The organism is Acidimicrobiales bacterium, from assembly GCA_016794585.1.
Taxonomy (GTDB): Bacteria; Actinomycetota; Acidimicrobiia; order Acidimicrobiales; family DATDAH01; genus JAEUJM01.
In genome coordinates, this window is the sequence record JAEUJM010000003.1 from 1 (window position 1) to 57671 (window position 57671).

At 73.3% G+C, this 57671-nt stretch carries 41 protein-coding genes (1 of these 41 running past the window's edge); 19 read left to right on the forward strand and 22 right to left on the reverse strand.

Features of this window, described 5'->3' with window-relative positions; genetic code table 11:
* Window positions 1-452, reverse strand: a 452-nt coding sequence (locus JNK12_01520) for an SPASM domain-containing protein (GenBank protein ID MBL8774572.1), incomplete at its 3' end; no start/stop codon positions are given.
* A gap of 86 nt (window positions 453-538) precedes the next feature.
* Here JNK12_01520 and JNK12_01525 point away from each other — a divergent pair.
* Window positions 539-2152 carry a radical SAM protein gene (locus JNK12_01525; GenBank protein ID MBL8774573.1) on the forward strand — a complete coding sequence of 538 codons (1614 nt, stop codon included), beginning with the start codon at window positions 539-541 and terminating at the stop codon, window positions 2150-2152.
* A 13-nt stretch (window positions 2153-2165) separates the two neighbouring features.
* A complete protein-coding gene (locus tag JNK12_01530) occupies window positions 2166-4379 on the forward strand; it encodes a hypothetical protein (protein ID MBL8774574.1) in 2214 nt (737 codons plus the stop codon).
* Between the two features lie 39 nt (window positions 4380-4418).
* Here JNK12_01530 and JNK12_01535 read toward each other — a convergent pair whose 3' ends face one another.
* The 5 genes from JNK12_01535 to JNK12_01555 are packed head-to-tail and all read right to left on the reverse strand — an operon-like array spanning window position 4419 to window position 11712.
* The gene (locus tag JNK12_01535) at window positions 4419-5873 is read right to left on the reverse strand and encodes an SPASM domain-containing protein (GenBank protein ID MBL8774575.1); all 1455 of its coding nucleotides are present in this window, start codon (window positions 5871-5873) and stop codon (window positions 4419-4421) included.
* Window positions 5874-5903: 30 nt separating this feature from the next.
* Entirely contained in the window at window positions 5904-7421 is a 1518-nt protein-coding gene (locus JNK12_01540) for a hypothetical protein (GenBank protein MBL8774576.1), read from the reverse strand.
* A complete protein-coding gene (locus tag JNK12_01545; GenBank protein ID MBL8774577.1) occupies window positions 7418-8710 on the reverse strand; it encodes an SGNH/GDSL hydrolase family protein in 1293 nt (430 codons plus the stop codon). Before JNK12_01545 ends, JNK12_01540 begins: the two co-directional genes overlap by 4 nt.
* Complete coding sequence (locus tag JNK12_01550; protein ID MBL8774578.1) at window positions 8707-10089, reverse strand: SGNH/GDSL hydrolase family protein; 1383 nt, start codon at window positions 10087-10089, stop codon at window positions 8707-8709. The genes JNK12_01545 and JNK12_01550 overlap by 4 nt, the downstream gene beginning before the upstream one ends.
* 54 nt (window positions 10090-10143) lie before the next feature.
* Complete coding sequence (locus JNK12_01555; GenBank protein ID MBL8774579.1) at window positions 10144-11712, reverse strand: SPASM domain-containing protein; 1569 nt, start codon at window positions 11710-11712, stop codon at window positions 10144-10146.
* 297 nt (window positions 11713-12009) lie between these two features.
* Between JNK12_01555 and JNK12_01560 the strand changes: the two genes are divergently transcribed.
* A complete protein-coding gene (locus tag JNK12_01560; GenBank protein MBL8774580.1) occupies window positions 12010-12771 on the forward strand; it encodes a 2OG-Fe(II) oxygenase in 762 nt (253 codons plus the stop codon).
* Window positions 12772-12816: 45 nt separating this feature from the next.
* Here JNK12_01560 and JNK12_01565 read toward each other — a convergent pair whose 3' ends face one another.
* Entirely contained in the window at window positions 12817-13803 is a 987-nt protein-coding gene (locus JNK12_01565) for a hypothetical protein (GenBank protein ID MBL8774581.1), read from the reverse strand.
* The gene (locus JNK12_01570; GenBank protein MBL8774582.1) at window positions 13796-14629 is read right to left on the reverse strand and encodes an aspartyl/asparaginyl beta-hydroxylase domain-containing protein; all 834 of its coding nucleotides are present in this window, start codon (window positions 14627-14629) and stop codon (window positions 13796-13798) included. The genes JNK12_01565 and JNK12_01570 overlap by 8 nt, the downstream gene beginning before the upstream one ends.
* Window positions 14630-14695: 66 nt before the next feature.
* On the opposite strand from JNK12_01570, the gene JNK12_01575 reads away from it, so the two are divergent.
* The 6 genes from JNK12_01575 (at window position 14696) to JNK12_01600 (ending at window position 23997) form a co-directional block, all read left to right on the forward strand.
* Window positions 14696-15040 (forward strand): hypothetical protein, encoded by a 345-nt coding sequence (locus JNK12_01575; protein MBL8774583.1) that lies wholly within the window; start codon window positions 14696-14698, stop codon window positions 15038-15040.
* Window positions 15037-16611, forward strand: coding sequence for an SGNH/GDSL hydrolase family protein (locus JNK12_01580; protein ID MBL8774584.1), 1575 nt, complete (start codon window positions 15037-15039; stop codon window positions 16609-16611). Before JNK12_01575 ends, JNK12_01580 begins: the two co-directional genes overlap by 4 nt.
* Before the next feature lie 43 nt (window positions 16612-16654).
* The gene (locus tag JNK12_01585) at window positions 16655-18214 is read left to right on the forward strand and encodes a radical SAM protein (protein ID MBL8774585.1); all 1560 of its coding nucleotides are present in this window, start codon (window positions 16655-16657) and stop codon (window positions 18212-18214) included.
* Between the two features lie 29 nt (window positions 18215-18243).
* Window positions 18244-20286: a DUF2231 domain-containing protein gene (locus JNK12_01590; GenBank protein MBL8774586.1), complete on the forward strand. Its 2043-nt coding sequence runs from the start codon at window positions 18244-18246 to the stop codon at window positions 20284-20286.
* A 4-nt stretch (window positions 20287-20290) separates the two neighbouring features.
* On the forward strand, window positions 20291-21001 hold the full coding sequence (locus JNK12_01595) for an aspartyl/asparaginyl beta-hydroxylase domain-containing protein (GenBank protein MBL8774587.1): 711 nt from the start codon (window positions 20291-20293) through the stop codon (window positions 20999-21001).
* A 62-nt stretch (window positions 21002-21063) separates the two neighbouring features.
* Window positions 21064-23997: a radical SAM protein gene (locus JNK12_01600; protein MBL8774588.1), complete on the forward strand. Its 2934-nt coding sequence runs from the start codon at window positions 21064-21066 to the stop codon at window positions 23995-23997.
* 37 nt (window positions 23998-24034) lie between these two features.
* Here JNK12_01600 and JNK12_01605 read toward each other — a convergent pair whose 3' ends face one another.
* The 5 genes from JNK12_01605 to JNK12_01625 all read right to left on the reverse strand — a co-directional run bounded on the left by JNK12_01605 (window position 24035) and on the right by JNK12_01625 (window position 34041).
* Window positions 24035-25402, reverse strand: a complete 1368-nt coding sequence (locus JNK12_01605) for a phytanoyl-CoA dioxygenase family protein (GenBank protein MBL8774589.1) — start codon at window positions 25400-25402, stop codon at window positions 24035-24037.
* Between the two features lie 40 nt (window positions 25403-25442).
* Window positions 25443-27842: an ATP-binding cassette domain-containing protein gene (locus tag JNK12_01610; GenBank protein ID MBL8774590.1), complete on the reverse strand. Its 2400-nt coding sequence runs from the start codon at window positions 27840-27842 to the stop codon at window positions 25443-25445.
* Window positions 27839-30301: a B12-binding domain-containing radical SAM protein gene (locus JNK12_01615; protein ID MBL8774591.1), complete on the reverse strand. Its 2463-nt coding sequence runs from the start codon at window positions 30299-30301 to the stop codon at window positions 27839-27841. Before JNK12_01615 ends, JNK12_01610 begins: the two co-directional genes overlap by 4 nt.
* Complete coding sequence (locus tag JNK12_01620) at window positions 30298-32808, reverse strand: B12-binding domain-containing radical SAM protein (GenBank protein MBL8774592.1); 2511 nt, start codon at window positions 32806-32808, stop codon at window positions 30298-30300. Before JNK12_01620 ends, JNK12_01615 begins: the two co-directional genes overlap by 4 nt.
* Before the next feature lie 69 nt (window positions 32809-32877).
* Window positions 32878-34041 carry a cytochrome P450 gene (locus tag JNK12_01625; GenBank protein MBL8774593.1) on the reverse strand — a complete coding sequence of 388 codons (1164 nt, stop codon included), beginning with the start codon at window positions 34039-34041 and terminating at the stop codon, window positions 32878-32880.
* A gap of 19 nt (window positions 34042-34060) precedes the next feature.
* Here JNK12_01625 and JNK12_01630 point away from each other — a divergent pair, with 19 nt between their 5' ends.
* Both JNK12_01630 and JNK12_01635 read left to right on the forward strand, forming a co-directional pair.
* Window positions 34061-34921 (forward strand): ABC transporter permease, encoded by an 861-nt coding sequence (locus JNK12_01630; protein MBL8774594.1) that lies wholly within the window; start codon window positions 34061-34063, stop codon window positions 34919-34921.
* A gap of 51 nt (window positions 34922-34972) precedes the next feature.
* The gene (locus JNK12_01635; GenBank protein ID MBL8774595.1) at window positions 34973-36217 is read left to right on the forward strand and encodes a right-handed parallel beta-helix repeat-containing protein; all 1245 of its coding nucleotides are present in this window, start codon (window positions 34973-34975) and stop codon (window positions 36215-36217) included.
* Window positions 36218-36259: 42 nt separating this feature from the next.
* Here the strand turns inward: JNK12_01635 and JNK12_01640 are convergent, their stop codons facing one another.
* Window positions 36260-37219, reverse strand: coding sequence for a glycosyltransferase family 2 protein (locus JNK12_01640; GenBank protein MBL8774596.1), 960 nt, complete (start codon window positions 37217-37219; stop codon window positions 36260-36262).
* A 102-nt stretch (window positions 37220-37321) separates the two neighbouring features.
* Between JNK12_01640 and JNK12_01645 the strand changes: the two genes are divergently transcribed.
* The 5 genes from JNK12_01645 to JNK12_01665 all read left to right on the forward strand — a co-directional run bounded on the left by JNK12_01645 (window position 37322) and on the right by JNK12_01665 (window position 44511).
* Complete coding sequence (locus JNK12_01645) at window positions 37322-39691, forward strand: DUF4012 domain-containing protein (protein MBL8774597.1); 2370 nt, start codon at window positions 37322-37324, stop codon at window positions 39689-39691.
* Between the two features lie 74 nt (window positions 39692-39765).
* Complete coding sequence (locus JNK12_01650; GenBank protein ID MBL8774598.1) at window positions 39766-40677, forward strand: TIGR01777 family oxidoreductase; 912 nt, start codon at window positions 39766-39768, stop codon at window positions 40675-40677.
* A 14-nt stretch (window positions 40678-40691) separates the two neighbouring features.
* Window positions 40692-41312 (forward strand): HAD-IB family hydrolase, encoded by a 621-nt coding sequence (locus tag JNK12_01655; protein ID MBL8774599.1) that lies wholly within the window; start codon window positions 40692-40694, stop codon window positions 41310-41312.
* Window positions 41313-41356: 44 nt separating this feature from the next.
* The gene (locus JNK12_01660) at window positions 41357-42457 is read left to right on the forward strand and encodes a hypothetical protein (GenBank protein MBL8774600.1); all 1101 of its coding nucleotides are present in this window, start codon (window positions 41357-41359) and stop codon (window positions 42455-42457) included.
* Window positions 42454-44511, forward strand: a complete 2058-nt coding sequence (locus tag JNK12_01665; protein ID MBL8774601.1) for a hypothetical protein — start codon at window positions 42454-42456, stop codon at window positions 44509-44511. The genes JNK12_01660 and JNK12_01665 overlap by 4 nt, the downstream gene beginning before the upstream one ends.
* A gap of 69 nt (window positions 44512-44580) precedes the next feature.
* Here the strand turns inward: JNK12_01665 and JNK12_01670 are convergent, their stop codons facing one another.
* Window positions 44581-45342 carry an SDR family NAD(P)-dependent oxidoreductase gene (locus JNK12_01670; protein ID MBL8774602.1) on the reverse strand — a complete coding sequence of 254 codons (762 nt, stop codon included), beginning with the start codon at window positions 45340-45342 and terminating at the stop codon, window positions 44581-44583.
* Window positions 45343-45351: 9 nt separating this feature from the next.
* Window positions 45352-46092 (reverse strand): hypothetical protein, encoded by a 741-nt coding sequence (locus tag JNK12_01675; protein MBL8774603.1) that lies wholly within the window; start codon window positions 46090-46092, stop codon window positions 45352-45354.
* Window positions 46093-46136: 44 nt separating this feature from the next.
* Here JNK12_01675 and JNK12_01680 point away from each other — a divergent pair, with 44 nt between their 5' ends.
* Entirely contained in the window at window positions 46137-46865 is a 729-nt protein-coding gene (locus tag JNK12_01680; protein ID MBL8774604.1) for an aspartyl/asparaginyl beta-hydroxylase domain-containing protein, read from the forward strand.
* A gap of 27 nt (window positions 46866-46892) precedes the next feature.
* Here the strand turns inward: JNK12_01680 and JNK12_01685 are convergent, their stop codons facing one another.
* The 5 genes from JNK12_01685 to JNK12_01705 all read right to left on the reverse strand — a co-directional run bounded on the left by JNK12_01685 (window position 46893) and on the right by JNK12_01705 (window position 53968).
* The gene (locus tag JNK12_01685) at window positions 46893-48470 is read right to left on the reverse strand and encodes an SGNH/GDSL hydrolase family protein (protein MBL8774605.1); all 1578 of its coding nucleotides are present in this window, start codon (window positions 48468-48470) and stop codon (window positions 46893-46895) included.
* Window positions 48471-48502: 32 nt separating this feature from the next.
* On the reverse strand, window positions 48503-48820 hold the full coding sequence (locus JNK12_01690; GenBank protein ID MBL8774606.1) for a hypothetical protein: 318 nt from the start codon (window positions 48818-48820) through the stop codon (window positions 48503-48505).
* A gap of 199 nt (window positions 48821-49019) precedes the next feature.
* Window positions 49020-50513, reverse strand: a complete 1494-nt coding sequence (locus JNK12_01695) for a cryptochrome/photolyase family protein (protein MBL8774607.1) — start codon at window positions 50511-50513, stop codon at window positions 49020-49022.
* Between the two features lie 57 nt (window positions 50514-50570).
* Window positions 50571-52145, reverse strand: coding sequence for a hydantoinase B/oxoprolinase family protein (locus tag JNK12_01700; GenBank protein ID MBL8774608.1), 1575 nt, complete (start codon window positions 52143-52145; stop codon window positions 50571-50573).
* Complete coding sequence (locus JNK12_01705) at window positions 52142-53968, reverse strand: hydantoinase/oxoprolinase family protein (protein MBL8774609.1); 1827 nt, start codon at window positions 53966-53968, stop codon at window positions 52142-52144. Before JNK12_01705 ends, JNK12_01700 begins: the two co-directional genes overlap by 4 nt.
* A 206-nt stretch (window positions 53969-54174) precedes the next feature.
* On the opposite strand from JNK12_01705, the gene JNK12_01710 reads away from it, so the two are divergent.
* Entirely contained in the window at window positions 54175-54711 is a 537-nt protein-coding gene (locus JNK12_01710; protein ID MBL8774610.1) for a J domain-containing protein, read from the forward strand.
* 6 nt (window positions 54712-54717) lie between these two features.
* Here JNK12_01710 and JNK12_01715 read toward each other — a convergent pair whose 3' ends face one another.
* A complete protein-coding gene (locus JNK12_01715; GenBank protein MBL8774611.1) occupies window positions 54718-55176 on the reverse strand; it encodes a ribonuclease HI in 459 nt (152 codons plus the stop codon).
* Window positions 55177-55236: 60 nt separating this feature from the next.
* On the opposite strand from JNK12_01715, the gene aceE reads away from it, so the two are divergent.
* Window positions 55237-57671, forward strand: the 5' portion of a protein-coding gene (aceE, locus tag JNK12_01720; protein ID MBL8774612.1) for a pyruvate dehydrogenase (acetyl-transferring), homodimeric type. Its footprint extends 268 nt past the window's final position; the window shows 2435 of its 2703 coding nt (coding positions 1-2435); its start codon is at window positions 55237-55239; the stop codon falls past the right edge of the window.

Genomic DNA, 57671 nt, shown 5'->3' on the forward strand with positions numbered 1-57671 from the left:
AAGAACCCATCCCCATACGGCATCGGCATCGGCGGACGACCCTCCCGCTGCGCCCGGATCGTCGACGAGTTGTCCCCGTTGCACTGGATGCACGCCAAGTTGCACCGGTTCGACAACGTGAACTCCAACTGCCGCGGCCACGCTGGAGATCCCTCGAGGTAGTCGTCGTAGGCCGAGGCCGGGGTGGACCGTCGGTTGCCCAAGCCGTGCTCGATGGCGCACCCCTCGCACCCGACGGGGTAGTGCCCGTTCGAGAGGTCGTCGGCCATGGCCCGCCGGCGAGCGCCCTCCCAGATGTCGACCAACGGCTTCATCGTGGCGTCGCCGTAGGAGTAGGTGCCGTTCGCGCAACAGGCGTGCACGTTGCCGGCCACGGAGAAGTGCATCGTGACCTGGGGCGCCCGACACGCGGGACCCGATCGCTGCTCGCTCTCCCCGACGATCCGGCCCACGGCGGCCAGCGTAGGACCTGTGAGGTCGGTGGCGACGGGCCAACTCCTACACTCGACCCGGCGCCGACGGACAGGAGGAGGTCGAGATGGAGCCCGAGCAGCGAGCCGCGCTCGACGACCACCGTGACCTGTCGGACAAGGCGGTGCGAGCGGCCTGTTACGCGCCCTTCACCTCGATGTACCTCGACCCGCACGGCGACGTCCTCGCCTGCTGCCAGAACACCGAGCACCCCTTGGGGAACGTCGCCGATCGGTCGCTCGCCGACATCTGGCACGGGGCCCGGGCCGAGGAGCTGCGCACCGCCCTCGAGGCTTACGACCTCGGCCGGGGCTGTCGCTTCTGCGCCTGGCAGGTGGACGACGGCAACTACGCCGCCACCTACAGCCACAGCTTCGAAGGCATCGAGGTGCGCAGCGCCCGGCCCGAGTGGCCGCGCCGGCTCGAGTTCGCGGTCAGCAACACCTGCAACCTCGAGTGCGTCATGTGCAACGGCGAGTGGTCGTCGAAGATCCGCAGCCGACGCGAGGGCCGGGCTCCGCTGCGGTCGGTGTACGGCGACCGCTTCTTCGAGGAGCTGCGGCCGTTTCTCCACCACCTCACCGAGGCCCGCTTCCTCGGCGGTGAGCCCCTCCTCGCCGCCGAGACCCTCCGGATCATGGACCTCATGGTCGAGGAGGGCGTCGAGGTCCCGTGCCACCTGACGACGAACGGAACGCAGTGGAACGACCGGGTCGAGCGCCTGCTCGATCGCCTTCCCGTGTCCCTCGCGGTGTCGCTCGACGGCGTGACCCCCGAGACGGTCGAGTCCATCCGCGTCGGCGCCTCCCACGCGGCGCTGATGGAGAACCTCGCCCGCTACCGCGCCTACACGACGTCCCGGGGCACCACCCTCGATCTGACCTTCTGCTTCATGCGCCAGAACTGGCACGAGTTCGGCGCCTACCTCGCCTTCGCGGACGAGTGGGGCTGCCGGGTCTACGTGAACACCGTCATCCATCCCCGCTTCAGCGTGTACCACCTGCCGTTGGCCGAGTTCGACGCCATGCTGCACGCACTCGAGGCCGAGGATGCCACCCGTCGCGACCAGCTCACCGTGAACCAGCCGCTGTGGATCAGCGAGCTCGAACGACTGCGGACGTGGAGCGCCCAGGCCGCGGCCGAGGCGCAGGAGACGGCCGTCGGCCGGCCCTACCGGGCCATCACCCCACGGGCCGTGTACTTCCAGGAGCAGGAGCCCACGCCGCTGCCTCTCACCCTGCGGGAGGCGCGCACGGGCGACGACGCCCCCACCGAGGCGCAAGCCCTCGAACGAGCCGCGAAGGGGATGCCCCCGTGCGAGCTCTCGCTGGTCCGCTGCGACGCCGAGGATCTGGTCCTCTCCGTGCGCACCGGGCCGGAGGAGCGGGGCGACGCAAGCTTCGTCGGCGTGCCGTCCACCGAGTGCGTCGGACGGCCGTTCCCGGAGCTGGCCGCCGGCCTGTCCCGACGGCTCGGGGACCACGTCCGGGCGGTGCGCGACGACGTCGTCGACGGGGTGGCCATCCGCCACGTCGTCTACCGGGACCTCGACGGTCGCCGCACCTACCTGCGGGTCTGCTCGTACCCGCTCGTCGAAGGCGACGAGGTCCACGGCTCGGTGGCCGCAGTGGCCTGGACGCAGGAGGCGCCGTGGTGGGCGGCCCTCGACGAGGTGCTGTGACCCACTGCGTAAGGTGACCGCGAACCCGACGACGGGCGCGAACGGCGAGGGCGCTGGGCCGCGCCGGCGGCCACCCTCGTCCCCGCCGCTCGCGTCGAGCCAGCTCGTCTTCGTCGCCGCGCTCGTCGTCGTTGGCCTCGGTGCCGCGGCCGGCGTCGTGGGGGTGGGCATGGCCATCACCGCGCTGGCGGGGTGCCTCGTCTTCGTCGTGGTGGTCATCGGTGTCCCGGTGCTCGGGACGCGCGACCTCGTCCTGACCGAGGCGTCACGTCGAGCGCTCCGACGGGCGCGGCCGCCGCGCCCGACGACCTGGCCCACCCCGAATCAGCCCCCTCGGCGGTTGACCCGCCGCGGCGCGGCGTCCGCCGCAGCCGCCGCCGCACTCCTCGCAGTCGTGCTCGTGCTCGCGCTGGTGGCCCGCGACCAGCGGGGCGACGTCGTCGTGGGCGACGAGGCGCTCATCGCCATGGAGGCACGGTCGGCACCGCAGGACCGCCCATTGATCGGGAAGGTCACGAGTGCGGTGCTCTACGGCAACCTCGAGCTCCCCCACAACCCGGGGCCGATGGAGGTCTGGACCCTCTGGCCGTTCGTCGCCCTGCTCGGCAGCTCGCGCGGCGCCTGGGCCTTTGCCGGCGCCGTCAACCTCGGCGCCGCGGGGATCGCCACCTGGGCCGCCTACCGGCGGGGCGGCGGGCGGTGGGCGGTGCTCACGATCGTCACCTGCCTCGTGATGTTCGAGCGCACGGCGCCGGGTGGGCTGACGTCGGTCCTGAACACCCGCATCGTCGCGCTCCCGCTGTTCGCCACGCTGGTCGTGGCGGCGATGGTGCTGCTCGGTGACACCGCCATGGCGGTACCGCTCGTCGTCCTGGCGTCGTTCGTCGTGCAGACCCACATCGGCTACGCCCCGGTCGCGATGGCGGCGACCGTGGTCGCCCTCGCCGTCGCCACCTATCGCGTCGTCTCTGCAAGGCGCTGGGACCGGCCCGCCGCGCTCCTCGCGGTCGCCGCAGGCACCGGGGCGCTGCTCTGGCTCCCGCCCGTGATCGACCAGGTGACCGGAAGCGGGAACCTCGGTGTCTTGGCCCGGGCCGAGGTGCCAAGGGCCGGTGCGGAACGGGCATCGAGGGTGCTGGGTGGTCTCCTCGACCCATCGACGGCGTTCGCCGGTGCGGGAGAGATCCGGCCGGAGCATCTCGGTTGGCCCAGCGCGCTGGTCGTGGCGCTCACGCTGCTCGGAATTGGGGCGTTCCTCTGGTGGTCCTGGCCGCGCGCTCGCGCTGCCGCACCGCTGTTCGGCGTCGCTGCGGGGTGCATCGCAGCCGCGGCACTCACGGGGTGGGCCACCCCGCCGAACGACACCGCAGGTGAGCACTACTACTGGTTCCGGGCCGTCGCCTTCTTCACGCTGTACGTGCTGCTACTGGTCGCGGTGCGCCCGTCGGCGCCAGACGTGCCCCCGCCGCCCGGCGGGTCACCTCGTGCGGGAGGCAACCGTCGGCGCGCCCTGACCGTTCTCGCTGCGCTGTTGGTCATCGCGGCGGCCGCACCGCTCGCTCGTGCGCCGGAACGTACGGCGGACGACCGCCTCGCCATGGGAGCGGTGCACGAGTTGCTGCCCGCCGCAAGGCCGATCGCGGAGGGAGCGGCGCCGACGGCCCTCGCCCATCGCGGCTACTGGCCCGCCATCAGCACGGCGGACGGGCTGCTCGCCGAGCTCCGCGACCGCGGTCTGGCGGTGGTGCAGGTCGACGGACCCTCCCAGCTCGCCGACCACCGCGTCCTCGTGGTCACCCAGGGCCCCACGCGGTCAGGGGCGCCGATCGCCCGATGGGCGGACGAAGGGGGCCAGCCCAACCGGCAGCAGACACCGGTGCAGGACACCACGCTGCCGGAGGACCTGGTGGCGTGGGTGCGCGCCCACGGGCCGCTCCGCCTGGCCGGGCCGGGGCTGCGCAACCTGGCCCCGGTGCTCGACGGCACCCAGGACGCCCTCTGCATCGCCCGGTTCGAGGAGGACCCCTCCACGCTCCTCGACCTCGACCCCGCCGTGGTGGCCGACCTGTACGTCCAGCGGCAGGTGGACGCTCCGGAGCTGCCCGTGGAGCTCGCGACGAGGCTCTTCGACTGGTCGCAGGATCGATCCATCGAGCTCCGGGAAGCACCGGTTCGCTACGCGACGGACGACGATCCCGCACTGCTGCTGTCGCGCACCGCCTGTTAGTCGTGGCGCGGTCGTCGCGGACGGCCACCCTGCCGGGCCTCAGCGAGGCCGTGCGCCCACGAGAACGTTGGTCCGGCCGCCGTCCGCGTGGACCGTCACCGAGTGGAGCAGCATCGTGGCGCCGTTGCACGGCACCGAGAACGTCGAGCCGAACAGCACCTCCTCGCCCGGGACGGCGGACGGCTCCACCACCGTCCCGAGGTGGTCCCCCAGCGCGTTCAGGAGATCGCTCTCCCGGACCCCGACCAGGTCGGGCAGGCCGAGGAACGCCGCCCAGGGAGGGGCGTCGACGGCGGTGACGCAGCGGTCGACGATCGTGAGCCGCGCCGGTGGGACCCCACCGGTCTCCACCATCTCCGCGTACAGGGTGGCGATCCGGTCGTCGGCGGATGCCCCACGCCGCACCGGGTCCGCCAACTGCACCGAGCGGTCGAACGCGTGCGCTGGCGCGCTCTCCAGCTCGTGAAGGTGGGCGGTGAGCTCCGCCAGCGTGCCGTCCCACACCGAGCGGTTCCGCCCGAGCCGGTTCGCCGTGGTGCGGTCCTCGGCACGGAGCCCGTCGACCACGTCACGCAACTCGGCCGCGGGCAGGTGATAGAGGCTGTGCTCCGGCGGCCGCTGGACCCGTGCCGCGAAGACGGGCACGTCGAGGCGGTCGGCTTCCAGCAGGAAGGGAAGATACTCCTGCCAGTTCAGCGGCATGACGCAGAAGTTGAGCTTGAAGCCGCTGCCGTAGCTGCGGGTGGCGGCGAGGAACCGGTCCCGGTTGGCCAGGAGCTCGTCGGGGTCCGCCCCCACCCGGATCGCGGCGATGGTCTCGGGGCGCACGCCGTCGATGGAGAGCGACACCCCCATGCGCAAGCCGTGGAGGTAGTGCTCGACCCGCTCGTCCCACACGGTGCCGTTGGTGGTGACCCAGACCGCGGGCGGGTGGTCCAGCGCGAGCAGCAGGTCCCAGACCCGCCGTGCCTCCCGGGCGAGGAAGGGCTCGCCGCCGATGAACGTCGCGGCCTCGAGGTGCGGTGCGATTTCGGCGATCTCGGCGAAGAACTCGTCGCCGTAGGGCGAGCGCAGCGGCGGCCGGCGCTCCCGCTGCGCGCGGATGGCCGACGACAGCTCACCGTCGCACTGCACGCACTGGAGGTTGCAGGTGTTCGAGAGCGCGAACTCGATGTGGCGGGGCCAGCCCGTCGTCGGCTCGAGGGCGAAGTGGTCGTAGTCCGTGGCGAGGGTCTGGGAGCGCAGGCCGGCAGCCCGAGGGTCACCGCACCCCTGGCAACCGAGCGAGAAATCGGCCGCCGCCATGGCGGCCCGGAGCGCCTCGGCCCGCTCACCCCGCCAGATCGAGGTGAGTGACGACTCCGCGATCGAACCCAGCGGGTAGGCGTCGTTGACGCAGCACGCCTGCACGTCGCCGTTGGGCGACAACCGCACGGACACCCACGGGGCCCGGCAGGTGTCCGCCACGACCGCGACCGGAGGGGGCCCCGCCATGGCGCGATCGTATCTCTCATCGGTCGGCGCTCACCCGAGCGCCGGCTGCACGACGCCCCACAGCTCCTCGGCGACGAGGGCCGCGCCCGCTTCGTTGGTGAGCACGCCGTCCAGGTAGACCGGCGCGGCAGCGTCGTCGAGCACGCGACTGAGATCGTGGACGACGGGCCCCGTCGTGTCGTCCCGTTGGGTCACCCGGCGGTAGGCGCCGCCATCGCCCGCCACGCCGGACGCGGCCTGCCAGGTGAACAGAATGGGCACATCGTGCTCCCCGGCCACGAACGCGGCCAGATCGGTGCTGCGGGCGTGCAGGTCGGCGACCCGGTCGGCGGTGCTCGGTCCGGCGGCCCCCGCCGGTTGCACGCCGAGGATCCCCTCCGCCTGTTCGAGCAGGCGGTTGACCACGCTCGTCTCGCGGTAGTCGTCCCACCAGTCCTGGGCCTGGTCGCGGGCGCTGTCCCTCCCCACGAGGGCGGCGGTCACGCCGTCGACGTTGTAGTGCACCGGGTCCGCGCTGGGGGTCTCCATCTGCGCGGCCACGTCGTCGGCGCCGTCGTAGAACACGACGAGGTCCGGTGGCGGCCGCACCGCCAGCTCCTGCTCGAGCAGCAGCGCCGACTGCCAGCTCGTGTACCCGGGCTGGCCCAGGTTCACCGCCCGGATCGAGCGACCCTCGGCTTCGGCGAGGCGGGCCACCTCGGACGGGATGGTGTGCTCGTCCCTCTGCCCTTGCCCCCAGAGGGCGGCACCGCCGAGGAACCAGACCTCCGGGGTCCCGGGACCGAGGGCGGCGGGCTCGTAGGACCGCCGAACCGCCCCGTCCACCTGGATGGCCGTGCCGTCGACGTCAGCCACCCGGCTGAGGATGAACGGGTGGAACTCGTAGTCGAGCGCCCGGAACTCCTCCCAGTAGTCCTCGGCCCAGGGTTGGCCGACCATGGCCGGGGCGTCGGCCAGCTCGGCCGCCGTCTGCGCGGACACCGGGGCGGCGACGGGCTGGTCGTGGGTGCCGAACCACTCGTCCCAGAGCCAGCCCGCGGCGTAGTTGAGGGCGAGGGCGATGACGACCCATCCGATGACGCGCACGGTGGCGTACGCGACCCGGAACACCCGGCCGGCGGGACGGGCCTCGGGGGCGAAGGGGCGGTCCGGGGTGGGTGGCCGGGCCTGGTCGCGCACGGACCATCGCCCCGGCGCCCCCATGCCGCCGCGCTCGGCGAGGGGATCCCGTCGGAACACCTTCGCGAGGCAGTACAGCGGCACGAACACCACGACCTCGACCAATCCGAGCAGGACCAGCGTCAGCGCGTGGCCCACGAAGGTCCCGAAGGCGGCCAGGGCCTGCTCCACCCGAGCGGCCACCGAAGGTCGGAGGGCCCCGGCGATGACCAACACCGCGCCCACCACCGCCACGGCCAGCGCGGCGACGGAGAGCCCCAGCGCCCAAAGCAGCCCTGCGGCGAGGAAGGGCGCCGCTCGACGAGCGACGGCGCCCCACCGCGGACGAGGCCGTTGCGGCGGCGTGCCCAACTCGTGCCAGCCCGTCATGACTCGCTCCCGTCCGTGAGCCGGTCGGCCAGCGTCGGCCACATCGCCTCGGCCACGACGCGGGCGCCGAGCTCGTTGGTGTGGACACCGTCGAGGTACACCGGCGCCGGCAGGTCGGCCAGGGCCTGCGAGAGGTCGATGGCCCCGCCGACGCCGGCAACCCGGTCGGTCAGCTCGTCGTACTCGAACCACTGGTCCGCAGGCTGCCAGTACACCGCGAGGGGTACGTCGTGCTCGGACGCCACGTGCTCGAGCATCCTCATCGTCCGCCGGTAGATCACCTCGGCGTGATCGATCGCCTCCGCCATCTCGGCCGGCGGCGGGACGTAGAAAGGCTCCTCGGCGCCCGCCGCGGGCACGCGGGCCACCTGCCCGAGGTTGCGGAGCAGCTTGTGCAAGGCGCTGGTCTGCACGTACTCCTGCCCCACCGTCGGCTCCCCAGGGGCCACCTCACCGGGCAGCGCCGGCGCCCGGTCGAAGGCGTCGGTGGTGGTCGTGAGCTGGAAGATGGTGGGCTGCTCGGAGAGGTTCTCCGGGGCCTCGACCTGGGTCGAGAGCTCGTTGAAGCCGTGGTAGAAGACGGCGAGGTCCGGCTGACCACGACGCGCCAGCTCCTGTTCGAACACCAGGAGCTCCTGGAGTGCGGAGTAGCCGCGTATCCCGAAGTTGAGGACCCGCACCGGCGTGCCGGCCGCCTCCGCGAGACGGGCCACCTCGGACGGGATGGTGTGGTCGTCCCGCTGGCCCTCGCCCCACAGCGCCGAACCGCCGAAGAACCAGACCTCGGGCAGCTCGTCGTCCCCGTCTGCGGGCTCGTAGGACCGGCGCACACCGTCCGCCGAGGCGACGTAGCGCCCCGCCACCGGCGCCTCCCGGGGCCCGACGAAGGGGACGTAGGTGAACTCGAGCGCCTCCATCTCGGCGAAGTAGCGGTCTGCCCAGGGTGCGTCGGCCATCGCAGGGTGGTCGACCCGGGGATCCTCGGCCGGAGGAAGGTCGGAGGTGGCGAGGGCCGCACGGGGCTCGTCCGACGTCGAGCCCACGAGGCGGTCCCACGCGGCGCCGACGCCCCAGTCGAGCAGCACGAGCAGGACCAGTCCTCCCACCACGGCGGGCACCGCCCGGTACAGGAATCGACCGCTGCGCAGCAGCGACCTGCCCGCGCGGCGCCACCCCTGGCGGGGCACTCGAGGACGCGACGAGGTCGACCGCGGGCGGCGCAGGGCGTTGAACTGCGCCGCAAAGGCGACGGCCAGGACGACGAGTCCGAGGACCAGGACGACGCTCACGTGTCGTCGCCCGTCAGCTCGGGGCCGAGGTGGGTCCAGATTGCTTCGGCGGACAGACGGGCACCCAGCTCGTTGGTGTGCAACCCGTCGATGTAGACCGGCCCGGGTGCGTTGAGGAGCGCGTCGGAGATGTCGATGCTGCCCGTCGCCTCCACGACCCGGTCGCCCAGCTCCGCATACGCCGCGGGAGGGCCGGTCGTCGACGGCTCCCCGCCGGGCTGCCAGAACACGAGCGACGGCACCCCGTACCGGTCGGCCTCGTTCCGAATGAGACGGACGCTCCGACGGTAGATCTGCTCGGCCTCGTCGATGGCTCGCGCCTGGTCCGCCGGCGAGGGCGTATAGGGAGCGGGCTGCGCCTGGGCGGCCGGGACCGCTTGGTCGCCCAGCCAGCCGACGACTCGGTCGACGACGCCGACGTCTCGGTAGCGATCGACGATCGACGGTTCGCTCACGGGTTGCTCGCCGGGCAACGGCGGGGACCGGTCGAACGCCTCCCGGTAGTGCTCGATCTGGTAGATCGACGGTTGGGCACCGAGGTTCTCGGGAGACTCGAGCAGGCTGTAGATCTCGTTGGCCCCGTGATAGAAGACGGCGAGGTCGGGGGCCGGCTGGCGGGCCAGCTCCTGTTCGAGCACCAGCCACTCCTGGAACGCCGTGTAGCCACGCTCGCCGAAGTTGCGCACCCGCAAGGTCACCCCCTCGGACTCCGCGAGGCGCGCCACCTCGGAGGGGATGGTGTGCCCGTCGCGCTGGCCCTCCCCCCACAGGGTGGAACCACCGAAGAACCAGACATCGAACGCCTCCTCGCGAGTGGCGTCGGCCGGCTCGTACGACGCCCGCTCGCCCGCGGCCGAGGTGATGTGGCGGCCGCGCACCGGCTGCTCCCGCGGACCGAGGAACGGGACGTACGTGTAGCGGACCGCCTCGAGCTCGGCGAAGTAGCGGTCGGCCCAGGGGGAGCCGGCGTAGGCCTCCGACTCGGCCCGCTCATCCTCGGCCGGCGGCAGGTCTGCCGTCGCGAGGTCCAGGACATCCACCGAGCCCTCCGGTGGCCCCAGGAACCGATCCCACAATGCACCCACGCCCCAATCGAACGCGACGAGCACGACCGAGATGCCCACGACCGCAGGCAGGACCCGGAACGCGAGCAAGGACGCGGTCCGACCACCCCAGCGACTGCCTCCAGCGAGCGCCGCTCGGGTCGCCGACGCCACCGCCGGAGCCCGCTCCCAGAGGAGACCGACCTGGACCACCACAGCGAGCGCAACGGCGACCGCGACGAGACCACCGACCAGGAGAGCGAGCACGACCACTGGTGCCGCCGGCACCGCCAGCCAGGCCCGGGAGCGCGTCACTGCTCGCTCCGGCGCCGACATCGGGCGAAACCCTAGCCAGCGCCCCTTCCCCTCCGGCCGCGGGCAGCGACGCCGTCAGGGGGCGGGCGGCCCGGCCCAGTAGTACGTGTCGGCGGCCGCCAGGGTGTGCACGCCACCGCCGGGCCGGGGCGTGGAGCAGAGACGGACCAGGAGGCCGGCCTTGTCCCGCAACGGGCTCGGTGCCAGCAGCAGGGTCTGGTCGACCGCGTCGGGACCCGCCCACTCGTCCACCACCCACACGTGGGGTCCGACGGCGGCGGCGAGCGCCTCGAGCGCCTCACCGAACGATGTGCCCGCGAGATCCCGCAGCGGGGCCACGCCCGGGGGCAGCACCGGATCGAGGTCGACCTCGACGACGCGGTCCTCGGCGTCGGTCACGATCTCCCCCACCTGCCCGTCCGTGGCCCAGGCCGCAAGCGCCGACCGACGCTCGGCGACGGTCGCCGCCCCGGGGTTCACCACCGCGGCGAGGGCATGGGTGGAGGCGCTGTGCGCCAGCGTGTCGGGTCCCGGCGGCTCCCACAGGCGCAAGGGATGTCCCTGTTCTCGCTGGCGCAGCTCGGCGGACAACCAGGCGAGCACCTTGGCGCCGGCAGCGCGGTTCACGGGGAGGTCGACGGCGGTGCCCGCCAGGTCGTCACCGAGCCGGTCGAGCACCTCGGACAGCTCAGGGGTGGGCAGACGCTGCAGCCCGTGGGCGGGGTCGAGCACGAGCTGCGGGTGCGCCTCGACGCCCAGGCGGTCCGCCAGGGCCAGGAGCCCGGTCAGCTCCGTCCAATTCTGGCGCAGGACGCAGAAGCTCAGGTCCAGGCGGGTCCCGCGGTCGCGGGCGTGGGCGGCGAAGCGCCCGAGGTTGGCCAGGACCTCCGCCTGGTCGGTACCGACGCGGATCGCCTCGTTGGTCGCCGCACTCACCCCGTCCATGGAGAACGTGATCTGCATCGGGATCGCGTCGAGCACGCGCTCCACCCGCTCGTTCCAGACGGTGCCGTTGGTCGTGACCTGCACCTCGAGGTCCAGGTCGAGCGCCACGATGAGCTCCCAGATGCGGAAGTGCTCGCGCACCAGGAAGGGCTCGCCCCCACGGAACTCGGCCCGTCGCAGGTGCGGCAGGAACTCGGCCAACTCGGTGAAGAACCGCTCGCCGTACGCGGGCTCGAGCCGGGGCCGACCCTCGAGCACCCGCAGGCGCGACGACAGGTTCCCGCCGCACATCACGCAGGCGAGGTTGCAGGTGTTGTGCAGGCCGAAGGCCATGAGCTCGGGCCAACGGGTGTCCCTGGGCTCGGGGTTGCGCCGGTAGTACTCGAGGTCGGCCTCACCGGTGCCCCGCTCGAGACGGTGGCGACAGGAGCCGCAGCCGTACCCGAAGTCGTCACGCTCCATGGCCCGGCGGAGAGCCTGCGCCCGCGGCCCGTCCCAGATCTCGCGCAAGGTCTGGAAGCGGACGTTGCCGAGGGGATGGGCGGCGTTCACGCAGCAGGCGTGGACGTTGCCCTCGGGGGCGAAGTCCATGACCATGAACGGCGCCGGGCACAGCACGTGGCCGGGCGGGGGCACCGATGCCCCCTCGACCCCGCCGACGACCGGCGCGGGCGTCACGTGCAGCGGTCCGGGGGCCATCGCCGGCAGGCTACCGAGACGGGCTCGACACCCCGTCCGGCCTCGCACCCGGACGCCGAGGCGGGACAGGGGCCACTGGTATGCTCTGCTCGCTGATCCCTGGCGAGCCTCAGCCCGAACGCTGGCTCCACGGCTCCGGCCGAGAGCCGGGACGACGGGCTCGAGCCGTCGTTACGAAACCGGAGGACTCCCGTGTTCGACCGCTGGCGACGTCGCCGAAAGAACGACCTAGTCCCCACCGATCTCCCGATCGCTTGGTACGACTTCCAGTCCACGGATGCGGCGGCGCACCCGACCATGGTCGTCGACATCATGGGTCAGCGCATCGACGGCATGACGGTGCGCGGCGTCTTCCGCCCCGAGGAGGTCGAGCGGGCGGTGGCCTCGCTCCCCCAGCACCGCGCCCACGAGACCCCGGTCGTCTTCGGCACGGTGTTGGCCCGCCCCCTGATGCAGAGCGGCATGTCACGCGATCGGACCCAGCACCTCGATGACGCCGACCGCTTCCGGGAGGAGTTCCGGGAGATGTTCGGGTTCGATCCCCACGAGCGCCTCGCCGAGCTCTTCGCGACGATGTCCGGAGGGCTCCCGCTCACCGCGCCCCGCGAGGACGGTCGGTCCTACAACCCGGGCCAGATCCGCATCATGGAGCCCGACGGCGGCGGCCTCGCCGCGCACGCCGGCAACGAGTTCCTCATCTCGAACAAGGAGGGCTCGGCGGACCACCTGTGGGAGACCACCGACGCGCTGGACCACATGAGCTACTTCGTCGTGCTCCAGCGGCCCGATCGGGGAGGTGAGCTCTCGGTCTACGACAAGCTCTGGGAGGACCCCCGCGACCAGGGCGACGGACCGTCGATCCCGCTGACGCACGAGGCGGCCTATTTCGACGATCTCGCCCACCTCACCATCGACCCGGACCCCGGAGACCTCGTCGTGTTCCGTGGTGGGCGCCGGTGGCATCGGGTGGAGGAGGTCTTCGGGAGTCGTCCCCGCCTCACCTACGGCGGGTTCGCCGCCCCCAGCCACGATCGCACCGAGATCCACTGCTGGGCCTGAGCACAGAGACGCCCCGGGTCGGGGTGGACCCTGCCCGGCATGAGCTCAGCGCTCCAGCGCGGCGACGCGGGCGGCCAGGAGGTCGAGCGCCTCGGCGACGTCGGTCGGAGCCTCGGGCCAGTCCGCCGGGTTGGCCGGCCGATACCCCACGTTCTCCGCGACGCTGAAGACCACGGCGCTCGCCGAGTCGGCCCCACGGTGACGAAAGCCCGTGCGGGGCAACTCGGGCTGGCGGATCCCTGCCGCGGAGGAGATCCCGGCGATGACCACCGACGTCCCCCGCACAGTGTCGTCGTCGAAGATGTTGTTGCCCGACGCCATGGCCACGATCAGCGCCGCCTCGCCCTGGTGGTCGATCGACTCGACGCGCGTGGATCCGATCCCTGCCGTCGCGGCGTGCACCAGCCCACTCCCGGTGCGGAACGAGAAGAGCACGAGGGTGCCCGCCGGGGCCGTCACCTCGAAGAACGGGTGGTCGGTCGAGGTGACCCACGCGTCGTCGGCAAAGTAGTGCGACTGCTCCTGGTCGATCACCACGACCGGCTCGGACGACTCAGAGCACAGGACGACGTCGTTGATGGCCAACAGCCGGCCGGGGTGCTCCAATCGAGCGCCATCCGCGAATCGCACGATCACTGGGTTGCCGTGCGGGGCGAGGCCCACGCCGTTGGCGCGATCGCCGCGGAACCCCGCGCCGTCGATGTCCCACGACCCCGAGGGCACCTCGACGTCCTGGCGGACCTCGATCCACTTGTCGCCGGGTGGCGCCGCTCGCACGGCATCGACGACCTCCTCCCAGGAGCTGAGGGCGCCCTCGTCCGCTCCCTCACCGGGGTCCCACACGAAGGCCCTCGCCGCCGCAGCGGCCCCTTCGGAGGTCCCGTCGTCGAAGCGCCCGACCGCTGCCGCCCCGAGCACCCCACCCGCGGTCGCCAGCCCGAGCCCACGGAGCAGGGAACGGCGGGTGAGCGCCGGTTCCGGGGTCGCTGCGCCGGTCGGCTCCACGGGCGACGGGCCCGACACCTCAGCCATCGAGCGCGTCGTGGGTCGAAGCCCGGGCCAGCGCCGCCACCCGTTCGGGCATGCCCCGGTGCGAGGGGTGGTACCGGTACTGGCGCTGCACGAACCGGTTGAGCAGCGAGAGCGGGAACGACAGGGGCATCACGGTCTCGACCATGAGCAGCACACGGTCGTCGTCCGCGTCGTTCCAGACCTCGTGCATGACGTTGACGTCGAACAGGACGCTGCGCCCCTCCTGCCACTCGATGACCTCGTCGACCACCCGGATGCGGCAGTCGCCCGGTTCGCCCGGCACGACGAGCGGGAGTTGGTAGCGAAGGGCGCCCCGGTTGGGGTCGGAATGGTCGCCGATGTGGCCGCCGCCCTCGAGGATGCTGAAGCCGACCGTGGTCATCTGCGGGCAGGCCGAGAGGGCGGCCACGGTCGCCGGGAACCGGCCGGCGGTCTCGTCGACCCACTGCCCGTTGGCCACGAGGATGAGCACCCGCCACACGCCCCGGTCGATGGGGGCGGCGTCGATCGCCTCCTGGGTCCCGGGCTGGAGACCGGCGATCTCGGCGACGTGGGGCGGCAGGCCGCCGGCGGCGCGGTAGCGGTCGTACTCCGATCGGATGGCCGGGAGGGCCGACTCGATCTCGGCCACCCACGACTGCCGGGAGGGGTCCCAGACCGCGGGCGGCTCGCCCCCGAAGCGGGAGATGAGGGCATCGTTCAGGTCGAACAGGGCGAGGACCACGGCGCCGTGGAGGCTCACCACCGCCCGCCGGAAGCGGCCGTCGGCCCGGGTGGAGACCGGCAGCAGATGGCGGGACCGAGCCAGGTAGCGCCGCTCTCCCACGCCAGGACGGTACCACCGGCCCCCGACCGCTCCCTGAGGCGTCGGAACGCATGCCACACTCCTCCGGTGTTCCGGTCCGGCGGGTTCCCGCGCGCACGCGCCCTTGCCTTCAGCGTCGCCCTGCTGGCGGTCGCCGCCGCGACGGGCTGCTCGAGCGGCGAGGGCGACGGCGGTGCCGAGGCCACGGTGGGGCGGACCGGCTTCGTCGCCGCGATGGAGGAGCGGTACGGCGTCGACGGCGAACAGGCCGCCTGCATCGCCGACTACGTGTTCGAGGACTACGACCCGGCCGAGATCGCCGTCCTCGCCGAGGAGGGGATGCCGGCGCTGCCCCAGGCGCGCTGGGAGCCCTACCTGAACGCCACCGTCGCCTGCATCACCCACGACCAGCCACTGGCGGGTGGGTCGTGAGCCGGTTCCTCGCGCCGGCGCTGGCCGGGCTCCTCGCCCTCGGTGCGGCGGCCGCCGGGCACCCCTGGATGGCCGGAGGGCTCCTGGTGGTCGCGGTGTTGCTCCTCCAGCCCGTCCTCCTGCGTCCACCCCGACCCCGGCGGGAACGGCCGGCTCGGGTCGGCCCCCCGGCCCACCGACGCGCCGGCTCCCTCGTCGTGCTCACCGCCCGCTCGCTCCTCGGCGCCGTGGCGGCGGTGGTCGGCACCGCGTTGGCACTGTTCGTGTTCTACCTCGTCCTGACGCCGCTCGGGCTCGCCGCACGACTGCTCGGGGTGCGCCTGCTCCCCGAGGGCGAGTGGCGCCGGCGCGAGCGGTCCGGCGCCACCCCGCGTCGGTCGGCGGTGAAGGCGCCCACGGGCCGGGCCGTCGGCAGCGCGAGCAGCGGCCCGCGCCTCACCTGGCAGGTGGCGGTCGGGCTGGTGCTGGTGGGGGCGCTCGTGGCGGTCCTGGCCCCACGGGTGCTCGACCGCGACCCCGACGAGTCCGCCATCCCAGAACAGCTCCGGGGAGCGACCTACAACGCCTTCGACGCCCCGGCGCTCGCCGATGCCGAGTGGAAGAACGAGGCGGGTGTCGAGTTCTCGGAGGCGAGCGCCGGGCTCACCTACACCCCGTACGTCGGCAACTCGCTGCGCGACTACGAAGGCCGGTACGTGAACATCGCCGACCGGCAGCGCCGGAGCTACGAGACGACGCTCGAACCCGGGGACGAGGAGGTGGACGTGTGGTTCTTCGGCGGCTCCACCATGTTCGGGTTCTCGGCCCAGCGCGACGACCACACCATCGCGTCCGAGGTGGTCCGCCTCGCCGAGGCCGACGGCGTCGCCGTGCGCGCCCACAACTTCGGTTCCCCCGGGTACGTGAACATGCAGGAGACCGCGCTCGCCGCCCAGCTCCTCGCCGCCGGCCAACGCCCCGATCTGATGGTGTTCTACGACGGCATCAACGACCTGGCCCTCCAGTTCCAACAGGGCTTCGGCGGTATCGGCATCGCGGGAGACCCGAGCGACCTGTCGGCCTTCGGGTTCCGGGAGCTGCTCGCCGGTCAGTTCACCGGATCAGCGGAGCCCCCCGCCCCTCTCGGGTCCGTTCCCGATCTCGGCCGGCCGCCGAGTGCCGACGCGGTGATCGACGCACTCCACGAGGTGTACGGACGCGGCATCGGCCTCGCCGACGCGCTGGGAGCGCAGTACGGCGTTCCCGTGGCCCACTTCTGGCAACCCGACCTCTTCAACACGGTCGAGCTCGCTCCGGGTGAGCAGGAGGTCGTCGAGCGCCTCGGCATGGACGCGTTCCAGTACGAGGCCATCGCCCGCATATCCCGGGCCGTCGTCGAGCGCCTCCCCGAGGAGTCGATCGACCTGTCCGACGCGTTCGCAGCCACCGACGAGCCCGTCCTGACCGACCAGGCCCACACCAACGAGCTGGGCGCGCTGCTCGTCGCCCAAGCGATGTACCCCCACCTCGCACCGGCCCTCGCCGAGCTGGCCGAAGGCCGCGACGGGCGCCTTGTTACCATCGCCCCATGAGCGTCGAGCGCCCGCTCGCCCGCCGGGCGGTGCACTGAACGCCGTGGCCCGGGGAGTGCGCCTGCGCCGCGGCCGGCGTCCACCCGAGTCGGTGGCCTGCGCCGCGCCCTTCACCTCGATGTACCTGGACCAACGCGGCCAGGTGCGCGCCTGCTGCCAGAACGACTACCACCTCCTCGGCAACGTCACCGAGCAGCGCCTCCTGGACATCTGGCGGGGCCCCCGGGCCCGTGAGCTGCGCGAGGCGATGGTGCGTCACGACCTCGACCTCGGATGTGACTTCTGCGAGTGGCAGGTGGCGAAGGGCCGGTCCGACCTCGCGTTCGCCCGCTGGTTCGACGAGTTCCCGGTCAAGGCCGCGGATCCCCCGTGGCCACGGCAGCTCGAGCTCGCCATGAGCAACACGTGCAACCTCCAGTGCGTCATGTGCGACGGCGAGTGGTCGTCGTCGATCCGAGCCCAGCGCGAGGGCCTGCCGCCCCTGCCCAAGGCCTACGACGACCGGTTCTTCGAGGACCTCGGCGCCTTCCTCCCCCACCTGGAGAAGGTGAAGTTCCTGGGAGGCGAGCCCTTCCTCGCCGCCGAGACGCTGCGGGTCATGGACCTCCTGGTCGAGCGTGGCCTCACGACCTCCTGCCACGTCACGACCAACGGGACCCAGTGGACGCCGCGCGTCGAGCGCATCCTGGACCGCCTCCCGGTGGGGGTGTCCGTCTCGGTCGACGCCGCCACCGCGTCCACCTACGAGTCCATCCGCGTCGGCTCGACCTGGACGACGCTGCTCGCCAACCTCGACCGCTTCCAGGCGCGTGCCGAGGCACGCGACACCTACCTCGGCGTCACCTACTGCCTGATGGTCCCCAACTGGCACGAGTTCTTCGCCTTCTGCCGGCTGGCCGACGAGCGTGGCCTCGAGGCCGCGGTGAACACGGTGCGCCACCCCCACCACCTCTCGCTCTACATGCTCGACGCCGACGCCCTGGGCGAGGTGGTCGCCGGCCTCGAGGCCACCGACCGCGACCAGGGCGACCGGTTGGGTGCCTCCCGAGCGGTCTGGGACCGCGAGCTCGAGCGCCTCCGTGCCCACCTCGCCGACCGCCGGGCCGGCGCGGAGATCCGCAGCGTGGACACCTGGCGGCCCAATCCCGACATGGTGCGGCCCTTCAACCACGGCGAAGGGACGGCCCCGGAGACGGATGCCGCGGTCCCCGTCCTCATCGGGCCGCGACCGGCCGCGCCGGACTCCGCCGCGATCGTGGCCGAGCGCGAACGGCGGCGCCGAGCGGCCGTGGGCGAGGCACCGGCGTGCCTCCGACTCGACACCGCCGGCCGGATCATCGCGGAGACGGGCATGGAGGCGGCGCTGGGCGTCGCCGGCCCCGAGGTCGTCGGCGCCCACGGGAACGAGCTCGTCTCGGTCCTGGCGCGCACGATCGACGTCACCGGCGCGCCGACCGTCGAAGCCGAGGTGGACGGCGACACCTGCCTGCGCCTGGGCGTGGCCGACGGCGACGACATCCTGGTGTTCGCCACGCCCGCCGCCCCCGACGAGCAGGACGCGGGCGGCACCTGGGTGTACCTCGCCCGGGCGTCACGGGTTTGAGCGGGCTCGTCGAACGGACCCGCCGCAGGGTGGTCCGTGCCGGTCGCTGGTGCCTCGCCCCGCAACAGCGGTGGTTCGTCGTGGCCGTCGCCGTGGCGTTCCTGCTGCGCCTGGCCTGGGTGCTGTGGCTGGGCGCCGCCGAACCGATCGAGGCCCACAGCGACACCGGTCGAAACCTGGCCATGGCCCGCCAGTTCGCGGACTTCCAGACCTACCGCCTGTACGGACGCGTCACCGCCTACAACCCGCCGGGCTACTCCCTGCTGCTCACGCCCGCGGCCATGGTCAGTCGGGCCACGGGCTGGTTCGCGCTCCCCATCGCCGCCGCGTTCACCAACGTGGTCGCCGGCACCGCCACCGTGGTCCTGGGCGGTGTGCTCGCCCACCGATGGTTCGGCCGACGGGCCCGGACCGCCACGGCCTGGGTCCTGGCGGTCGCCGCCGGCCCCGTCTACCTGACCGCCGTCGCGCTCACCGAGACGGTGTTCACCGCGCTCGTCCTCGCCGTGCTGCTGATCGTCTCGGGCTGGCTGGTGGGCCGACCAGGCGTCTCGCGGCGAGCGCTGCTCGGTGTCGGCGCGCTCATCGGCTTCACCGCCCTCGTCCGGCCTCCCGGCCTGCTCCTCGTCCTCGTCGCCGCCGGGGCCCTGATCGCCGTCCGCGGCTCCTGGCGAACGGCATGGCGTCCGGCGCTCGCGGTCAGCGGGGTCGCCCTGCTCGTGCTGGTCCCCTGGACGGTCCGCAACATCGTCCAGGTGGGGACGTTCACCCCCGTGGCCACCAACGGCGCCGCCTTCCTCTGCCAGGGGCACGGCCCGGGAGTGAAGGCCGACGTCGACGACATGACCGAGGAGGACTTCGTCCGGTGCTTCACGGGCAGCCCCTTCGACCCTCGCGACATCGACGAGGCTGCCTGGGCCTCCGAACGCCAACGCGACGCCATCAATTGGGCCCTCACCCATCCCCTCGAGGAGATCGAGCTCACCTGGGACAAGACCTACGCCACGATGGTCAACGACCACCAGGCCCTCGCGGACGCCCGTGACGGGGACCGGCGCGACGTGGCGTCGCCGAGGACGCTCGAGCGCCTCGATCGGCTCGGGGAGTGGTGGCACCGCTTCGTGCTCGTGACCGGCCTGCTGGGGCTCGCGCTCGTGCCCCGGGCCCGCAAGGCGTGGCCGCTGTGGGCCACCGCGGCAGGATTGGTCGCCGTGGTCTGGCTGGGCAACGCCCTCGACCGGTACCACCACACGACGATGGCCCTGCTCGCCGTGTTCGCCGGGGCACTGCTCACCGCCGGACTCCTCGGTCGGGCGGGGCGATGGGCCATGATGACGGGACAACGGGGAGTCGAGCGCACCAAGGAGCACCGCATCGTGCGACAAGAAGAGCGCCAGCGCGGCCCGGCGGGGCCCGAAGAAGCACCCGCCGCTGCGGTGGTGCCCGAGGTGGACGCCCCCGTGGCGCTCACCGCGGCCGAGGGCCTCGCGCAGGCAGCCCAGCCCGGCGGCCCGTGGGCCGGCCGCTACGGACGACCGCTCCACCCGCTCGTCGCCTCGGTGGCGATCGGCGCCTGGGTGTGTGCGCTCGGCTTCGACCTCATCTCACAGCTCGCGGACACGGCGTGGGTCTACGCCCGGGGCGCCTACGTCCTGACCGGCGCCGGCGTCGCGGTGGGCGTGGTCGCCGCCACCATCGGCCTCGCCGACCTGGTGCGGGTCCCCCGGGACACGCCGGCGTTCCGCACCGGCGTGCGCCACCTGCTCGCCATGGACACGTGCCTCGTGCTGTTCGCGGTGTCGTTCCTCATCCGCCGCGGCTCGGACTTCGAGTGGCACGACCCGGTGGCGCCGCTCCCCCTCGTGGTGTCGCTCATCGGCCTGTCGGTGCTCGCCTTCGGTGTGTGGCTCGGCACCCGACTGGCCTACGGCTACGGCGTGCGGGTCTCGCTCGAGGCCGACCGACTCGCGGGCTTCGAGCTCGAGACCGACCCGCGGGCGGCCGACGCCGAGGACGGCGCGTCCGCCGGTACCACCGTCGGCGAGTCTGCCGGCGATCCCGTCGACGCCTGAGCACGTGGACGGGCGCCAGTTGCTCGCGACGGCCGCCACCCGCGCCGTGACCTGGAACACCGCCCGCATCCGCCGGACCGACGGCGCGGCCCCCAACCCCCGGCCCATCGAGGGCACGGATTGGCACCGCCGGGTCCGGGATGCCCATCCCGCCATCGTCGGCGAGTGGCAGGCCTTCACCGCAGCAGGGGGCCGCATCCCCCACATCGAGGACCTCCTCGGAGGGTGGCAGGGCAACGTCGGCGGCTGGTGGAAGGCCGGAGCCCTCATCAGCCGGCGCCGGCCCCGACCACCGCTCGCCGCGCACTTCCCGCAGACCGTGGCCGCGCTGCTCGAGATCCCGGACCTGCTGAGCGCGATCTGGTCGGTGCTCGGCCCCGGGGCGGAGCTGCCCCCGCACGCCGGAGTGAACGCCGGGGCGCTCAACCTGCTCGTGGGGGTGGACTGCCCCGAGGGCTCCGGCCACGAGATCGAGGGCCGGGCCCTGTCGCTCGCCGACGGCGCGCCCGTCATCTTCGACGACACCCTCCCCCACGCCGCATGGAACCGCTCCGATCGGCCACGGGTTCTGATCATCGGTGACGTCCTGCGCCCCCTCCCCGGAATCGACGGCCGGGTGAACGCCGCCGTCCAGTGGGCCAGCAACCACCTCATCCCGGGCTACGGCGCCGCGCTGCGACGCAACGCCGAGCTCTACCAGGCGCTCAACGGTTGAGTGACGGCGAGGAGGCGACCGCCGTTCGAGGTCGCCGGGGCGTGCTCCGGTACCGTCTGACCATGGCCGATGCGGGGAGCGGCGACACGCTGGAGGCGGGCGACGGCACGCTCGTCGTGCGCGCCATCGACCGCTGGGCCGTCACGCCCGCCCGCCGCCACGACGCGAGGTGGATCGACACCGAGGAGCTCCTCGCCCTCCTCGGAGAGGACCCGACCGCGGTCGGCGAGCTCCCCGAGCCGCTCGGCGAGGGCACCGTGCTCGAGCCTCACCCCGTCGTCGTGGGTCGACTCGCCGGCGGCGCGCTCGTCCTCGAGGCCGCCGACGGCGAGCCGCTCCCCCTCGACCGCCTCGACCTGCGGCTGCTCGCCACGATCGATCGGTGGGTGACCGTGGCAGAGGTGCTCGACGCCGTCACGGCCCGCTTGGGCGACGAGGCGCCTGATCGCACCCGCCTGTGCCGACGACTCGCCCGCTTGGCCGACGCCGGCCGCGTCCAGGTCCCTCGCCGCGAAGCGCCGCCTGCGGCACCGGAGACCGGACCCGACACGCCCGTCCCCTCGGTCCTCGACACCCACGCCGAGGGCCCGGTCGTCGAGACCGCACCCGCACCGGCCCCAGCAGATGCCCCGAAGACCCGCCGCTGGTGGGGACGACGCCGAAACAGGCCGACATCCTCCGCGATGATCGCCGACGCCGCCTCACCCGACGCGCCGGACCCGGCGTCAGCCGCTCAGGACGCAGGAATCACGGCCGCACCCGCCGACGACGCCATCGACCCAGTCCCGCCCCCCACCGACGCTCCGGCTCCCACCGACGCACGGTCCGTCACGGACGCAGCCGAAGCACGTGGGGAAGGCTCTGGCCCCGCCTCCGAGCCGGTCCCTGCCGGGGGCGCGGCGTACGGCGGCGTCGGCGGCAACGGTCTCACCGCGCCCTTCACGTACCTGGACGACCCCTTCCCCGGCGGCCCCGCCGGCCCCGTGCCGGTGTACGCCGTGTGGCCGGTCGAGACCGGTCCGGTGCTCGCCCTCGGGATGCTCACCGCCGCGGCCCGCACCCACGACGGGGGCGGGCTCTCGAACTGGTACGAGATCCGACGCCAGGAAGAGCCGGCGTCGTTCCTCGCCGACCTCGCCGGCCGCGACGGGCCGGCGGTGGTCTTGCTCTCCAACTACGTCTGGTCCCTCGACCGCGACCTCGATCTGGCCCGCAAGGCACGCGAGCTGTGCCCCGGCGCGGTCATCATCCACGGCGGGCCCAGCACCCCCAAGTACCCCGGCGACGTCGACCGGTTCTTCGCCGAGCACGAGGGTCTCGTCGACGTCACCGTCCGGGGTGAGGGCGAAGACACGCTCGTGGCGATCCTCGAGGCGCTGGGCCCCACCTTCCCCGCCCCCGAGCTCGACCGACTCCGCGACGTCCCCGGCCTCAGCTACCGGGACCCCGCCACCGGCGCGGTGGTCCGCACCGACGACCGAGACCGCATCGCCGACCTCGACGCCTTGCCGTCCCCCTACCTCACCGGCGAGTTCGACCACCTGCCGGCGGATGCCTGGAACGTCCCCAGCGGCCTCCTCGGGCTGATCTTCGAATCCAACCGTGGCTGCCCGTACGGCTGCACGTTCTGCGACTGGGGTTCGAGCACCCTGTCGCGCATCCGCAAGTTCGACATGGAACGGGTGGACGCCGAGATGCGCTGGGCCGCGGAGCGCGGCCTTCACGCCTGGACCATCACCGACGCCAACTTCGGCATCATCGCCCGCGACGTCGAGATCGCCGAACGCATGGGTGCGCTCAAGCAAGAGCTGGGTAACCCCCGCCACTTCGGCTTCAACGTGGCCAAGAACACCACCAAGCACCTCACCGCCATCCTCGACCGACTCGTCGAGGCCGGCGTCATCGCCCACTTCTCCCTGGCCATGCAGACCCGCGACCAGGCCACCCTCGACGCCGTCGAGCGCACCAACATCTCCACCGACCACTACCTGGCCCTCGCCGCCGCCTTCCGCCGCCGCGGTCTACCCCTCGATGCCGACGTCATGGTGGGGCTCCCCGGCCAGACGGTCGACTCGTTCGCCGAGGACCTCCAGTTCTGCATCGACCACGAGATCCCGGCGCGCATGTGGATCACCGAGCTGCTGCCCAACGCACCCATGAACGACCCCGCGTACCGGGAGCGCTGGGGCATCGAGACCGACGAACACGAGGTCGTGGTCGCCACGTCGACGTTCTCCCGCGAGGACCGCCGCACGATGATGCGCCTGCGCCACGCCTACACCGCCTTCGAGCGCTTCGGCATCCTCCGTCACGTCGTGCGCTACGCCCAGTGGGACCACGGGGTCCCCGCCATGGCCGTCATCGGGCGGATCGTCGAGCGCAGCGAACACGACCCCGAGCGGTATCCGTTGTTGAACTGGGTGGCCCGCTACTTCGACTTCTTCAACGCGGTCCCCGTCGGTTGGTCGGCCTTCTTCGCCGAGGTCGGCACCTTCCTCGAGCAGGAGTTCGGCATCGGGCCCTCGGCGGACCGGGACGCCGTCCTGGCCGCCCAGTCTTTCGTGCTGCCGGACCTCGGGCGCCGCTTCCCCGCCACCCTCGACCTGCCCCACGACGTCGCGGCGTACGAACGGGACCACACCCGGGGGCTCTGGGCCGACGGCACCCCCAGCCGCGGCGGCCGCCTGGCCGACTACGGGCCGGCCCCGCTGACGGTCTACGGCGACCCGCTCGACAGCTGCGGCCACGGCATCACCGTCAACGAGGACCCTCGCAACGAGGTCCTCACCGAGCGCTTCTGGATCGTCGGCCACTGGGAGCTCGACTCCCCGCTGGTGGCGAACGTCCCCGAGGTCGCTGCCGCGGCGAGCTCGTTCGTCGGGTTGCACGAGGCCCGGCCCGCCGACCTGGCCGACGAGGAGCTGACCGATCCGGGCGTACCTCGCCCGACCCCGGTCGTCCTCGGGGCCACCCCGGTGCGAGCGACCGGGGCCTGACCGTCCGCAGGGCCAGACCGTCGGCGGGGCCTGACCGTCAGCGGCGACTCGCCCGCACGACCACCACGAGCGGCCCCGGCCCCTCGTTCCACACGTGGACCGACTCTCCCGGCGGGAGGTCGAGGCAGCGGCCGAGGTCGAGCTCGGCCACGTGGTCGTGGTGGACGGCGCCGGAACGCACCGCCGGGCACTCCAGGACGACGAGCTCGTGGCGCCGACCGCCGGGGGCCGTGAGCACGGCCCGGGAAGACGGGTCGAGCACGACCAGCGTCGCCGCAACGGTGCGGAGCGGCCCGAGCGGCACCACCACGTCGGGCACCGCCTCGGGGACCTCGCCCACTCGTCGCCGGCCACCCACCAACTCGACGGCGCCGACGCCGGGCGTGGCCTCGAGCGCCACACCGCCGGCGATCGTCGGGGGCGGCGGCGCGAGGTCGGCGGCGGCGATGGCGAGGTCGTGCCCGTGGGCGGGCCGGGGCCCCTCCCGCACCGACAGGGGCTGACGGCGCCCGGCGAGCGCTTCGAGGTCGTGGGGCACGATCACCTCGCGCTCGACCGAAGGATCGTCCAGCACGGGGCCCAGCACTTCGGATCGCGTCGTCGCCGGGTCCTCGTCGTACTCGTCGATCAGCGGGTAGTGCGCCGGGATGCCGTCGCGGGCGATGGCCTCGGGGCCGTGGTCGATGAAGTACTCGCGGTCGACCTCGAACACCTGGCGGTGGCGCCGCCCCGTGGCGAAGACCTGGGTGACGGGCTGGTCTCGTCGGGCGAGGAGGCAGCCGACGGCGACGCGCGCCCGATCGGTGCGGTTCGGCGCCGAGGCGTGGAGCAGCTTGGCGTCGTAGACCAGTCCCGAGCCGGCGGGCACCGAGAAGGGCTCGAGGCGCGAGCGCAGGTAGGTGTCGTAGGGCGAGAACACCCCGGCCGCGTTCGGGCCGAATCCGCCGTAGCGGATGTGCTCGCTGCCCCGGACGAACGCCAGTGGGCCGTTGTCGAGCTCGGGGCCGGTGTCGGTGAGGGGCATCCACAGGGCGAAGGTGCGGCGGTGGCGCTCGTCGTCGACGTGCAGGTCCCGGTGGAGATAGAGGCTCGAGCCCTCGCCCGGGTGCTTGACCACGAACGAGGTGTAGACGGGGTAGTGGTGCTCGAACACCTGCGGCACCACCCGTTCCCAAACCGGCGCCATGAGATCGGCCAGCTTGCGGACGAGGCCGCGGTCCCGTCGCAGGTAGTCGAGCACGATGCCCGACTCCCCTTCCGGCACGAGCTCCCAGTACGAGGCCTCGACGGCCGCCAGCTCCTCACGGTCGGCCAACGCCAGCGACACGATGCCGGACCGGGCCAGCTCCTCGTCGAGCGCGGGATCGACGAGGACCCGATCGGTGACGTTGGGTTCGTCGACCATGGCCCCCCAGTCTGACAGGTCCCCCGCCGGGGTCCTCCCGTCACCCCTGCTCGAGGCGCTGCACCGTCCAGTCGATGCCCGGAACGAAGGTCACGTGCGAACCCGCCTCGGGTGATCCGATGACCACCTGCTCCCACGCTTCGGCGAGGACCACCTGACGGTGCTGGTCCACGGCGGTGACCACCACGTCGACCACGCCGACCAGACGGCCGACCGAGGCGGTGCACCGATAGCGGTACCGGCCGGCCTGGGTGAGCTCCTCGCCTGGGAGGACCACGGTCTCGATGACGGCGCTCAGGGCCTCGCGCTCCTCCAACGAGAGCACGATGTCCCGGCTGTGCGGTGGCGAGCGAAGGGCCACCTCGAGGCGGGCATCGGGGACGGGCTCGTCCACGAAGAGCACCCCCTCGACGGTCAGGGTGCCTCCGTTCGGCACGTGCCGGCGGTCCACGTCCAACCGGGGAAGGCGCACGCCTCCCTCCGCGTCATGGGCGCCGCCGGCCCAGCTCGTCCCGGCATAGGCCCCGACGACGACATCGGTCGGGCCGTCATCGACGCAGCGGCCGCCATCGAGGCGGAGCACGCGCTCGCACACCTGCTCGATCAGCTGCAGGTCGTGGGACACGAACACCACCGAGAGACCCTCGCGTCCCCGCGCCGCGAGTCGGTCGATGGCCACCCGCCGGAACTCCTCGTCGCCCACCGCGAGCACCTCGTCGATGAGGAGCAGGTCCGCCGGGCACACGAGGGCCATCGACAGGCCGAGCCGTGCGGTCATGCCCGTCGAGTAGGTCTTCAGTCGATGATCGATGACCGCACCGAGGCCGGCGAGCTCGACGGCCTCGTCCACGTGATCGTCGAGGTCGCGGGCGGCGACCCCCATCAGCCGACCGAGCACACGAAGGTTCTCACGGCCGGTGAGGTCCCCCAGAAACCCGGAGCCGAGCTCGAGGAGCGACACCACCCGCCCGCGGACGGCCACGGTGCCCGCGTCCGGGGCGGTGACACCGGCGATGACCCGCAGCAGGGTCGTCTTGCCCGAGGCGTTGGGGCCGATGAGGCCGACCGCTTCGCCGGGACCGATCTCGGCCCGGAGGCCATCGAGGGCGATCACGTCGGGGTGGCGGAGCGCACCGGACCGACCCGGGAGCGCGGGCCGAAGCGACGCCCCGTGCGTGCGTGAGCGGTAGCGCTTCGTGACCCCGTCGAGCACGACGACCGGAGGGTGGAGCGAACGACGCGACCCGCCGGAGCTGCGCAGACCCGCGTGGCCGTCCTCGGACTCGGGGTGCAGCTCCCAGCGCATCGGCACGGTCATGGCCACGCCCATGGAGGTGAGACGGCGACCCGCCAGCTCGCCCACGACCTCGGCATCGAGGGCCGTGCGGTCCAGCACCCGCTGGCGCTCACGGTCGACGAGGCTGACCACGAAGCGCATGTTCCGCCCCACGCCCCAGACCTGGTCGGTCGACCCGGTGAGGCGGTAGCGGCCCGGCGCCGACAGCGACGCCAGCGCCTCGGTGGACGAGCTGACGACCTGGTCGGGCGCCACCATCGGGAGCACGACGTCGAAGCCGATCGCCGGGTTCGCCAGAGGCTCCGCCAGGTCCACGTCGACCGTCACCCGCAGCGAGTCGGGTCCGGTGGCCCCGGTCTCCACGCCCACGGGGTGGAGCCGTGCGGTCGACCCGCGGTCCGCAGGGATGCGTGCCGCCGACCGGGTCAGGTAGCGCTCGATCACCTCTCGGGTGGGGCCGTCATCGACGATCCTGCCGTTGCGGAGCTGGATGACGCGTCCGCACACGGTGGCGACCATGCCCATCTCGTGGGAGACGAAGACGAGGGTGGTCCCCTCGGCGACCATCGCCCCGATGTGGGCGAAGCACTTCGCCTGGAAGTCCTGATCGCCGACGGCCAGCACCTCGTCGACGACGAGGACGTCGGGACGCACGTCGGTGACGACCGCGAAGGCCAGGCGGGCGCGCATGCCCATCGAGTACTGCTTCATCGGGAGGTCGATGGCGTCCTCGAGGCCCGCGAACGCAACCACCCGCTCCGTCGCCTCGTCGATCTGGGCGAGCGTCTGGCCGTGGAGGACCCCGAGGCACCGGAGGTTCTCCAGGCCGGTGAGATCGTCGTGGAACCCTGCCCCGAGCTCGATGACGGAGCGGGCGGTGCCGACGACCTCGATCGATCCCGCAGTCGGACGCGTGATGCCGGCGATGATCTTCAGGAGGGTCGACTTGCCGGCGCCGTTCGGCCCGATGATGCCGAGGGACTCGCCACACTCCACGTCGAGGTCGATGGCCCGCAGCGCGAGCTCGGTGACCTCGGGGTCGGTCCCCGGGTGCAGGGCGGCCCCCATGCCCGTGCGTCCGCCCGGTGCGCCGTAGGCCTTGGACAGCCCCCGGACACGGACGGTGGGGCGCCCGCCGCTCACCCGACGAGGGCGGCGTCGGTCGCGTCGACCGGCCTGGGCGCCGCCCCGCTGAACACCGGGAGGCGCACCATGAGCGGCGAGGCCAGCTCGTTGGCGGTGTTCTGGCCGATGGCGAAGTCCCCTTCGAACACGAGATCGCGACTGTCCCCGGAGAAGTGCAGGCCAAGCTCGCACAGCTGCAATGGATCGCCGGTGACCGTGAAGGTGGCCGGCGGGTAGGCGGCGAGGGGTCGCGGCGGCGTCGACGCCCGACCCGTGGTGAGGAGGGTCGCCGACCCTTCGCGGTGGTAGCGCTCGTAGTCGTGGTCGAGCTCGACCGTCTGGGGGAGCCGCCTCCCGGGGGCGGGCATGAGGGCCCGTTGCAGCCGGAGGACCGTAAGCAGATCCGACGCCGCCGGATCGAGGCCGAAGTCCTCCGCGAGGAGTCGTCCCACCTCGCCGTAGAACGCCCGCCAACCGACCGGCGCGGTCGGGTGCAGGTCGAACTGCGCGCACAACCAGGTCAGGAGCGGGAACCGCTCCGGGGTGGCGGCCGTGACCGCCAGCAGGTGGTCGAGAAGCGCCGTCAGGGTGATGTCGTGATCCCAGTGGAGGAACCAGCCCACGTGGCGCAACACCCCGAGCCGGTTGGCGATGATCTCCGCCCGGCGCAGCGCCAGGGCCCGGTCACGCTCGGCCGGCGACAGCTGGGCGGTCGAGGTCACGAGGCCCTGATCGTCGATGCGCAGGCGGAACCGGGCGCGGTAGCCCGGCTCGTTCAACGGTGAGTTGGGCAGCACCTTGAGCACCCAGGTACGGGCCATGATCTGGTGGTCCACGAAGAACTGGAGGTCGCGGCGGTACGACTCGAAGGTCTGCCCGGGAAGGCCGAGCAGGAGGTCGCCCATCAGGGGATGGCCGCGCCGGCGCAGGTCGGCGGCCATGGCGAGGTAGTGATCGGTCGAGATGTTCGAGCGGTCGACCGCCGCAAGGGTCTGCTCGTCGATGCTCTGGAGCGAGATCGCCGTCGAGATCAGGAAGCCGGCGTCCATCACCTCGTCGAAGATCCGGGTGATGTGGCGCGTGGTGTTCTTGGGTGGGGTGAAGCCGAGCCCGGTCGGGCTGCCGGTGCGACGCCGGATGTCGGCGAGGCCCCGGGCGAGGTCGACGTCGCGTGCGAGGATCCCGAAGTTGGCGTCGCAGAGCTGGAGGCCGGGGATGCCTCGCGCCGCCACCCACTCGAACTCGGCCAGCACCCGCTCGGCGGAGAACTTGCGGATGCGGGAGAGGGTGGCCGAGCCCCAGTCGCAGAAGGTGCAGCCGTACGGGCACCCGCGGTTCGTCTCGATCGACACGGCGAAGGGCCAGGCACCCGGGTCGATGTGATCGAACTCCCCCGTCAGGTAGGGCGACGGCAAGGCATCGAGATCGGCCACCCGTTCCGGCTCGGCGGTCCGCACGACGGCGCCGTCGACCGGGTCCCGGAACGTCAGACCGGGGACGTCGCGCAACCGATCGCGGTCGAGCGCCGGCAGGGTCGGCGCCAGCGCCTCGAGCAGCATGCAGAGGGTGTGCTCCCCCTCGCCCCGCACCAGGACGTCGGCCACGTCACCGTGGGTCTCCAGGAACCTCGCCGCGTCGTCTTCGTACTTCGGGGTGCTGGGCCCCCCGTGGACGACCACGAGGCCCGGGCGGAGCTCCTTGGCCCGGCGGGCCACCTCCAGGTTGTGGTCCAACGACCACAGGTAGTTGGAGCAGAGGAGGACGGCCGGGCCCTCGCCGCCGGCGAGCGCCCCCAGGAACTCCGAGGGGGTCTCGGGACGGCGGATGTCGTAGTGCTCGCCGAGCGCCCCGCCCCGCCACGCCCTGGCCGAGGCGGTGAGCATCCCCAGCGCCAGCGCGGGACCGACCCGTTCCTGCCACACGGCGTGGACACCGATCCTCGCGGGGTCGGTGGGACAGCGACGATCCTCCGGCGGGAGGCGGAGGTCGGGACCCAGGTCGCCCACGACGTCGACGTCGTCGGGACCGGGTAGTGCCCACGGCTCGGGTGCTCCGGGCGCGAGGGTGCGCAGGCGCCCCGCGGCGGCGAGGTCGCCGAGGCGCGCCGCGGCGTCGTGGACCCCGGTGAGCTCCGCGAGCTCCCGGACGACCCTCGGCCCGTCGAGGCGATCGAGCAGGCGCAGGTCGTCCTGGTCGAGCACCCGCTCCACGCCGTCGTTGCCCTCGATCACCACCCCGTCCGCGGTCACGGCGCCGACCCACCGCCAGACCGGCGCCACGACGTCGGACGGAGCCAGCGGGACGACCGGCGACGCCCCCGGCGAGGTCCGCTCACCACCCGCCGGCCCGGCCGGCGTGGCGCCGGCGCGCCGGAGGGCGTCCAAGACGTCTCCGAGCGAGGCCACCGCTGGTGCGGTATCGGTCACCGCGCCGAGCGCCCAGCCCCGAGGATGGCGGACCACGAAGGTGGCGGTCATCCGATCGTGGCCCTGACCCTGACAGGGGTGCCGGCGGCCGCGCGGTCGCCGGCGGCGGCGAGCTCGAGGTCCCGGGTGGCCGGCGCGACACGGGTGAGGGGGCTCAGGAGCTCGTGCGAGCTGCCCACCCCGAGCCAGAACTGACCGAGCATGGCCTCGTCACGACTGTCGCCGGCGAAGCGCAGCCCTCCGCTGCACAGGTGCAGGGGGTCGCCCGTCACGGTGAGCTCGGCCTGAGGGTGAGAGCGCAGCGGACGATCGGGCCCCGAGGCGTGACCGGTGGCGAATAGTCCGGCGGTGGCGTCGCGGTGGTAGGCGACGTAGTCGTGGGCGAGCGTCACCGTGTCGGGGAAGTTCCGTTGCGGCGCCGGCATGAGGGCCCGCTGCACGGCCAGCACGGTGGCGACGTCCGACGCCCCCGGGTCGAGGCCGAAGTCCTCCTCCAGCAGACGGCCCACCTCGTCGTAGAACGCTCCCCAGCCCACCGGCACCGTGGCGTGCAGGTCGAAGTAGGCGAAGACCCAGCTCAGCAGCGGGAAGCGGTCGGGCGAGCCCGCCACCACGTCGAGGAGATGGTCGAGCACCGCGGTCGCCGCCACTCCGTGGTCCCACTGGAGGAAGCGCAGCACGTGGATGAGCACGCCGTACTGGTCGGCGATCACCTGCATCTTCCGCAGTGTCAGCATCCGGCGCCGGTCCTCGTGGGACATGGTCGAGGTCGCCGTGATGATGCGGTCCGCGCCCGTCTCGATCCCGAAGCGGGCCCGGTACCCGGGGTCGTTCAGGGGGGCGTTGGGCAGCGCGCGCAGCGACCAGCTGCGCGGCGAGATCTGGTGGTCGAGGAAGAACTGGAGGTCGGCCCGGTACGAGTCGTAGGTCTGGCCGGGCAGCCCGATGAGCAGGTCGCCGGTGAGGGGAAGGCCCCGGCGGCGGAGATCGGCGGCCAGCGCCAGGTACAGGTCGGTCGAGATGTTCGACCGGTCGACGGCATCGAGCGTCGCCTCGTCGATGGTCTGCAGGGAGATGGCGGTCGATACGAGCAGGCCGGCGTCGAGGACGGCGTCGAAGATCTTCGTGATGTGGCGGGTGGTGTTCTTCGGCGGCGTGAAGGCGACGATGCGAGGCGCTCCGCGCCCGCGGCTGATGTCGGCGAGACCGGCGGCGATGTCGACGTCGCGAGCCAGGATGCCGAAGTTCGCATCGCAGAGCTGCACGCCGGCGATGCCGCGATCGGCCACCCATCGGAGCTCGGCGAGCACCCGGTCCACCCCGAACTTCCGCAGGCGCGAGAGCGTCGCCGACCCCCAGTCGCAGAACGAGCACCCGTAGGGACAGCCACGGTTCGTCTCGATCGACACGGCGAAGAGCCAGGCCGAGGGGTCAATGTGGTCGAACTCCCCCGTCAGATAGGGCGACGGCAAGGCGTCCAGGTCGGCGACCCGTTCCGGCTCGGCCGTGCGCACGACGGCGCCATCGACGGGGTCCCGGAAGATCAGCCCGGGGATGGAGCGCAGGCGGTCCCCGTCGAGCGCGGGTAGGGAGGTCGTGAGTGCCTCGAGGAGACGACAGAGCGTCACCTCCCCCTCGCCGCGCACGAGCACATGGGCCACGTCGCCGTGGGCCGACAGGAACGCCCGGGCGTCGCCGTCGTAGCTGGGCGTGCTCGGGCCGCCGTGGATGACCACCAGTTCGGGGCGCAGCGCCTTCGCCCGGCGCGCCAGGTCGAGGTTGTCCTCCAGCGACCAGACGTAGTTCGAGCAGAGCAGCACGGCGGGCCCGGTGCCGTCGGCGAGCGACGCGAGGCACGCTTCGGCGGTCTCCGGGCGGCCGATGAGGTAGCGCCCGGCCAAGGCGCCGCCGTCCCATGCCCGGGCCGCGGCCGTGAGCATGCCGAGGGCGAGGACCGGGCCGACCCGCTCCTGCCACACGGCGTGGACGGGCACGCGCCCGTCGGTGGCGCCCGGATCGCTCGCCGCCCCGGGCCGGGGGGCCGGCGCCGCGAAGGAAGGGCCCGACGATCCGTCGTGGAAGGGACCGGGGTCCGCGGCCGCGGCGGCGACGGCCGGGGCCGACGGCACCGGGACGTCGGTTCCCTCGGGGAGGCGCCGCACGAGACCCTCGTGGGTGAGCGACGCGAGTCGTGAACCGGCGTCGGCGACGCCCGCCCGCTGCGCACGCCCGACCACCTCCTCCGCCGTCCCGCCTGGGTCAAGCACGTCGAGCACGACCAGGTCCTCGCCCGTGAGCAGGAGCCGGCCTCCGCCCGCCCCCTCGAGCTCCACCCCGCCGGGGACGATGCGTCCGACCCACGCCCACACGGGGAGCAGCACCTCGAGGTCGCCGAGGGGACTGCTGGAGACACCTCGCGCCGCTGCGATCGGCCGATCCTGCGCACCGCCGACGGCTGCGAGCAGCCCCTCCAGATCCCACGGGGCCGGGGACGAGCCGGGCACCGGCGCGGACCACCACCGGCCACCATCGCGGACCACGAAGCCCGCCTCAGGCATCACACCCACTCGTACGACCTCCTGGGGCGACACTGTACGGGACCCCTCGGCCACCGAGGCTGCCGAGGGTCAGTCCCAACGGGCGTAGAGGTGATCCGGAGCGCGCAGGTCGATGCCGACGACGCGGGGCGGGGGGGCGTCGGGATCACGGCGGAGCCTGGGGAACGTCGCCAAGAGCGCGGTCAGGCTGTGCTCGAGCAGCACGTGGGCCAGGTGCACGCCCAGGCAGGCGTGCACGCCCATGCCGAAGCCGGCATTGGGCTTTGCCGGTCGTCGGATGTCGAAGCGATCGGGGTCGGGCCAGCGGTCCGGGTCGTGGTTCGCCGCCCCCAGCACCACTCGCACCGCCGCGCCCTCGGGGATGGTCGTCCCGGCGAGGCGCACCGGACGGCGGGCGATGCGCGGCACGGAGACCGCGGGGCACTCCCAGCGCACCGCCTCCTCGACGGCGGCGGGGGCCAGGCCCGGGTCGCGCCGGACGGCCTCGAGCTGGTCGGGATGGGTGAGGAGGCCCGAGAGGAGGTTGCCGAGGCCACGGGTGACCGTGTCGGTCCCGGCGATGGCCAGCAGGCGCACGTGGCTGAAGACCTCGAGATCGGTGAGGGGGCGGCCGGCGACGGTGCCGTGGGCGAGGACGGAGACCAGGTCGTGGGCGGCAGGAGCCGATCGTCGCTCGTCGATGACCGGAGCCAGCCGCTCCCGGAGCGCGTCGGCGACGACCACCGCACGCCCCGGGTCCCTCCGGGCCAGCACCACCGCCTGCTCCATCAGGGCATCCGCCCACTCGTCCGAGAGGCCCAGGAGCGCGGTGAGCACACGCACCGGGACCGGCTCGCACAGCGCCGAGAACAGATCAGCGCCGTCCTCGCCCGCCAGGGCGTCGATCGCGGCGTCGACGGGCGCGGTGACGGCCGTGCGCAGACGCCCGCCGAGTGCGGCGCGGGAGAACGACGCTTGGAGGACCCCGCGGTGGTGGCGATGGTCCGGAGCGTCCATGCCGAGCAGCACCTCGCCGTAGCGCCGGCCGAGGCCCATCTCGTCGTGGTAGAGGCAGGCCGAGAGGCCCTCGTCGGCCAGCGCCGCCCGAACGGGCTCCCACCGGTACACGCCGTACCACTGGCGCGTCCCGTCGGCGGTCTCCTCCCGCTCCTCGACCACCACCTCGCCGAGGCCGCGTCGACGGGCGAGCTGGGCGTAGAGGCCGTCGTCTCCGGCTTCACCCCCGGGCAGCACTGTGCAACTGTATGCGCCCATGGTCGCTGCCGGTGCACCCGTCGGAGGGCCACCGGATGCCGTCACCCCTGCTGCGCTCCCGGTGGCCGGGTCGTTCCCGACCGGGCCCGTCGGGCGGGCGCGCTGGACGTTCGAGCTCGTCCGGGTGCTCGCCCCCCGCGAGCTGCGCACCCGTTACCGGCAGAGCGTCCTGGACATCGCGTGGGCCCTCATCAGCCCGATCGCGGTACTGGTCGTCTACGGCATCGTGCTCACCCAGAGCTTCGACGTCAGCGGCGAGGGCATCCCGTACCTGAGCCTCGCCTGGAGCGGCCTCGTCCTGTGGACCTTCTTCGCCACGTCGCTCGGTTCGTCGGCCTCGAGTCTCATCTCGTCGAGGGACCTGGTCACCAAGGTGAATTTCCCGAAGGAGGCCCTGCCGCTGTCGATGGTCGGTGCCTCGCTGGCCGATCTCGGCATCGGGCTCGTGACCGTGTTCATCCTCGCTCTGGTCCAGGGAATCGAACCGACCTGGACCGTCGTGCTGTTCCCCCTCCCCTTGCTCGTGCTCATCGCGTGGGCGTCCGCGCTCGGCATCCTGGCGGGCGTCCTCGCGGCGTTCGTGCGTGACATCCCCCACGTGGTGCAACTCGTCGTGCGCGTCGGCTTCTTCGCCACGCCGGTGATGTACGACGCCGCGATCCTGCCACCGGCGTTCCGGTGGACCGCGTGGGTGAGCCCCCTGGCCGTGTCCATCGAAGCGTTCCGCGACGCCGTGTTGCGCGGCCACGTCCCGAACCTCGCCCTGCTGGGCGTCCACTTGGCCCTCGGGCTCGCCCTCCTCGTCGGCGCCGTGGCCTACACCCGGTCGGTGGAAACCCGCATCTCCGACTTCATCTGAGCGCGGTCGCATCCGGATCGCCGACCCACCTCACGGCTACCCTCGCCGCCCGTGGCCCCCGGACCCGTCGTGCTCGACGTCACCGAGTTCGGGGCGGTGGGCGACGGCGTGGCCAACGACGGGCCCGCGGTGCTCCTCGACGCCTGCTTCAAGGACTTCGACGGGTTCCGGACAGCCCGCCCCACCTTCGACACCGACGCCGGGGCGACGTTGTACCTGCCCGCCGGCACGTACCGCCTCGGCGCGCTGCCGGGCTACGACCGGCACCACTCCTTCCCCTTCAGCCGCTTCCACATCCGCGGCGACGGCCCCGGCAAGACGGTGGTGCTGCTCGACCACGTCGAGTACCCCAAGGTGCGCATCAGCATCCACGGCGACGGCCGCTTCGGGGGCGGCCTCGACACCTCCATCAGCGATCTGACCATCACCTCCAACCTCCCCGACCCGGGCAACCGCACGAGCGCGGACATGAACGTGCACCTCCGCGACCTCACCGGGTTCCGGGCCGAGCGGGTGGAGGTGTGCAACGGCCCGCGCATCGGCTTCCACGTCAACAGCTGCACCGGGGTGACCCTCCGAGACGTCCACGTCCACGACATGTGCACCGACGGCATCCACCTGATCGGCTGCCACGACGTGCTCGTCGAGGACTGCTCGTGCGCGGACACCGGCGACGACGCCATCGCGATCTGGGGTGGCAACTGGTGGAACCCCGACCAGTGCACCGACGTGATCGTGCGTCGCAACCGCATCGAGCGAGCGGGGTCCAACGGCATCGCGCTCGCCGGCTGCGACCGGGTGGTCATCGAGGAGAACACGGTGACGGGGACGTACCTCAGCGGCATCGGCATCCGCCCCATGCCCGACTACGGCCCCGTGAGCGGGGTGACCATCCGGGCCAACCGCGTCGACGACGCCGGCTTCCACGAGACCGGCGTGCTGTGGGGCGGAGGCGTCGCGTCGGGCATCGCCGTGGCCGACGACATCGGCACGGGCGCCTCGATCCGCGGTGTGCGGGTCGTGCGCAACTCGGTCGGTCGGTGCCGCAACAACTTCGTGCGGGTCCTGGGCGCCCAGGACGTGCGCATCGTCGAGAACGAGCTCCGCGGCCCCCTCGTCCCCGGGGCCAGTGCCAACCAGGGCTCGGGCGAGGGCAGCGCGAACGTCGACCCCGGCCGCTACGACCCCATCTACGTCGCCGACAGCGACGGGGTGGCCGTCATCGGGCACGTGCAGGGGTGGCGCCGTGCCGCCCGCAAGGTGCGGGGCCTCACCCGGCCGGCGCTCGACCTCTGAGCCGATACCCGGCGACGGCCTCGGCCCGCGGCGAGCCCCGCGTCAGCGGGCGTCGCGGTTCTGGCCGGTGACCAGCTCGGTGGCGTTCTCGAACAGCGCGGTCGGCGCCACCCTGGCGTAGCGACGCACCACGGCCGCCTGCCCCCGCGCGACCTCCCAGCGGCGGTGGCGGAGCGCCTTCACGACGTCACGGGCCGCCCAAGAGACCAGTGAGGCCCGGGCCCGCTGACGATCACGCTCGGAGAGGCCCGGGTGGTCGACCCACGCCCGGTGGAGGCGCTCGCGTGCCGCCGCGGTCTCCCCACTCGCCTGCTGGTCGGCGGTGGCCATGGCCCCGTGGAGGCGACGCCGCACGAGTGGCTCGGCGAGGTAGCGGACCGGCCCCTGGCCGGCGAGGCGGAGCACGAGATCGAGGTCGGCGACGTGGCCCATGTCCTGCCGGTACCCGCCCACCGCCTCGAACGCCGCCCGGCGGAACATGACCGCCGAGGGCTCGCCGTACACCTGGCCGTTGCGCAGGCACAGCCGCACGAGGGTGTCCTGGTCGAGCGTGTACCGACGCTGGGCGACGAAGATGCGCTCGCGTCGGTTCGGGCGCCGGGGCACCGCCACCTCCCGGTCGTCGTGGTCGATCCACACCTCCCCCGACGAGCAGGCCACCGCCTCCGGGGTCTCGGCGAAGGCCTCGAGGTAGCGCCCGATCAGCCCGTCCCCCAGCTCGTCGTCCTGGCCGAGCACCATCATCAGCTCCCCGGTGGCCCGACGTCCTGCCTCGTTCCAGTTGGCGACCATGCCGAGGCGCTGCGGGTTGTGCACGACGGTGACGTCGGCGAGTCCCACCCGCCCGACGAGGGCGTCGAGCCCAGGCGTCGCCGAGTCGTCGGTGAGCACGACGTCGAGACCGTCATGACCCTGGGCCGCGATCGAGGCCAGCAGGCGCTCGAGGTGACGGGGCTGCGGCTCGTACACCGGGATGCACAGGCTGACGGTGGGGGGCGCCATGGTCGAGACGACGCTACCGCCCTGCTCCCACGGGCCGCCGGAAGCCCGGCGGCATCCACCGGTAGGATCCGGCGGCACCGACGCGCCCTCTCCCGGAAACCCTTGGCGACCTCCACCCCCACCCTCACGCTCGACGACCCCCGCACCCCGCCGGCCTTCGTGGCCCCGCTGGTGTGGGTCGTCGCCGTCGGCGCCGCCGTGGCCGCGGCCTTCTGCGGCGCGGAGCCGACCGGCTGGGTCGTCAGCGATCTCGCCTGGACCGCCGGCTTCGCGCTGGTGGTCGTGCTGGCGGCGGCACGCGCCCGACGATGGACCTGGCTCGTGCTCGCAGGGGTCACGGCCACCGCCGCTCAGGGTGGCGTCGCCCTCGCCATCAGCCTGGCCGCGCTCCTGATCGCGTTCGTGGCCGCGGCCCTCGACCGACGGTCCCGGGAGTACCAGCCCCTCGTGGGCGCGGTCGTCGCCGCGCTCGCGCTCCAGGTGCTGCTCCGCCTCCATGACATCGAGCCGACCGGCGCCAGCGCGCTCATCACCGCCGCGGCCACCCTGCCGGTCCTCGTGTCGGGCCTGCGCCGGTGCTCGTCGCGCACCCGCAACGCCTGGGGCTGGGGGATCGCCGTGTTCGTGGTGGTCGCCGGGCTCGCCGCCGTGGGTCTCGCGGTCGCCGCCTTCTCCGCCCAGCCCGACCTCAGCTCGGGGATCACCCAGGCCCGCAACGGCTTCGACAAGGCCCGCGACGGTGAGGGAGCGGTCGCCGCCCGTCGGTTCACCCGCTCGGCCGCCTCGTTCGGCACGGCCCACGACACCCTCACGGCCCCGTGGGCACTGCCCGCCCGTCTCGTCCCCGTCCTCGGCCAGCAGGCGGCCGCCGTCCAGATCATGAGCGACGAAGGCGCCTCGCTGGCCTCGTCCGCCGCCGCGGCTGCCACCGACGCCGACGTGGACGAGTTGCGCTTCCAGGACGGGGCCATCGACCTCGATCTCGTCGCCAGCTTCGAGCAGCCCCTCCGGGACGCGGAGGCGGCGCTGCAGGGCGCGGCCGACGCCGTGGACGCCGTGCAGTCCCCGTGGCTGGTCCAGCCGCTGGCCTCCCGCGTCGAGAAGTTCGACGACGAGGTCGACCGGGCCCTGCCCGACGCGCAGATCGCCATCCAGGGTGTCGAGCTGGCTCCCGCCCTGCTCGGCGGCGAAGGCGAGCGCCACTACTTCCTGGCCTTCCTGACCCCGAGCGAGAACCGCTCGCTGGGCGGGTTCATGGGCAGCTTCGGCGAGCTCACCGCGATCGACGGCGACCTCCAGCTGACGCGCTCGGGCAGCATCGAGGACGTCGAGCTGCCCGCCCGGGCCAACAACGCCACCCTCAGCGGCCCCGAGGAGTACCTGGCCCGATACGACCGCTTCAACATCCCCGACTACATGGGCGACGCGGGGCTGTCCCCGGACATGCCGTCGGTCGGCCAGGTGCTCTCGGAGCTGTACCCGCAGGCCGGCGGCCAGCCCGTCGACGGGGTGATCGCCGTCGACCCGGTCGCCCTCCAGGCCATGTTGAACTTCACGGGCCCCATCACCGTGACCGGCTACCCCGAGCCCCTCACCGCCGAGAACGCCGCTGACGTCCTGCTGCGCCAGCAGTACCTCACCTTCGACCAGCGCGCCGACCGCAAGGACTTCCTGGAGGAGGCGACGCAGAAGACCTTCGACCTCCTGACCACGGGCGACCTCCCCGGCCCCCGCCAGGTCACCGAGCTCCTCGGTCCCATGGTCGACCAGGGCCGACTCATGGCCTTCGGCGCGGCCGAGGACGAGCAGGCCTTCTTCGAGCAGGTGGGCCTCGACGGCGCGTTCCCCCGCGCCCGTGGCGGCGATCTCTTCGGGCTGGTGACCAACAATGCGGCCAACAACAAGATCGACATCTTCATGGAGCGCACGATCGACTACGCCGCCTCCTACGACCCCACCACCGGCGCCGTGGAGGCCACCGCGACCATCACCATCGCCAACAACGCGCCGCCCAGCGGCCTGCCCGACGTGATCTTGAGCAGCGGCGACCGGATCCGCGGCGGGGACACGCCGCTCGGCACCAGTGGCGTGAACTTCTCCGTCTACAGCCCGCTCCAGCTCGACGACGCCGTCGCCCGGTCGGCGCTGGGCGAGGGGGCCCAGTTCATGACCTCCGAGCAGGAGTTCGGCATGTTCGTGTACTCGGCGAGGATCAACATCCCCGCGGGGCAGACCGTCACCATCGAGCTCCGCCTGTCCGGCACGATCGACGCGTCGGACACCTACCGCCTCACCGTGGCCAACCAGCCGACGGTGAACCCGGACACGATGACCCTCTCGGTGTCACCCGAGGCGGGGTACACCGCCGAGCGCGGCGGTGGCTGGGAGGTCGCCGACGACGGCACGGCGACCCGGGCCGCCGAGACCACCGACGGCGACCAGCGCTACCGCCTCGAGCTCGTGGAGCCCTGACCGGGGCCACCCGCGCCACCAGCGTCACGACCTGGACCGGGTCGCCCGCCACAGGCCCCTTGTAGCTTGGGGCGATGGACATCGCCATCACCGGTTCGACCGGCCTCATCGGGGAGGCGCTGCGCACCCGGCTGCTCGCCGATGGTCACCGGGTGGTCCGGGTCGTCCGCCACGCGCCCGAGGGGCCCGACGAGATCCGGTGGGACCCGGGCGCCGGGCGGCTCGCGGCGTCCGACCTCGACGGCCTCGACGCCGTGGTCCACCTCGCCGGTGAGGGCATCGCCGAGAAGCGGTGGACGCCCGCCCAGAAGGACCGGATCCTCACGAGTCGGACCGCCGGCACCACGCTGCTCGCGGAGCGCCTGGCCGAGGCCGGCGACGGGCCGAGGGTGCTGATCAGCGGCTCCGCCATCGGCTGGTACGGCGACCGTGGTGACGAGGTGCTGACGGAGGCCTCCCCGATCGGCGACGGCTTCCTCGCCGATGTCTGCCGCCAATGGGAGGCCGCGGCCGACCCGGCCCGCGCCGCCGGCGTGCGCGTGGCCCACATCCGCACCGGCATCGTCCTCGATCCGCACGGCGGTGTCCTGGCCAAGCAGCTCCCGCTGTTCAAGGTCGGGCTCGGGGGGCGCATCGGGAGCGGCCGCCAGTACATGAGCTGGATCGCCATCGAGGACGAGGTCGGCGCCATCTGCCACCTGCTCGACCACGAGGTCGAGGGCCCGGTGAACCTCACCGCTCCCGACCCCGTCACCAATCGGGCCTTCACCGAGGCCCTCGGCGCCGCCCTGCACCGCCCCACCGTCGTGCCCGTGCCCGGCTTCGGGCCCAAGCTCCTCTTCGGTGGCGAGCTCGTGGACGAGCTCCTCCTCGCCAGCCAGCGGGTGCTGCCCGAGCGGCTCACCGAGTCGGGCTACGCGTTCTCCCAGCCCGAGCTGGGTCCCGCGCTCGAGACGCTGCTCGCCCCCACCCCCGCCGGCGGGTGAGCACCCCCCGCCGCGTGGCGGCGTTCGATTTCGACGGCACCCTGACGCCGCGGGACACCCTGGTCCCCTTCCTCGCCCGCAGCTACGGGCGCCGGCGCCTCCTCCAGGTCGCCGCCTCCGTGGGCCCCCCGTGGCGCCTCGAAGCCGAGGTCCACCGGCGGGACCACGCCAAGGCCCAGCTACTGCGCCGCCTGACCCGGGGCGACGATCCCGACCGCCTCGCCGATCTCGGCCGGAGCTACGCCGAGCGCCTCGAGGGCGTGCTGCGTCCCGAGATGCGCGAGCGGGTCGAGGCCCACCGCCGGGCCGGGCACGAGCTCGTCGCCGTCTCCGCCTCCCTCGTCACCTACCTCGACCCGCTCCTGGGCGAGCGCCTCGGCTTCGACCAGGTCATCGCCGTCGAGCTGGCGGTCGGCGCCGACGGCCGCCTGTCGGGCGAGATGGTGCGTCCCAACGTCCGCGGCCCGCAGAAGGAGGTGCGCCTCCGCGAGTGGCTGGCCGCCACGGGCGAGGCCGACGACGTCGAGCTGTGGGCCTACGGGAACTCCTCGGGCGATGCCGAGCTCCTCGCCATGGCCGACCACGCCGCGTTGCTGGCCGGGCGGGGACGGCCCGCGCTCCCCCCGCTGGACTGACGGCCGGATCGGCCGGTCGGCCCGCTCCCCTACGCTGACCGGCGATGCCCCGGTCGTCCGTCCCGCGCCTGGTCGCGGTGCCGGGCGAGCCCGTGGTCGTCGTGCCCGACGCCGGCGACCACGTGCGCACCGACGCCCTGCTCACCCTCGTCTCCTGGCTGGCCGAGGCACGCGGGGCACCGCCCACCGTCGTCTGCTGGCAGACCGGGGAGCGCGTGGCCGAGTTCCGACGCGTCGCGGCCGTCCTCGACGCCGGCGCCATCAACGAGGCGGTGCCCGCCCGTGCCCTCGCGGCCGCCCGTCTCACCCCCCTCGCCCGGGCCTGGAAGAGCCGGCGCCTGCGCCGCCTCCTGGCGCCCCTCGCGGACGCAGACCTCCTGGTGCTGGGCGGGGCCGACACCGTGGCGTTGCTCGAATGGCTGCCGCCGCGCGCGGGCCGGGAGGTGGCCGTGTGGCTGGGCGACGACGATGCGCCGCTGGTCGATCGCGCGGTGTCCGCGGGGAGCTCGTTCCTCGTCGCCGGTGACCGGGTGGCGGCGGCGCTCGTGGCGCAGGGCGCCGCCCCGGCGCGGCTGCTCCGCGTAGGCGAGCCGCTGGTCGCTGGTCCCGAGGGCGACGACGACGCCGACCGCCCGTCGAGCCCGGCGGGCCCTGGTCGCATCGCCGTTGTCGGGGCCGGGCCCGGCGACGACGATGCCCTACCTGGACTCGTCGCCGCCGTCCTTGCCGGAGCGACGCTCCCGCCCCCTGCCGTCGCGTGGGTCCGCGGGGACGGCGACCCGGCGGCGAGGTGGGCCGACGACCGGTACGCCGGCTTCGAGCACGAGGTCGTCGACTGGACGCCTCAGCACGCCCGCGACCACCTCGACGAGGTGGTCGCGCTCGTCGTGGTCGGCCCCGCCGACCGACTCCTCGTGGCGGAGGCCGCCGTGCGGGGCGTACCGGTGCTCGCCGGCCTCCCGGTCGGGATCCGAGGCGCGGTCGAGGCGACGGACGCAGAAGGCCTGCACGATCTCCTCACCGCCGTGGTGACGGACCCGACGGCGACAACCGCGCTCGTGGACCGCTCTCGGGAGGCGGCCCGTCCCCACCTCGTCGACCAGGCGGGTCGGGCGACGCTCGCCGCACTGGGGATACCACGGTGACCACCCATCCGACCCCGCCCGCCGCGGTCCCGCTGGTCGACGACACCCACGAGACCGTCGTGGCCCGGCTGGGGGCACTCGCGGCCGACCGGCCCGACGCCGTCGCCCTCGAGGCCGGGGCCAGCGTGCTCACCTACCGCGAGGTGCACGAGTGGGCGGCCCGGGCCGCGACCCAGGTCACCGAGGCCGATCCGGGCCCCGGCCCGGTCGGGGTCTGGGCCCCTGCGGGCACGGCCGAGCCGGTCGTCGGGCTGCTCGGCGTCCTCGCCGCGGGCCGGGCCGCACTGGTCGTGGAGCCCGCCGCCCCGGACCCGCTCCTGCGGCGCTGGCTCACCGCCGGCCCCGTCGGTCTCATCGTGGCGACCGGCGGCGACCGCGCTGAACGCGCCGAGCTGTCCCGTCGCACCCGTCGGGCCGTCATGGACACGACCGCGCCCTCCCCTCGCGGGTCCGGCACCCCACGGACAGCCGGGCCGAGCGCGGCCGATGCCGCCGTCGTCGCGCCGACCACCTCGCCCGACCACCCCCTGCGGTGGTCGACGCACGCCACCCTTGCCGCACAGGCCCGGGCCGACGCGGCCGTCGCCGGGCTCACGCCCGGCGACCGGGTCGCCGTCCCCGTCCCCCTCGCCTCGGCCCCGGGCCGCCGTGGCGTGCTCGCGGCCCTTTGGGCCGGCGCCACGGTCGTGCTCCGCGAGCCCGCCCGATGGCCGTCGGCCGAGCTTCGGGCGTGGCTGGCGGCCGAGCGCGCCTCCGTGCTGGCCTCGACGCCCTCATCCGTGGCGCTCGTCGACGCCGCCGGCGGCGACGCCCTCCCCGGGCTGCACACCGTCCTGCTCCTCGACGCGGCGGCGGCCGATGCCCGACCGTCGCTGCGCGCCGCACCCACCGCCGCGGTGGTCCCGGCACCCGAGGTCGTGACCCCCCTCCCGGACCGGGCGACGACGTCCGGGGACTCCGACGGAGGGGGCGAAGGACCCGACCTCGGTGACGTTGAAGGCTCCGGAGACGCCACTCCCGACCACCCCCTCGCCGTCGCCCTCACCGCCATCTGGGAGGAGCTGCTGGGTGTGTCCCCGGTGCCCCGGGACGAGGACTTCTTCGCCCTCGGCGGCTACAGCCTCCTGGCGGCCCGCATGCTCGTCCTGCTCGAGGAGCGCACCGGCGTGCGCCTGCCGATGGCGGTGTTCCTCGAGGCCACCACCGTCGAGGCTCTCGCCGCCGCCGCCGATGCGCAGGCGGCGGCGTCGTCGCACCCGCTCGTCGTGGCGATCCGGGAGGGCGACGCCGCCCTGCCGCCCCTGTTCCTCACCCACGACCTCCAGGGCTCGGCGTGGCGTTTCCGCCCCCTGGCCGAGGCCGCCGGGGGCAACCAGGCGACGTACGGCTTCGAGTCCCCCTTCCTCGAGGGTCGGGCCGACTTCCTCACCATCGGGTCCCTCGCCGCGCACTACGTCGAGGGGGTGCGGGCGGTGCAACCCGAGGGCCCGTACCACCTCGCCGGCTACTCGTTCGGCGGGATCCTCGCGTTCGAGATTGCCCGCCTCCTGCGAGCCGGCGGCGACGAGGTCGCCCTGCTCGGCATCGTCGACGTGGGTCCCGGCTATCGGGGCCTCGACTACTCGCGGCGGCGGGAGCCACCCCTCCCCTACCTCCGCGACGCGGTCGAGGGGCCCACCGGTCGTCTCCCCCGCTGGGCCCGGCCCGCACGGCGTCTCTGGCTGAACCGCTGGGTCCTCCCCCGGCGGTGGCGGCGACGGGCCCGCCAGGGCGGCTCGGTGCCCGCCGACCAGCGGCTGTGGTTCGCGTGGTGGTCACACTGGCACCTCGTCGGGCCCGACTGGGCACCGTCGCCCTACGACGGGCGCATCGACCTCTTCTGGGCCGAGACGACCGAGGGCACCGACGCGACCATGGGCTGGGGCCGCACCGGCGCCGAGGTGGTGGTCCATCCGGTGCCTGGTCGCCATGAGTCGCTCATGGACCCTCCGGCGGTCGACCACATCGGCGTCGGCCTCCGGACGCGACTGGGGGCCGGGTCGGCGCCTCGCTGACGCCGCCCGACCCCCGGGTGCACCGGCCACCGGAGCGACCGTCCGATCACGCCCGACGGGCGGTCCGACTCACTTGGGGGGCATCCGGATGCCGCCGTCGAGGCGGAAGGTCTCCCCGTTGAGGTAGCCGTTGGTGACGAGCTCGAGCGCCAGCGACGCGAAGTCGTCGGGCGTGCCGAGGCGCTTGGGGAACAGCACGCTCTGGGCCAGCACGTCCTTCTGCTCGTCGGGCAGGAGGCCCAGCAGGGGCGTGTCGATGAGGCCCGGGGCGATGGTGTTGACCCGGACGCCCACGGCGGCGAGATCGCGGGCGATGGGCAGGGTCATGCCCACGACGCCGCCCTTGGAGGCGGAGTACGAGGCCTGGCCGATCTGGCCGTCGAAGGCCGCCACCGAGGCGGTGTTGACGATCGCACCGCGCTCGCCGTACTCGCCGGGCTCGGTCTGGCTCATGGCCGAGGCTGCCAACCGGATGCAGTTGAAGGTGCCGACCAGGTTGACCGAGACCACCTTCTCGAACGCACCGAGGTCGGCGGGGCCCCCGCTGCGATCGACCGTGCGCTGCGCCCACCCGATGCCGGCGCAGTTGACGAGGACGCGCAGCGGGCCGAGCTCGCTGGCGGCGTCGACCGCGGCCTGTACCTCTTCGGTGCTCGTGACGTCGGCGTGCACGAAGATGCCGCCGAGCTCGGAGGCGAGAGCGTTGCCCTTGTCGTCCTGCATGTCGAGCACCACCACGCGTGCGCCTTGGGCGGCCAGGCGGCGAGAGGTCGCCTCACCGAGGCCCGAGGCGCCGCCGGTGACGATTGCGGAAACTCCATCGATGTCCATGGCGGGAGACTACGCAGGGCCCGGTCCGGCGGGCGAGCCGGGAGCGGGCGACGGGGCCGCGGCCACCGGGTCCTCCAGCAGTGGCTCGAGCGCCGTCGCGAGGGGCCCGGTGCCGGCGTCGGTCAGCAGGTCGCGGTGGGCCACGGGGAGGCGCACCACGTGCACCGACGCCGCCCACGGGCCCCACCCCTGTGTGGGGCCCATCGAGGCCGTGCCCTCGGCCCAGAGGAGGTGCAGCGGACCGTCGTAGCCGCGCGGGGACCAGCGACCCATCGTGAGGTCCCACTGCCGGCGCTCGGCTGCCGCCGCGGCCCGGCCGGGTGACCATGGACGGGGCCGGGGCGGTCGCTGATGGTCCGGCCCGAGATGGCCGGGGCCGCCGTCCACGGCCACCACCACGGCGACCTCGAGCCCCTCCCGGCGCAGGAGCCGCGCGGTCTCGAAGGCGACCACCGAGCCGGTACCGAGACCCACGAGGCGATACGGGCCGACGTGGGGGTGGCGTCGCAGGTCGGCCACGTGGCGGAGGGCCAACCGGCCCACGCTGGTGAACCGCTCGGGGCGCAGCCCGGCCAATGGCGAGGCGAGCGCGAGCACCGGGCGCCGCTCGCCGAGGGCACGGGCCAGCGGGACGAGCGGCGCCACCTGCCCACCGCCGCCGGGCACGAGGTGCACGGCCGGTACGGCGGGATCGCCGGCGTGCAACACGACGACCGAGGAACGCCGCCGGCTGGGGAACGAGCTCAGCACCGGCGCCATCTTGGTCCATCGGGGCGCGCGGGTAGCATCCGCGCATGAACGCACGGCGCCGCCAGTCGGCGATGGAGCGCATCGAGAACACGCTCTCCAAGCTCGTCGACCTCGACCGTTGGCTCATCGACCGGCACTTCCCCATCACCAACCAGTCGATCGACCCGCTCACCATCCCCTGGGCGCCCGCAGTGGCCGCGCACTGGCCCGACATCCGCCGTGAGCTCGACGACCTGCTCGCCACGGGCATCCAGATGCCCGACATCAACGAGGTGATGGGCGAGGAGCTCGGCGCCGAGGGTCCCTGGACCACCTACATCCTCTATTCGTTCGGCTCCTGGGTGGAGGCGAACGCGGCCCGCTGCCCCGCCACCGCCGAGGTGTGCCGCGGGATCCCCGACCTCGAGATCGCGGGGTTCACCGTCCTCGACGGCGGCACCCACATCCCGCTGCACCGCGGGCCGTTCCGTGCCCTGCGCTACCAGCTCGGGGTGAAGGTGCCCGAGCCGATCGGCGCGTGCCGCCTCCAGGTGGCCGACGAGGTCATCGTGTGGGAGGACGGCAAGAGCCTCGCCTTCGACGACGCCTGCGAGCACGAGGCGTGGAACGACACCGACGAGGCCCGCTACGTCTTCTTCGTGCAGACCCGCTGGCCCCTCCCGGGCTGGGAGGGGATGGTGCACCGCGGCATCCACCGCGTGCTCGCCCTCGCGGCCCGCAGCGTCCCCACGCGCGCCGAGGAGCTCGACGTCGCCCTCAACGGCTGGCGCTGAGCCCGTCAGCCCCCGGCGCCCGCCCGATCAGGGGGCCGGGGTGGCCGGCGCCGCCGCGGCGATCGACGGGTACATCGCGGCGGCCACCGCCCGGGCGCCGTCCTCGTTGACGTGCACGATGTCGCTCAGGACGGGCACGTCCAGCTGATCGAAGGCGGTCGAGATGTCGATGACGCCCTCGGGCAGCGCCGCCCGGACGCGGGCCCAGAAGGCACGTAGCGAGCCGTAGATCATCTCGTCCATGCCCTGCACGGCCAGCAGCTCCTCCTCGCCGGGATCGAGTGGTGTACGGGTGAGGAGGTCCGGCTGCCAGAAGTGCAGCACCGGCACGCCGTAGGCGTTGCCGAGGTTGATCGAGAGCTCGATGCCGTCGCCGTAGACGCCGACGATGTCCTGCACCAGGTCGTCGAGCGAGACCTCACCCGCGGGCACGGGGGCGTTGGCGGGGAGCAGCGGCGAGGGCGCCGCGTCGGAGGGTGTGATGCCCGTCGCGGTCATGGCCTCGCGGATGAGGTTGGACTGGAGCTGACCGGGCTCGCCGGCGACGTCGCGGTGGGCCAGGGCGTTCTGGAGCTGCAGCGCGATGTCGTTGATGCCGTCGTAGAACACCACCAGGTCGGGGCGCTCGCCGGACACCAGCAGCTGGGCGAAGATCTGTGTCTCCTGGTAGTTCGTCAGCCCCTGCGCGCCGTAGTTCCGGGCCCGGATGGGCCGGCCCTCGGCCTCGCCCAGGCGGACCACCTCGGAGGGGATGGTGTGGTCGTCGCGCTGGCCGTCGAAGCCGAACATGGTCGAGCCCCCGAAGAACCAGACGTCCAGGGGCTCGCCGGGAAGGGTGGTCTCGTAGCTGCGCCGCACCCGGTTGGTCACGTTGACGTACCGGCTCTGGAAGTCCCGGAGCGACTGGTCCTGGGTGGGCGTGTACACGCCGCCGGAGGCGACCTGGCCCAACTGGGTCTGCATCTCGTCGACGTAGGGCAGGTCGCGCAGCGCCGCGGAGTCACGTGGGCCCGGCCCGGACACCCCCTGGAACTCCTGTTGAGGTGTGGTGCGCCGGTCGATCACCACGAAGATGCCGACGGCGAGGGCCTCGACGAGGAGCACCACCGCCACGACACGGACGGTCCGCCAGCGGCGGTCGTTGCGGCTCTCGGGGGCCAGGGTCGAGCGCTCGTCGGCGTAGCCCTTGCGGGGGCGCGAGCGATGCTCGGGGGAGCGCTCCTGCCAGCCGTCGCCGCCGCTGGTGGGTCGCAGCGTGTCCACCCGGAACAACCGGGCGATGAACCCCGCGGGCGTCAGGATCAGGTAGTGCACCGGCACCAGGAGGACGAAGGTGAGGCCGACACCCACGCCGTGGGCGATGCGGTGCTGGAGGCGGTGGAAGGCCCGCACGAACCCGTCCGAGGCGAAGGAAGCGACGCCCACCCCGATTGCGCCGGCGACCGCCACCAACGCGGCGATCTCCCGGCCCAGCAGGGTGAGGAGGGCCGCCACGATGCACAGGCCGATGGACGGGGCGATGCGCTGTCGGGTGGTGATCGGCGGCGGCCCGCCCGTCGTGGCGCCAGGGACGTCGCTCGTCCGGGCGGCCCAGTCCCCGGGCATCTCCGAGCGTTCGGTCCGGTCGCCTTCGGCGGTCACGGCCCCGGTACCCCGAGCTCGTCGTGGTACTGGCACGCCAGCACCACCTGCGTGTAGCGGCCCCAGAGCTGCGGCGGGACTCCGCTGGGAGCGTCGGAGGCGAGCAGCTCCAGCTGCTCCGACGGGAACTCGTCGTAGAGGTACCCGCTGATGCAGTCGGCCGTCTCGGGCGTGAACTGCTCCCGGGCGATCAACGCGGCCTGGAAGTCCTCAGGCGTGATCGCGACGTCGCCACCGCCGTCGTCCCCGCAGGCAGTGAGGGCGAGGCTCAGGGCCACCACCACCACGACGGCGGCCGCCACGCGGCGCGTCATGGCTGGAGGGCCCGCCGCGGCGTGGTGGGCGCCTCGGGGCGAGCGACGGGCACCGGCACGGCCGAGATCATGCCAGACCCCGCCCTCCCCGCACCCGTCACCCGGCTCACTCCTGCCCCCCGTGGCCGCCCGCGCGGTAGATCCACCCCCACCACACGCCGCCACGGCCCCGGTCGGGCGCGCCGGCGACCCGCAGGGCTCAGACGGTGCCGGCCCGCAGCCCCTGGCGGATCTCGACGGCCCGGGCACGCACCTCGGGGAGGTCGGCGAGGCGATCGAGGCCCCGCACCGCCTGGGCCATCCGGGCGTTCCGCGCGAACCGCTCCCGATGACGGTCGAGGAAATCCCAGTACAGGGTCGTGAACGGACAGGCGCGCTCACCCACCCGCTTGGTGGGGTCGTAGGCGCAACCACGGCAGTGGTCGGTCATGCGGTCGAGGTAGCGACCCCCCGACACATAGGGCTTGGTGGCCATGCGCCCCCCGTCCGCGTGCAGTCCCATGCCGATCAGGTTCGGCAGCATCACCCACTCGTCGCCGTCGACGAACGAGTCGGTCATCCAGCGCACGACCTCCCGGGGCTCGACGCCGGCGAGGGTCGACAGGTTGGCGAAGACCATGAGCCGCTGGATGTGGTGCACCCACCCGCGGTCGTGGAGCCCCTCGACGGCCTGCTGCACGCAGCGCATCCGGGTCCGCCCGGGCACCCGGAAGGCGACGGGCAGGGGTGCGTGCGCCTCCAGCGCGTTCTGCTCGTCGTAGCCCGGCATCCCGTGCCAGTAGGTGCCCCAGACGTACTCCCGCCAGCCGATCACCTGGCGGACGAAGCCCTCCGCAGAGGCGATGGGCACCCGGCCGTCCCGGTAGGCGGCCTCGGCGGCGTCGGCGACCTCCCCGGGGAGGAGCAGGCCGACGTTGAGCGGCGGGCTGAGCAGCGTGTGGGCCACGTGCCAGCTGCGCTCGACGATCACGTCCTCGTGGGGGCCGAACATCGGCAGGACGACGTCGACGGCGTGACGCAGGCGCGCCAGCGCCTGGCGACGACTCGTCGGCCACCAGCCCTCGGGGTCGGCGCCGAAGCCCTCGGGACCGATCGCGTCCAGCACCTCCCGATCGACGTCGTCGAGGGCCGAGCGCACCGGTGTCGGCCAAGGGTTCGCCTCCTTCGGCGGCGGCTCCCGGTTCTGGTCGTCGAAGTTCCAGCGCCCGCCGGCGGGGTCGTCGCCGTCCATCAGGTAGCCGAGGCGGGCGCGCTGCCAGCGGTAGAAGTCCTCCATGCGCAGGCGACGGCTCCCCCGGCCCGCCACCCACGCCGCGAACTCGTCGGGATGGCAGAGGAACTGGTTCGACCGGACCGTGGTCACGCCTTCTCGCCCGAGCACCGCCCGGGCGGCCCACGAGTTGGGCTCGGTGGCGACCACTTCATCGGGCCGGCGCTCGCGACGGTGGGCGGCCAGCCCGGCGAGCAGCGTCGGCGCCCGCCGGTGGTCGACCTCGAAGCCGGCGGCCTCGAGCTCGGTGGCGAAGCGGCGCAGCGCGGCGACGACCAGGTGGGTGCGCTGCCGGTGGCGGCGCCCGTCGAGCTTGGCCCGGCTCTCGACCAGCAGCACCCGGTCCTCCCCCGGCCGGGCGTCGGCGAGCGCCCCGATCCGCCGGTTGAGCTGGTCCCCGAGGACCCAGACCGTGCGCGCCACCCGAGCATGACACCACACGGCACGGGGCCCGCCCTGGTGCAGGCACCGGTTTCGACGTCAGGGACTCGAGGCCGGACCCCAGCCGCCGCCGCCGGGGGTGCGCATGCGGACGACGTCGCCGGCCTTCAGGTGGACCGTGCACTTGTCGGGGAGGCGGATGGCGGCCCCTTCCTCCCCGCCCGGGAGCAGCCAGTTCTCCCCCACCGCCCCCGCCTCGCCGCCGGCGAGGCCCCAGGGCGCGGAGACCCGGCGCTCGGTGATGAGCGACACCGTCGCGTCCACCAGCACCTCGAGGTCCCGCTCGATCCCGTCACCGCCTCGCCACCGGCCGGCGCCCCCGGTGCCCGGACGCAGGCGCAGGGCCCTCACCCGCATCGGGTACGCCCGCTCCAGCGCCTCGATCGGGGTGTTCCGGGTGTTGGTCATGGCGGTGTGGACGCCGCTCATGCCGTCGCGGCCGTGGTCGCCGGGGCGGGCGCCCTGGCCGCCGCCGACGGTCTCGTAGTACACCCACGCCCCGCCGTCGGTGCCCGAGTCCGAGCCGCCGGTGCCGCCGATGAGCACGTTGTTCATGGTGCCCTGCGACGCCGCGCCGACCCGGTCGGGGACGGCCTGGGCCAGGGCGCCGAGGCACACGTCGGCCACCCGTTGGCTGACCTCGACATTGCCGGCGCCCACCGCGGCCGGCGGACGGGCCGCGACGACCGTGCCCGCCGGAGCGACCACCGTCACCGGTCGGAGGGCGCCGCCGTTGGCGGGGAGAGTGGGGTCCGTGGCCGAGCGCAAGGCGAACGCCACCGATGACACCGTCACCGCCTCCACGGCGTTGACGTTGCCCCGGCGCTGCGGGCCCGACCCGGTGAAGTCGAAGGCGGCCTCGTCGCCGTCCACGGTGAGGGTGACGACCACGGGCGTGGGCACCTGCTGGTCGTCGGCGGGCCCGAAGGAGTCGAGCACATCGGCGAACCCCCACGTGCCATCCGGGAGGCCGGACAGCGCCGCCCGCATCCGCCGCTCGCCGTACGACAGCACCTCGTCGAGGGGAGCATCGGCGAGCGCGGCGAGGCCGGCGGCTCCCACCACGTTGGCGCCCACCTGGGCGTCGAGGTCGCCCCGACGCTCCTCGGGGGTCCGGGAGTTGGCGAACAGCACGGCCCGCACTCCGTCGTCGAGCACCACGGGTGGGAGGCGCAGTCCCTCCTGGAACACCTCCACGGCGTCGGCGGGCAACGAGCCCGGGGCGGCGCCGCCGACGTCGGCATGGTGGGCCCGGTTGGCCACCCAGCCCACCAGGCGACCGTCGACGTGGACCGGGGCGACGAGGGTCAGGTCGTTGAGATGGGTGCCCCCGGCGAAGGGGTCGTTCAGCAGCACCTGTTGGCCCGGAGCCAGACCGTCGCCGAAGCGGGCGACCGCGGCGGCCACCGAGGCCGGCATAGAGCCCAGGTGCACCGGGATGTGCTCGGCCTGCACCAGCAGCTCTCCCGACGCGGTGAACAGCGCCGCCGAGCAGTCGGCCCGCTCCTTGATGTTGGGGCTGAAGGCGGCCCGGCGCAGCACGGCCCCCATCTCCTCGGCCACCCCGGTGAGCCGGGAGATGAGCACCTGGAGCGACGCCGGGTCGAGGCTCACCGCGTCGCCTCTCGAGAAGGTGACGAGGCCCGGACGAGCCGCAGGGCGCCGGCCTCGCCCTGCTCGGCCCGCCAGCCTTCCGGGAGCCACACGGTCGTGTCGGGCTCGACCAGCGCCACCGGCCCCACGCCGTGGGGTCGGTCCGGCTCGGGCAGGTCGGCCACGTCGAGCGGCGCGGGGAGGCGGGCCGTGGCCCGGAGGGCGACGACCTCGACGGGGGCGCCTGGGCGGGCGTAGCCGTTGCGACGCTCGTGCTCAGCCGGGAAGGCCCCCACGTCGGCCACCGAGAGCTCGTGGCTCTGACCGGCGTAGCGGCAGTCGACCAGGCGCTCGACGAGAACCTCCGCACCGGTGGCACCGCCGCCCAAGCCGGAGGCGGCCTCGCCGACCATGCGGTCGAGCGCCGCCTCGACACCCTCCAGGTCGGACGGGTCGGGCCAGGACCGCACGAGGTCGTGCTGGCGGGGCCCGGCCAGGATGCCGACCGCCGAGAGGACGCCGGCCCGGGCGGGCACGAGCACGGTGGCCACCCCGAGGGCGTCGGCCAGGGCACAGGCGTGCAGCGGGCCGGCGCCGCCGAAGGCCACCAGCGCCCCCTCGCGGGGATCCACGCCCCGGGCCACCGACACGGTCCGCAGCGCCCGCTCCATCGAGGCGTCCACCACGGCGAGCACGCCCTCGGCGGCGGCCTCGGCGGACCCCACCCTCAGGGACTCGAGGGCCGCCACCGCGGCCACCCGGTCGAGCCGACCCAGCCCGGGGAACTCTGCGTCGGCGGGGATGCGGCCGGCGACCAGGTTGGCGTCGGTGACCGTCGGCGCCCGGCCGCCTCGCCCATAGCACGCCGGCCCCGGGTCGGCGCCGGCGCTGCCCGGGCCCACCACCAGCGCGCCGCCCGGGTCGACCCTGGCGATGGAGCCGCCTCCCGCCCCGATGGTGTGCACGTCGAGCGAGGGCAGGCGGACGGGCAACCCGGCGACATCGCGCTGGGCGGCCGGGGTCGGGTGGCCGTCGAGGATCAGGCACACGTCGGTGCTCGTGCCCCCCATGTCGAAGCTGAGCGCGGTGGCGAAGCCGTTGGCCCGGGCCACGGCGGCGGCGGCCCGGGCGCCGCCGGCCGGTCCCGACAAGAGAAGCAGCGCCGGCGTCGCCGCGGCCTCTTCCACCGTGACCAATCCTCCCGCCGAGGTCATCACCGTCACCGCGTCCGCCATCGACGTGAGCGAGCGGAGGTAGGCACCGCACGCCGGGCGCAGGTAGGCGTTCAGCACCGTCGTGACGGTGCGTTCGTACTCCCGGAACTCCGGGGCCACCTCGTGCGAGGCGCTCACGTCGTGTCCGGACGCCCGCAGCGCCGCCGCCACCGCCTGTTCGTGACGGGGGTCGACATCGGCGTGCAGCAGGCACACCGCCACCGCCTCGACGTCGTCGGCCAGCGCCGGGGGCACCCCGGCCGGGTCGAGCTCGTTGCCGTGGTGGTCCAAGCGGCCCGCGACCTCGTAGCGGTGCGCTCTCGTGACGAGCGGCTCGGGGCGGTCGACCCACGGGTCGTAGAGCGAGGGCCGGTGCTGGCGGGCGATCTCGACGACGTCGGCGAAGCCCTCGTTGGTCACGAGGGCGACCGTTGCGCCCCGCCGCTCCAGCAGTGCGTTGGTGGCCACGGTGGTGCCGTGGGCGAGCACCTGGGGGTGGCCGCCCAGCGCGGCCACCCCGTGCTGCACGGCGTCGGCGGGATGCCGGGGCGTCGAGAGCACCTTCGCCACCGCGCCCCGGTCGTCGACGAGGTCCGTGAAGGTCCCTCCGGCGTCCGACCCGATGCGCACGCCCCGACGCTAGGCGCTGGGACACGGCCACCCCAGCGGCCGATGCGTCCTCGTTGGCTCATTCGCGCTACGACGCCGCCGATCAAAGGGAGAGGCGGAGCCAACCCAGGCAAGACGCGCTGTACGTGGTTGCCTGCTCACGCTTTGTGGTTTACTCAGAGCCAGCGATCCTCGGACCGACGCCGGGGCAGGAAGGAGTGGGGCGAGTGGCGATGTTCCGGCGCAAGGCCAAGGATGGCGAGCCGGCGACGGACAACGTGGACCTGAGCGATGGTGACCATGCCTGGTGGGCCAACGGCCGGGTCCAGCACACCCCCACCTTCACGCCCGACGAGGTCGACGCACCCGTCGAGGCCCCCACCCCCTCGAGCGACGCGCCATGGGCGTTCACCGACGTCTTCTCGGCCGACGTGGACGGGGCCATCGACCGGGAGTTCGGTACCACCGAGCCCGGGAAGGGCCCCGCCGGTGAGCCCACCGGCGACGGGCGCAGCCTCGCCGAGGTCTTCATGGAGGAGTCGGCCTACCGGACCTTGGGCCTCGAGCCCGGCGCCTCATGGGACGACGTCGTCCTCGCCCACCGCCGACTGGCCAAGCGCTTCCACCCCGACCGCCTCATCCACGCCGAGGACCACGAGCGCGCCGAGGGCGAGCAGAAGATGATCGAGGCCAACGCCGCCTACGAGACCCTGCGCAAGCAGCACCGCCCCCACACCCACACCTCGGGGCTCTTCAGCCGCTGAGGCTGCTCAGAGATCCGGGGGCGCGTCCCCGGAGCGCGAGGCCTGGGTCTGGCACGCCTCCACCGCGAGGGCGTCGACCAGGTCGTTCATGGGGTCACCGCTGTGGCCCTTCACCCAGCGGAAGGTGACGTCGCCCCGGGCGAGGTACCGGTCGATGAGCGGCTCCCAGAGGTCCCGGTTGGCGACGGGCTTCTTCTGGCTGTTGGTCCAGTTCCGCCGCTTCCAACCCTCGTACCAGCGGTCCTTGAAGCAGTTCACGACGTAGGTCGAGTCGCTGACCACGAGCACCGGACCCTCGATGGCGTAGAGCGCCTCGAGCGCCGCGAAGATCTCCATGCGCTGGTTGGTGGTGTGCGCCGCCGCGCCGCTGGCGAAGGCGCCGCCGGGAACGGCCCACGCCCACCCGCCGGGGCCGGGGTTCCCCGAGCACGCGCCGTCTGTGTACACGAGGGTCGGCTCGGCCATGGGCCCGATGGTGGCACGTCACCTGTTGTGTTTCGGGCATGCAGCCATGAGCATGGCGAGATGATCATCGACGGCTTCGTGCACCAACTGCCCGACATCGATCCCGAGGAGACCGGTGAGTGGCTCGACTCCCTCGACGCCGTCGTCGGCACCCACGACCGCTCCCGCGCCCGGTTCCTCATCGCCAAGCTGCTCGAACGCGCCCGCGAGCTCCAGGTGGGCGTCCCCGCCCAGGTGGCCACGCCCTACGTCAACACCATCCCCGCGGCCGAGGAGCCCTGGTTCCCCGGCGACGAGCACCTCGAGCGCCGCATCCGGGCCTACATCCGCTGGAACGCTGCGGTGATGGTGGTCAAGGCCAACAAGCACGACGACGGCATCGGGGGCCACCTCTCCACCTTCGCCTCGTCCGCCGCCCTGTACGAGGTGGGCTTCAACCACTTCTTCCGCGGCAAGGACGACGGCCTCGCCGGCGACCACGTGTACATCCAGGGCCACGCCACCCCGGGCATCTACGCCCGGGCCTTCCTCGAGGGACGGCTCGACGAGGGTCAGCTCGACCACTTCCGCCGCGAGATCGCGGGCAAGGGCCTCTCCAGCTACCCCCATCCCCGGCTCATGCCCGACTTCTGGGAGTACCCCACCGTGTCCATGGGGCTGGGGCCGCTCAACTCGATCTACCAGGCCCGCTTCAACCGCTACCTCCACAACCGCTCGATCGACGACACCGCGGAGTCCCGGGTGTGGTGCTTCGTCGGTGACGGCGAGTGCGACGAGCCCGAGACCCTCGGGTCGATCTCGCTGGCCGCCCGCGAGCAGCTCGACAACCTCACCTGGGTGATCAACTGCAACCTCCAGCGCCTCGACGGACCGGTGCGGGGCAACGGCAAGGTCGTCCAGGAGCTCGAGGCCATCTTCCGGGGTGCCGGATGGAACGTCATCAAGGTGATCTGGGGCTCGAAGTGGGACGAGTTGCTGGCCAGCGACGTCGACGGCGTCCTGCTCGAGAAGATGAACACCACCGTCGACGGGGACTTCCAGCGCTACACCACCGCGGACGGGGCCCACATCCGCCGGCACTTCTTCGGGCCCGACCCCCGTCTCGGGCGCCTGGTCGAGCACCTGAGCGACGAGGACCTCCGGCTGCTGCCACGCGGCGGCCACGACTATCGCAAGCTCTACGCCGCCTACAAGTGGGCCACCGAGCAGCGCGGCGCACCCACGGTGATCCTGGCCAAGACGGTCAAGGGGTGGACCCTCGGCCCCGACGTCGAGGGCCGCAACGCCACCCACCAGATCAAGAAGATGTCGACGAAGCAGCTGCTCGAGCTCCGGGCCCGCCTCCACCTCGAGGACGAGATCCCCGAGGAGGCGCTGCACGACGACACCGACCCCCCCTACCTCCGCCCCGCCGAGGACTCCCCCGAGCATCGCTACCTCATGGCCCGCCGCACCGCGCTGGACGGGGCGCTGCCCCGTCGCACCACCGAGGTCAAGCGACCCCTCACGCTGCCCGCCGACGACCCCTTCGTCGAGCTGGCCGCCGGTTCGGGCGGCCAGTCCGTGTCGACCACGATGGCGTTCACTCGGCTGCTGCGGAACCTCCTGCGTGACGAGCACTTCGGCCCCCGCGTGGTCCCCATCATCCCCGACGAGGCCCGCACCTTCGGCATGGACGCGCTGTTCCGCGAGTTCAACATCTACGCCAGCCAGGGCCAGTTGTACGAGGCGGTGGACGCCAACCTGCTCCTGTCCTACGCCGAGGCACGAGACGGCCAGATCCTCGAAGAGGGCATCACCGAGGCGGGCTGCGCCGCCAGCTTCACGGCGGCAGGGACGTCGTACGCCACCCGCGGTGTCCCCATGGTCCCGTTCTTCACCTTCTACTCGATGTTCGGCTTCCAGCGGGTGGGTGACCTGCTGTGGGCGGCGGCCGACGCCCGCACCCGCGGCTTCCTCATGGCCGCCACCGCGGGCCGCACCACCCTCCTCGGCGAAGGGCTCCAGCACCAGGACGGCCACAGCCTGCTCCTGGCCTCGACCGTGCCCACCTGCCGTGCCTACGACCCGGCCTTCGCGTACGAGATGGCCGCGATCATCCGCGAGGGCATCCACGCCATGTACGAGCGGGACGAGGACGTCTACTACTACCTCACCCTCTACAACGAGAACTACGAGATGCCCGCCGCGCCCGAAGGCGTCACCGACGGGCTCCTCGCCGGCCTCTACCGGTGGCAGGACCGACCCGAGGGCCTCGACGGTGGCGCCCCCAGGGCCAGCATCGTGTTCTCGGGCACCGCGCACCGCGCCGCCCGGGACGCCCGCGACGCGCTCGCCGAGCACTACGGGGTGGCCGCGGACCTCTGGAGCGCCACCTCCTACAAGGCGCTGCGCGAGGACGCCATGGCGGCCGAGCGCTGGAACCGCCTGCACCCCGGCGCCGAGGCCCGGGTGCCCTACGTGACGCAGGCGCTGGCCGACGGCACCGGCCCGGT

What these genes read in the sequence shown, in the direction of transcription:
- JNK12_01620 (MBL8774592.1), bottom strand. Translation starts at nt 32,808, where the DNA reads ATGCCTGAGGCGGGCTTCGTGGTCCGCGATGGTGGCCGGTGGTGGTCC.
- JNK12_01715 (MBL8774611.1), bottom strand. Translation starts at nt 55,176, where the DNA reads ATGGCCGAGCCGACCCTCGTGTACACAGACGGCGCGTGCTCGGGGAAC.
- JNK12_01630 (MBL8774594.1), top strand. Translation starts at nt 34,061, where the DNA reads ATGGTCGCTGCCGGTGCACCCGTCGGAGGGCCACCGGATGCCGTCACC.
- JNK12_01650 (MBL8774598.1), top strand. Translation starts at nt 39,766, where the DNA reads ATGGACATCGCCATCACCGGTTCGACCGGCCTCATCGGGGAGGCGCTG.
- JNK12_01565 (MBL8774581.1), bottom strand. Translation starts at nt 13,803, where the DNA reads ATGGCTGAGGTGTCGGGCCCGTCGCCCGTGGAGCCGACCGGCGCAGCG.
- JNK12_01615 (MBL8774591.1), bottom strand. Translation starts at nt 30,301, where the DNA reads ATGACCGCCACCTTCGTGGTCCGCCATCCTCGGGGCTGGGCGCTCGGC.
- JNK12_01550 (MBL8774578.1), bottom strand. Translation starts at nt 10,089, where the DNA reads ATGTCGGCGCCGGAGCGAGCAGTGACGCGCTCCCGGGCCTGGCTGGCG.
- JNK12_01540 (MBL8774576.1), bottom strand. Translation starts at nt 7,421, where the DNA reads ATGACGGGCTGGCACGAGTTGGGCACGCCGCCGCAACGGCCTCGTCCG.
- JNK12_01605 (MBL8774589.1), bottom strand. Translation starts at nt 25,402, where the DNA reads ATGGTCGACGAACCCAACGTCACCGATCGGGTCCTCGTCGATCCCGCG.
- JNK12_01680 (MBL8774604.1), top strand. Translation starts at nt 46,137, where the DNA reads ATGAACGCACGGCGCCGCCAGTCGGCGATGGAGCGCATCGAGAACACG.
- JNK12_01535 (MBL8774575.1), bottom strand. Translation starts at nt 5,873, where the DNA reads ATGGCGGGGCCCCCTCCGGTCGCGGTCGTGGCGGACACCTGCCGGGCC.
- JNK12_01560 (MBL8774580.1), top strand. Translation starts at nt 12,010, where the DNA reads ATGGTCGTCGACATCATGGGTCAGCGCATCGACGGCATGACGGTGCGC.
- JNK12_01640 (MBL8774596.1), bottom strand. Translation starts at nt 37,219, where the DNA reads ATGGCGCCCCCCACCGTCAGCCTGTGCATCCCGGTGTACGAGCCGCAG.
- JNK12_01660 (MBL8774600.1), top strand. Translation starts at nt 41,357, where the DNA reads ATGCCCCGGTCGTCCGTCCCGCGCCTGGTCGCGGTGCCGGGCGAGCCC.
- JNK12_01670 (MBL8774602.1), bottom strand. Translation starts at nt 45,342, where the DNA reads ATGGACATCGATGGAGTTTCCGCAATCGTCACCGGCGGCGCCTCGGGC.
- JNK12_01555 (MBL8774579.1), bottom strand. Translation starts at nt 11,712, where the DNA reads ATGGCCCCCGGACCGCTGCACGTGACGCCCGCGCCGGTCGTCGGCGGG.
- JNK12_01525 (MBL8774573.1), top strand. Translation starts at nt 539, where the DNA reads ATGGAGCCCGAGCAGCGAGCCGCGCTCGACGACCACCGTGACCTGTCG.
- JNK12_01600 (MBL8774588.1), top strand. Translation starts at nt 21,064, where the DNA reads ATGGCCGATGCGGGGAGCGGCGACACGCTGGAGGCGGGCGACGGCACG.
- JNK12_01690 (MBL8774606.1), bottom strand. Translation starts at nt 48,820, where the DNA reads ATGACGCGCCGCGTGGCGGCCGCCGTCGTGGTGGTGGTGGCCCTGAGC.
- JNK12_01685 (MBL8774605.1), bottom strand. Translation starts at nt 48,470, where the DNA reads ATGCCCGGGGACTGGGCCGCCCGGACGAGCGACGTCCCTGGCGCCACG.